Below are 57,671 nucleotides of genomic sequence, written 5' to 3' on the forward strand. Positions count from 1 at the left end.
CCTGATCGTGATCCTTTGAAAGAAGTTGTAGAATTTCCTCTTGATTTAAGGTAATATTTAATTGAGCCATTGTTCATCCTCCTAGTATTTTTAGTTTTTTTTGGTTAATTTAAATTATACCTGGGAGACGAGCACTTGGCTCTCTTTTTTTTATCAATTTACACCATTATACGGGCATAACCGATTTAGAAGCCGAAATTAATATTTCGGCTTTTTTTGTGAATAATTATTGGATTTTTAATCAAACTAGGAATAGAAATGATGTTTTGTTATATAATTGTCTGTGATCAAAATGGAATGAGGTGTGAAAAATGGCATTCTTATGCGTTGACATTGGCGGTACGCTTATCAAATACGGACTGTTGAGTGAAAGCGGCAAGCTTCTTTCAAGGAACACTGTCGAAACGCCCAAAAACTTGAATGATTTTAAATTATTGCTCCGGTCTCTTGTTGAAAGCTATCGTCAAAGGATTGACGGTATAGCGCTCTGCGCACCCGCAATGGTCATTTATGATGAAAAAGCCTTTTATAATTGCGAGGGCCTGCCGTTTATCAACGGAATTTCAATGAAAGAAATTTTCGGACCTGAAAACAAAGATTTGCCCATTACGGTTGAAAATGAAGGGATGGCCGCAACAACCGCAGAACTTTGGAACGGTTCGTTGAATGGGATTGACAGCGGAATTTTGCTGACGCTTGGCAGCGGCGTAACCGGTGGCTTCGTCGTTAATGGAGAATTGGTTCGCGGTGCTCATCATCAGGCAGGTTTGTTTTCGTTGATTCGGGATGAATTAAACGTTCGCGGAACTCAGGGGTTAGTTCGATCTAATTGTTCTGCTGTAAATATGATCAGGGCGATTAATCGCGTTTCAGGAAACGAAAATGAATTGGATGGCATTGCCGCATTTGAAAAAATCAAATCAGAAGATAAAAATGCCCGCGATATTTTTGCTCAGTTTTGCAAAAATATCGCGCAGCTTCTTTTTAATATGCAATTGACGATGGATGTTCAGCGTTTTGTTATTGGCGGTGGCATCAGTAACGAGGAAATCGTTCTTAAGACGATCAAGCAAAAATATACTGAAATTGTCTCTGAATTCCCGCAAGCACAGCAAGTATTGATTTATCCTGAATTGGTTAAATCAGAATATAGCAACGGAATCGGTCTTTATGGCGCTTTTTACAGCTACATGCAGCAGATGAACGGAGAAATCAGGCAGGAAACAAAAAAAGAACTGAAATAAGTTTTTAGAGGCGGGGAAAAAACTATGCTTCAAATTGAAAAACCGGATTAATTTGCAATTAATTGCAAATTAATCCGGTTTTTTGCATATGCATGATAATCGCTTGCTATGATTAAGAAAAAAGAGTTCGTTGGTAAACTTTTGGAGCACGGGCACTGCATCTGGCAAAGCAATTGGGATGAGATCTTGGCTGGTTTTTACGGGTATATTTCAAAAATCGCCGTTTTGACCGTAATCGATGGCTTGGCATACTGATTGAGCATGAGATGTTTAGCACTGTATTTGACAGAAAAGTTTGTTTTAGTATCGGCAAACAAAAATACCCTTCAAACACAAGAATAATTTCCTGTTCATCCTATGCTCAAAGGGTATTCGTTATAGTTGATTATTCGAGTCAAAATTGTTTTTTAAACGATGGTATCAGGAGATTCTTTGATTTTTCTGAACTTGACGACCGTCAAAAAGACGATGAGCCAAATCAATGCTCCGACTGCAGGGATGACGTTTTCCTTATTGAAGAACATGGTGATAAAGACAAACGAGAAAAATGCAATCGTCAACGGGTTCAAGATTTTATATGCCGGCATCTTGAATCCGTCTTCCATAAAGTCGCTTGATTGACGATAGCGATAATGAGCAATCATCGTCAGAATGCAAACAAGAATATAGATGTCGCCGCAAATTGAAGCAACGAGTGAAAAGGCTGCTGATAAAGCTTTGAAAGCACTAAGTACTGGTCCGAACAGCATCAGGCAGGCTGAGAACAAAACGGCATATGATGGGATGCCTGATTTCGAAACGTGTCGTAATTTTGAAAGAAATTTAGAATCGGATTCCACGGCAAGCTGGTACAAATGTCTCCCGGATGAAAAAATTGCTGAATTAAGGGCGGAGGTCGCAGCAACGATTACCACAAAATTGATTATCTGCGATGCGGCCGGCATTCCTGCAATTTGGAAAACCTGAACAAACGGGCTGCTTGACTGTGAAATTTGCTGCCAAGGGGTAATAGCCATGATTACGAACAGGGCACCGATATAAAAAATCAAAATTCTGAAAACAACTTGTTTAACGGCAAGCGGAAGAACCTGACGCGGATTTTTCGTTTCGGCAGTCGTGATACCGATAAATTCCATTCCTTCAAATGAGAAGAAAACCATCGGAAAGGCATTGAGAAATTCACGGAATCCATGCGGAAATGCTGTATAGTCTTTTGTGACATTCCCAAGACCGGCAGAAGTTCCGACGGGATTTTTATGATGAACGGCAATCATCCAAATGCCAACAAATATTAAAGCAATGATTGCGATGATTTTAATGATTGAAAGCATGCTTTCGGTTTTTCCGAAAAGACGAACAATACTTAAGTTGATAATCGACAAGATTCCAAGAATCAAAATTTCGATCAGCCATGCGGGAACGTTCGGAATCCATAAGCGAATATATGTAGCAATCGCAATTAATTCTGCCATGCCTGCGAGAATCAAAGTCATCCAATAGCTCCATTCTGCAAATTTGCCAAAATCGGCTCCCAAATATTGATGAATGAATGCGACAAAAGTATGCTGGCTCGGGTCTTTATACATCATTTCGCCAATGGCCCGCATCATTACTGAAAAGAACAGGCCGACAACAAGATAAACCAAAAGGATTGACGGACCTGTTCGGTGAATCGTCTGCCCGGCACCAAGGAATAAGCCGGTTCCGATTGCGCCGCCAAGCGCAATCATTTGGACGTTGAAATTGGTCAGTTCGCGTCTGGTACCATCTTTATTAATTTGTTCCATAAGAATACCTCCAAATATTAATGACTTTTGAGATAATGTCTGCGATACAAATTAAAATTATACTGCATTGTTCACATCCCTTAGTAGATTCATGGAAGATTTTATAACGCATAAATAAGGCTAATAACCGACAATTGTGTTAAATTCTTCGTTTTTAATGGATTGACTGTATTTTAAAGCTCAAAAAGATAATTGTCAAATCATTTTGTAAGAAAAAACTAATTCGATGTTAATTAATGTGACATGAAAGGGAGGCTGAAGTCATCTTTGCAAAAATGATAATTGCTTTTTAGCGTTAAAGTTCGCTTTTCTAATGTTTTGGAAGTTATCTTTAATGGAGCATGAGACATATTTCGTAATTTACTGATAAAAATCGATAATATAGCTTGATAGTTCGTGAAAGACTCTTGACGAAAGCCTGGATTATTGTTAATCTTAAAACGTAAATTAACGAATGTTTCTCGGTTGTGTTCGTTGATAAATTCGTTTTTTAAAGGAGACCTTATATTATCATGGCAAAATTGATTTATGAAGGCAAGGCCAAGCAAATGTGGAGTACGGATGATCCAGAAGTTTTACGCGTGGTTTACATGGATCAGGCAACAGCGTTGAACGGAAAGAAAAAGGATCAGATCAATGGCAAAGGAATCGTCAATAATGAAATTTCATCGCTTATTTTCCAGTATTTGATGAAAAAAGGCATCGAAACTCATTTCATTAAGAAACTTTCTGAAACTGAAGAGTTGGTTAAAAAAGTTGAGATTGTTCCGCTCGAAATGGTTACGCGAAACGTGTCTGCGGGTCATTTTGCTACACGCTTCGGGGTTGAGGAAGGCATCTGCTTCGAAAAGCCTGTTGAAGAGACATATTACAAGAGCGACGAATTGGATGACCCTTTTATCAATGAATCACAGTCTTTGGCATTGAAAATCGTTAAAAAAGAAGAACTTGACGCGATGTGGGATATTTCTCGGCGAGTGAACGAAATTTTGACTGCCTTATTTGACCGGATGGGACTTATTCTGGTTGATTTCAAACTTGAATTCGGGCGCTTGTCAAATGGACGCATCGTTTTGGCTGATGAATTTTCGCCTGATAATTGTCGTTTGTGGGACAAACAGACGCGTGCCCACATGGACAAGGACGTTTATCGACGCGATCTCGGCGATCTCACATCAGTATATGAAGAAGTTCTTCGTCGCTTAAAAAATGAATTATCCAAGGAGGAAGCATAAAAATGGTCAACGTACGCATCTATGTCACATATAAGGAATCTGTTTTCGATCCTCAGGGGGATACGATCAAGAATGCGATTCATGCTCTTGGACATGATGAGGTAGAAAACGTTAAAGTCGGAAAATTCTTTGACGTTGTAATCAATCCTGAAAAAAGGGACGTTGAAACGTCGGTTAAGGAAATTTCTGAAGAGCTGCTTGTAAACTTTAATCTTGAAACGTATCGTTATGAAGTTTTGGGAGGTCTTGATTAATGAAAATTGCAGTCGTAGTCTTCCCGGGATCAAACTGTGACATTGACATCTACGAAGCATTGCATACGGTTTGCGGTGCAGATGTTGAATACGTGTCGCATAAACGCGACAATTTGGACGGATTCGATGCAGTCATGCTTCCTGGAGGATTTTCCTATGGTGATTACCTGCGCTGCGGTGCGATTGCTCGGTTTGCAAACATTATGCCCGCAATCGTCAAAATGGCTGATGAAGGCAAGCCTGTATTTGGCACGTGCAACGGGTTTCAAATTCTTACCGAAGCCGGTTTGCTTCCGGGTGCGCTTAAGCAAAATGACAGTTTGAAGTTTGTTTGCAAGACGGTTGAACTTCAAGTTGAAAACAACAAAACTCCGTTTACGACAAAATATGGAGAAAAAGAGCATGTCAAACTTCCGATTGCGCACGCTGACGGAAGCTACTATGCGGATGACGAGACGCTTCAGAAATTGGAAGAAAACAATCAGGTCGTCTTCCGCTATGCGAATGAAAATCCGAATGGCTCGTTGCATGACATCGCCGGGGTGTGCAACGAACGCGGCAATGTTTTAGGCATGATGCCGCACCCGGAACGTGCCGTTGAGGCATTGCTCGGAAATACTGACGGATTGAGATTGTTTCAATCCTTGCTTGAAAACGGAACGGTAAAAACGGAGGTTGCAAACTAATGGCTGAAATGACCCCAGAAGAAATCAAAGAAAAAAAACCATATCTTGATTGGAGTTTGACGGAGCACGAATATGATTTTATTTGCGAAAAGCTGCTGCACCGCTTGCCCAACTATACTGAAACGGGTTTGTTTTCGGTTATGTGGAGCGAGCATTGCTCATATAAAAAGTCAAAACCGGTACTGCGCCTGTTTCCTAACAAGAATGAAAGAGTTTTGCAAGGACCTGGTGAAGGTGCGGGTATTATTGATATTGGCGATAATCAGGCAGTTGTCTTTAAAGCTGAAAGTCATAATCACCCTTCAGCCGTTGAACCATATGAAGGTGCTGCAACAGGCGTAGGCGGAATCTTGCGCGACATTTTCAGCATGGGCGCTCGTCCGATTGCATCGCTTGATTCTTTACACTTCGGCGAAATCGATCGTCCAAGAACTAAGTACCTGATCAATGAAGTCGTTGCCGGCATCGGCGGGTACGGCAACTGTATGGGAATTCCGACGATTGCCGGTGAAATGACGTTTGATGAATGTTATACGGGCAATTGCCTTGTCAATGCGATGAGCGTTGGCTTGATGGATCAGGCAGATATGCAAAAGGGTCGAGCTTCCGGGATCGGAAATGCAGTCATTTACGTTGGTGCAAAAACCGGACGTGACGGCATCCATGGTGCAACGTTTGCTTCTGCTGATTTTGACGATGAAAAAGAAACTCAGCGTTCAGCAGTTCAGGTCGGCAATCCGTTTATGGAAAAGCTTTTGATGGAAGCTTGTCTCGAGTTGACTCATGATCATGCGGATTGGCTTGTCGGGATTCAAGACATGGGTGCCGCAGGCATCGTTTCTTCATCTTGTGAAATGGCTTCAAAAGCTGATTCCGGCATGGAACTTGATTTGGATTTTGTTCCTCAGCGCGAAACTAACATGTCCGCATATGAAATCATGCTTTCAGAATCCCAGGAACGCATGCTGCTTTGCGTTCGCAAGGGACATGAAGAGGACGTCATCAAACTTTTTAAAGAATATGACCTTGAAGCAGTTGTGATTGGTCGCGTTACGGAAGGGCATCAATACGTATTGCGTCATCATGGCAAGGTTGTTACCGATATTCCGGTCTCCAGTTTGACGGAAGACGTTTTGGAAGAGCCAAGCGAAGAACGCGTCCCCCAACGCATTCTTGACGCAAAAAAGGCGCCTGAATACGTTCCTGAAGTTGAAGATGCAAATGAGATGCTCAAAAAAATCTTGGCCCAACCAACGATTGCTTCTAAAGAAATGTTTACTCAAACATATGATTCGCAAGTCAGAACTTCAACTGTTGTCGGACCTGGCTCTGATTCCGGCGTATTACGCGTGCGCGGAACAAAGAAAGGACTTTCAATGACGACTGACGGAAACGGTCGTTTTGTCTATCTTGATCCTAAGATCGGCGGCAAGCGTGCCGTTGCTGAAGCGTGCGCAAACATTGTTTCATCTGGTGCTCTTCCGCTTGGAATAACTGATTGCTTGAATTACGGCGATCCTAACGTTCCGGAAATTTATTGGGAGCTTCATCAGTCAGTCGAAGGAATGGCAGAAGCATGCAAAGTATTTGATACACCGGTTATTTCAGGCAACGTCAGCCTTTATAATGAAAATAACGGTGAAGCCATTTACGGAACGCCAATGGTCGGAATGGTCGGATTGATCAAAGACATCAAGCATGTGATACCTTCGTTCGTTCAAACGGAAGGGGCAAACGTCTACTTAGTGGGAGATAAGACCGGCAATGATTTTGCAGGGTCGGAAATTCAAAAGATGCTGACCGGCAAAATCAATGGTGCTTTGAACGATTTGGATCTTGAACATATGAATCTTTATATGAGAAATCTTTTGAATGCGATGGAACAAGGATTGGTTCAAAGTTCACATGATGCAAGTGAAGGCGGTTTAGCCGTTGCAATGGCAGAAACGGTCTTTGGAACCGAATTTGGTTTGAAACTTGATCTTGATTTGACAAAAGCACAGTTGTTCAGCGAAACTCCGGGACGTTTCATTGTTACTGCTGCACCGGAAAATGCAGCGGCATTCGAAAATATTCTTGGCGATGATGCCGTAAAAATCGGTGTTGTCACATCCGAACATGAGATTAAGTCAGAACTTGCTGACGGAAAGCTTGATGTTTCTGCCGATGAAGCACAAAAGATTTGGGAGGAAGCATTACCGTGCCTTATGAAATCAAAGGATTAAATGAAGAATGCGGTGTTTTTGGGGTTTTTGGATCGCAAGAAGCTGCTCATATGACATACTTCGGACTTCACAGCTTGCAGCATCGCGGGCAAGAAGGTGCCGGCATCGTTTCAAGCGATGGCATCAGTCTTCGTCAATATCGCAATCGCGGATTGTTGTCAGAAGTTTTTGCAAATCCTCAAGACCTTAATCGCTTGGAAGGAACAAGCGCGATCGGTCACGTTCGCTATGGAACGAGCGGCAATAATTCGATTGCAAACGTTCAGCCGTTTTTGTTTCATTTTCATGACGGCGACGTTGCTTTGGCTCATAACGGGAATTTGACCAACGCTAAAAGCCTAAAGCAAAAACTTGAGGATGAAGGTGCTGTTTTTCAATCTAATTCTGATACTGAAATTTTGATACATTTAATCAGGCAGAAACAGGATCTTGATTTTATCGATGCGTTAAAGTCAAGCTTGAATGAGATTCACGGAGGATTTGCCTTCGTCATTTTGCGCAAGGATCAATTGATTGCGGCCCTTGATCCGAACGGTTTCAGACCCCTTTGCATCGGGCGTCTTTCAGACGGAGGGTACGTCGTTGCAAGCGAAACATGTGCCTTGGATATGGTCGGTGCTGAATTTGTCAGAGACGTGCTTCCGGGAGAACTGATCATCATTGACGAAAACGGCATTCGGATTGAACATTTTACGACAGATACGGAATTGGCTATTTGTTCAATGGAATACATTTACTTTGCGCGGCCGGACTCCATTATCCACGGAGTAACCGTTCATAATGCAAGAAAGCGAATGGGAAAACTGCTTGCAAAGGAACAGCCGGTTGATTGCGATATGGTCATCGGCGTTCCGAATTCATCTCTTTCAGCGGCTTCAGGTTTTGCAGAAGAAGCAGGACTGCCGTATGAAATGGGACTCATTAAAAACCAATATGTTGCCAGAACGTTTATTCAGCCAACGCAAGAATTGAGAGAACGCGGCGTCAAAATGAAACTTTCAGCCGTTCGGGGCGTTGTAGAAGGAAAGAGAGTCGCAATCATTGATGATTCGATCGTTCGCGGGACAACGTCGATGCAAATCGTCAGAATGCTCAAGGAAGCAGGCGCAAAAGAGGTTCATATGCGGATTGCTTCGCCTCCGCTTAAATTTCCTTGTTTCTACGGAATCGATATTTCGACGCGTTCCGAATTAATGGCTGCAAACTACAGCATTGATGAAATGTGCAAGATGATCGGTGCTGATTCTCTTGGCTTTTTGAGCGTTGAAAGTTTGATTGAAGCAATCGACCTTCCTGATGCGGGCAACGCTCCTAACGGCGGCCTGACCGTTGCTTATTTTGACGGAAAATATCCAACGCCGCTTTATGATTACGAAGAAGGCTACCTGGCCTCGTTAAACAAACAGCATCAACGAGAGGAGAAACAGCAATGAGTCGATATGCTGATGCCGGTGTTGACGTCAACGCCGGATATGAACTTGTGCGTCAAATCAAAGATAACGTCAAATCAACTGCACGTCTTGGCGTGATGGGGGGACTTGGAAGTTTTGGCGGAATGTTCGATCTTTCAGAACTGCATCTGAAACATCCAGTACTTGTTTCCGGTACCGATGGTGTCGGAACAAAACTGATGATTGCACAAAAAATGAATAAGCATGACACGATCGGAATTGACTGCGTGGCAATGTGCGTGAATGATATTTTGGCCCAGGGTGCGGAGCCTCTGTATTTTTTAGACTATATAGCAACCGGAAAGAATACACCAGAAAAAATGGCACAGATTGTTGCGGGAGTTGCCGAAGGTTGTCGTCAGGCGGGATGCGCTCTTATTGGCGGCGAAACGGCCGAAATGCCGGATATGTACGATGAAGATGAATATGATCTTGCTGGGTACTCGACCGGTGCCGCCGAAAAGGAAAATCTTTTGACGTCTGACAAACCGAAAGCAGGCGACGTTTTGATCGGGCTTCCGTCAAGCGGACTCCATTCAAACGGTTTTTCTTTGGTGCGTCAAATTTTGTTCAAGGATCATTCCGTCAAATTGGATGCCGAACCTGTCGAATTGGAAGGAAAAACCGTTGGAGAGGCAATTCTTGAACCGACCAAAATTTACGTTAAGGCAGTTTTGCCATTAATCAGGCGAGGATTGGTAGATGGAGTCAGTCATATCACTGGCGGTGGATTGATTGAAAATCTTCCGCGAATGTATTCTGATGATCTTCAGGCTGAAATCATGCTCGGTTCATGGAAGGTCTTGCCAGTGTTCAGATATCTTCAAAAAATGGGCGAACTTGCCGAAGACGATATGCGCGAAACGTTTAACCTGGGTTTGGGGATGATTTTGGCCGTCAAACCCGAAAACGTTGATGCTCTTGTTGGGTTGCTTGAAGATGAAAACGAATCTTGGTATAAGGTCGGCCAATTGAAAAAACGTCCAGATGGTGAAGAAAAAATTATTTTCAGGTAAGGGGCAGAATTATGAAAATTGCAATTTTGGCTTCCGGAAACGGAACTAATTTTCAAGCTTTGGCTGAAAAATTTCAATCAGGTGAAATTCCCGGCGAATTGGCGTTGCTTTTTTGCGATCATCCTGATGCTTATGTGGTTGAACGTGCCAAAAAGCTCAACGTTCCTTATGAATCTTTTACGGTGAAGGAATGCGGCGGCAAGAAGCCATATGAAGAAAGACTTTTAGATTTGCTTAATGCGAATCAGATTGACTTTTTGATCTTAGCAGGATACATGCGCGTAATCGGTGCAGAGATTATCAAAACGTTTGAAAACAGCATCATTAACCTTCATCCTGCTTACCTGCCGGAATATCCCGGACTTCATTCGATTGAGAGGGCTTTTGAAGATCATGTTCAAAACGGCAGGACAGAAACCGGCGTAACCGTTCATTATGTTGATTGCGGCCTTGATTCGGGTCCGATTATCGCACAGCGTCACGTTCCGATTTATGATGAGGACACGGTTGATGAGTTGGAAGAAAGGGTTCATGAATGTGAGCACATTTTATTTCCGCAGACGATCAAAAGAGTGTTAAATGACAGAATTGCATACGAGAAAGGAAGTAATTGAAAAATGAGACGAGCACTTGTCAGTGTTTCCGATAAAAATGATCTGGTACCTTTCGTAAAGGGATTGGTTGAAAATGATTTTGAAATCATTTCAACAGGCGGGACAAAAAAGGTTCTTGATGAAGCAGGAATTAAAACGATTTCAGTTGAAGAAGTTACCGGTTTTCCTGAAATTTTGGATGGTCGCGTCAAAACGCTCAACCCATATATTCACGGAGGGCTGCTCGGACGTCGAGATGTTCCCGAACACGTTGAGACGATGAAGAAACTCAATATTCATCCGATTGATTTGGTTTGCGTCAACTTGTATCCTTTCAAGCAAACGATTGAAAAACCGGATTGCACGTTGGCTGATGCGATTGAAAACATCGATATTGGTGGCCCGAGCATGGTTCGTTCTGCAGCTAAAAATTATCACGACGTTACGATTGTGGTTGACAAAGCCGATTATCAAACGGTGTTGGACGAATTTAACGAAAACGGCAAAACAACGCTTGAAACGCGGGCAAAATTGGCTGCCAAGGCATTCAGACACACGGCTGCGTATGATGCGCTCATTTCACAATATTTATCTGAAAAAGTCGGGGTTGAAGCACCTGAAAAGCTTACTTTAACGTACGAGCTCGAAGATACGATGCGGTATGGCGAAAATTCTCATCAACGCGCTTGGTTTTATCGGGATGCATTGCCGAAGAAGTATTCGGTTTCCAGTGCAAAACAGCTTCACGGAAAACAGCTTTCTTATAACAATATCAAAGATGCTGATGCTGCAATCAGAATTGCGCGAGAATTCAATGAACCGACCGTCGTTGCTTTGAAACATATGAATCCGTGCGGAATCGGACGTGCTGATAATATCGAAACAGCTTGGGATCGTGCCTATGCTGCTGATCCGATTTCGATTTTTGGTGGAATTATCGTCTTGAATCGAAAAGTCGATCTCAAAACGGCTGAAAAGATGCATGAACTCTTTTTGGAAATCATTATTGCTCCTGGTTATGACGATGATGCGTTTGAAGTTTTGGCCAAAAAGAAGAATATCCGTCTGCTGCAGCTTGATTTTGAAAACAAGGATGAAAAGACTCGTTTTGAAACGGTTTCGATTATGGGCGGGCTTTTGATGCAAGAGCAAGACGTCATCGAAGAAAATGAATCCGAATGGAAGGTCGTAACTAAGAACAAGCCGACGAAAGAACAGCTTGAAGCATTGATGTTTGCTTGGAAGGCAGTTAAACATACGAAATCAAATGCAATCGTTGTCGCCGATGACAAGCAGACGCTGGGAATCGGCGCGGGACAGCCGAACCGCATCGATTCAACGAAGATTGCCATCAAGCATGCCGGAGACAAGATTACTGATGCTGCCGTGATGGCATCCGATGCGTTCTTCCCGATGGATGATTGCGTCCAATATGCCGCAGAACACGGTATCAAGGCAATCGTTCATCCTGGCGGCTCGATTCGTGATCAAGATTCCATTGATATGGCCGACAAGTACGGCATCACGATGGTTATGACAGGCATTCGTCACTTCAGACACTAAGATTTTAGGTGATAATTGATGAAAGATAATCTGAATTTGTTAGTCGTAGGTTCCGGGGGACGTGAACATGCGATTGCCAAGAAGCTGCTTGAAAGTTCGCATGTTGAGCATGTTTACGTTGCGCCAGGAAACATCGGAATGGAAAGCGAAGGCATTTCAACGGTTGCAATCGAAGAAACCGATTTTGACGCTTTGAAGGGGTTTGCTTATGACCACGGAATCGAATGGACGTTTGTCGGTCCGGAAGATGCTCTTTGCGCTGGCATCGTTGATTCGTTCAGAAAAGACGGCTTGAAGATTTTTGGACCCGACAAAGAAGCGGCACGTCTTGAAGGTTCGAAGGATTTTGCTTTGGAATTTATGGAAAAGCATCATGTTCCTACCGCAAAATACAGTACGTTCCGTTCATCAGAAGATGCGATCAGCGGTTTGGAAAAATTTGAAGAACCGGTCGTTATCAAAGCTGACGGTCTTGCTGGCGGTAAAGGCGTCGTTATCGCCAAGACGAAGGCGGAAGCTGAAGAAGAAATCAAGGCGATGTTCAGAAAAGGACAAGAGCAAATCGTTTTGGAAGAATTTCTTTCCGGTGACGAATATTCGATGTTTGTCGTGATCGGTGAAGAAGATTATCGCATTCTTCCGATGGCTCAAGACCACAAGCGAGCATATGATCGCGATGAAGGTCCAAACACGGGCGGAATGGGGGCCTATAGTCCTTTGCCTCAGCTTTCCGAATCAGACTATGAGCGAATGGTTGAAGAGGTTGTCGAACCGACCATTAATGGTTTGCGCAAAGCCGAATTCAATTATATCGGCTTGATTTATATCGGGATGATTTTAACGGGGCAAGGACCAAAAGTAATCGAATACAACGTCCGTTTAGGCGATCCGGAAACGCAAGTTGTTTTGCCGCGAATCGATTCCGATTTTGCCGAGTTGGTTGACGCGGCCATCAACGGTAATCCGCTTCCAAAAGTTAAGCAAACTGAAAATGCCGTTATAGGCGTTGTTTTAGCTGCTGAGGGCTATCCGAAATCTCCTGTCAAAGGCCATAAATTGCCTGAACTTGAAGAATCAGGCGATATTTCAATCGATTATGCAAACGTTGCGGGCGAATTTCCAAACGTTACCGCAAATGGAGGGCGTTTGCTGACGGCAATCGCAACTGCTGAAACGATTGAAGATGCTCAACAAAAGATTTATCGATATCTTGAAGAGCATGAATTTGACAAGTGCTTTTATCGTAAAGACATCGGCTATAAGGCAACAGGAAAAAGGTTTTAAAAGTATTTTGCAAGCGGGCTCGTTTGATGCTGAGTCCGCTTTTTGTGCAATTAATTATCTAAAGGCGTATAATTGATGTGTGTGATTAATTTGTCATGAAAGTTGAGGAAGTTACAATGGCTGAACTATTAAGATTTTATAATGATTTTCAACCAAGTCACTACGATTTGTATATTGATATCAATCGTTCAAAGAAAACGATTGTCGGGAAAACAACAATTGTCGGCGAAGCCAAAAAGACCGATATTGCAATTCATCAAAAATATTTGAACGTTAAGAGCGTTAAAGAAAATGGTAAAAATGCGGAATTTAAGGTTGACGATGCAAACGATGCGATTTTGATCAAACTTGAAAATGCAGGGAAAACAGAGCTTTTCATCGAATATGATGCTGAACTTACCGACACGATGATGGGGATTTACCCATCATACTATGAAGTCGATGGTCAAAAAAAGCAGATTATCGGGACTCAATTCGAAACGAACGCTGCTCGTCAAGCATTTCCTTGTGTTGACGAACCTGAAGCCAAGGCAACGTTTTCTCTTGCGCTTAAATATGATGAGCATGAAGGCGAAACGACTTTGAGCAATATGCCGGAAATCAAATGCGAAGACGGCGTCCATTATTTTCAAGAAACAGTTCGTATGTCTACATACCTTGTGGCATTTGCCTTTGGCGAACTGCAAGGCAAGCTGACTGAAACGAAAAGCGGCGTCAAGATCGGTGTTTTTGGAACGAAAGCACATAAATCCAAAGAACTTGATTTTGCTTTAGACATTGCCAAGCGCTCAATCGAATTTTATGAAGATTACTATCAAACGCCTTATCCGTTGCCTCATTCCTGGCAGTTGGCACTGCCTGACTTTTCAGCAGGCGCGATGGAAAACTGGGGACTCGTTACTTATCGCGAAGTCTATTTGATGGTTGATCCCGACCACACGGCCTTGGATCAAAAAAAGCTTGTTGCGACCGTTATTGCGCATGAGCTTGCTCATCAATGGTTCGGAGATCTTGTCACGATGAAATGGTGGGATGATTTATGGTTGAATGAAAGTTTTGCCAACATGATGGAGTACGTTGCCGTTGATGCTCTTGAACCGGATTGGAATATTTGGGAAATGTTCCAAACGTCAGAAGCGGCTGCAGCACTTTTGCGCGATGCAACCGATGGGGTTCAGTCAGTCCATGTCGAAGTTAACGACCCTGCCGAAATCGATACGCTTTTTGATGGTGCAATCGTTTATGCTAAGGGCTCAAGGATGCTTGTCATGGTTCGTTCTTTGATCGGTGATGACGCTTTGCGCAAAGGATTGAAAAATTATTTTGCGGAACATAAGTATTCCAATGCTGCTGGAGCAGATTTATGGAAGGCGCTCGGAGAAGCTTCCGGAATCGATGTCGGCACGATCATGAATTCATGGCTCGAACAGCCGGGATACCCTGTCGTTTCGGCAAGGGTTGACGATGGAAAACTCGTCCTGACGCAAAAGCAATTCTTCATCGGCAAAGGAAAAGAAGTTTCTCGCAAGTGGCAAATTCCGCTCAACAGCAATTATGAAGAAGTTCCGGATCTCATGGCGGATAAAGAGCTTGTTGTGGGCGATTATGCTGAAATGAGGCAAAAAGAAGGCAAGCCTTTCCGCTTGAATCTGGAAAACAATGCGCATTTTATCGTTGAGTACGATGATGAATTGTTCAAGGATATTTTGGAAAATACTGAAGAACTAGATGACATTTCCGAACTCCAACTGATGCAGGATCTTTACTTGTTGGCAGAAGGTCAAAAAATTGACTATAAGGAACTTGTGCCGTTGCTTCAGCTATTTGCGAACAGCAAATCCAGCATGGTCAACCAATACTTGTATTCGGTTGCAAACGGTTTTAAGAAGTTCGTTGAAGCCGATACGAAAGAAGAAAAAGAACTGCGTCGCTATTTTGAAACTCTGAGTTCGGAAAACTTCAAGCGTTTGGGCGTCTTGCCAAAGGATGGCGAAACGGCAGAAGACGAATTGTCTCGTCCGTTCGTATTAAGTGCCGCATTGTATGCCAAAAATGAGGATGCAATCAAAGAAACGCATGATTTGTTCGTTGCGTCAAAGGATAATCTGCTTGAGGTTTCAGCAGGAATTCGACCTTACGTTTTGATGAACGAAGTCGTCAACTTCAGTTCTGATGATTTATTCGACAAGCTTCTTGAGGAATATCGCAAAACAGCTGACGGCGGGTATAAGGCCGATATCAGATATGCGTTGACAAAGACGCCGGACATCAAATCGGCAGAGAAAATCGTTTCTTATTTTGAAGATGCCGATACGATCAAGCCGCAAGATCTTCGCGGATGGTTCCAGGGAGTTTTGGCCAATGAAAAAGGTCAAGAAGCCGCTTGGAATTGGATTTGCGATGAATGGGGCTGGCTTGAAAAAACGGTCGGCGGCGATATGGAATTTCCGACATATGTTACGGTTATCTCCAAAGTATTCAAAACCAGGAAACGTTTGGAAGAATTCAAGCGATTCTTTGAGCCAAAACTTGACAATCCGGGACTGGCTCGCGAAATTAAGATGGATACGGAAGTTATTCAAAGCCGCATCAATCTGATTGAAACACAAAAAGCCGGTCTCAATGCGGCAATTGAAAAGGAAATCGCTAGATTGAGATAAAGTTACGGTTGGATGTTTTTGATCGTTTCAAATGAAAAATTTGCTAAAAATCTTCGGGAAAAGTTGTCTCGAAGATTTTTTTGATGAATAAAATTTTTAAAGATTGTGAATTCGTGTTAATTCAGACTCTTGAAATTTGTGCTAACAGGTGATAACGTTATCAAGTAAACAAGAATGTAAAGGTGGTGGTAGACTATGGCTAATTTTGCGTATCGTGTATTTAGCGAGGTTGCCAAGCAAAAGACGTTTGTCTCAGCGGCAAATATATTGAACGTTACACCGTCGGCAATCAGTCACTCGATTTCCGGATTGGAGGAAGAACTGGGTTTTGCATTGTTTGTCCGCAACAGAACCGGCATAATGTTGACCCCTGATGGAGAAAAGGTTTTGCCGATCGTTCAGGAAATACTTAACTCGGAAGCTAAGCTTAATGAAGAAGCCGCGAGAATCAAAGGACTGAATCAAGGATCGATCAGAATCGGAGCCTTCAGCAGCGTCTGCATCAATTGGCTTCCTGACGTTATCAACGCATTCAAGAAAAAATATCCTGAAGTTGAGATCTCAGTCAGACAGGGGGCTTTCAATGAAGTTGCAGAGTCAGTCAGGTTCGGCAGCCTTGAAATCGGTTTCTCAGCTTTGCCGATTCAAGAAAAGCTTTCGGTTTTGCCGCTTTATAAAGACAGAATTTATTGCGTTGCTCCTGAAGGTTTCGTTCCTGAAAACGGAAAAACGGTCGTTGCTTCCGACGTTTGCGACGAAACGTTTATTTTGCAGCAAATCGACTATGACAGGGACACCAAAAAAGCTTTGGATGCCTTTCATGTTTCGCTGAACTCTATTCAGTACAGTATCGACGATGCTTCGATTATTGCAATGGTCGAATCAGGACTCGGATTTGGTATTTTGCCGGAGCTTGCGCTGCAAAAACTTTCGGGTCGGGTGGTTTGTTATCCGTTTGATGGAAATTTTTATCGGACGATTTGTTTGGTTTCGCACGCTAAGAGCCAACAGACCCCGTCAACCCAAGTATTTATCGAAGAAGTTCAGACATATCTTGATAAGCGTTACGGAAAAAAACGTCTTTAAATGAAAGGAGAAAGGGGCAAGCTGACTCTTGGATTTAAATGCAGCGCACGATTGATACGGTGCGAAGCATGGAAAAGGGAAGTCTGTTTTTGGCATCGACGTCGCATTTGCCTCAAAGAAAAATGAAAACACTAACAAAAGGAAATCCGATCAAACTAATCTTGCTGTTTGCCGTTCCGTTGCTTATCGGCAATCTTTTTCAACAGCTTTACAGCTTGTCTGATACGATTATCGTCGGACAAACGCTTGGAGTTGACGCATTGGCAGCGGTTGGTTCGACCGGCAGCATTCAGTTTTTGATTATCGGTTTTGCGCAAGGGCTTACCGCAGGATTGTCAATCTTGACTGCACAATATTTCGGAGCAGGCGATTACCAAAAAGTTCGCCAAAGTTTCGTGACCAGCATCGTGATTACTGTCATAGTAACCGTGCTGTTGACGATTTTTAGTTTGACTTTCGTCGGCAAGATCTTGGAATTGATGCAAACACCGGCAGAAATCAAAAATGATGCTCAAACGTTTATCTCGGTTATTTTTGCAAGCATGGTAGTATTGATGGCATACAATCTGCTTTCAAACATTATCAGAGCATTGGGAGACAGTAAGACGCCGCTTTATTTTTTGATTTTTGCAACTATTGTCAATGTTATTTTGGAACTGTTGTTTCTTTTGGTATTTCATTGGGGAATTGCCGGTGCAGGTTTTGCAACCGTGCTTGCACAAGGAATTTCGGTGGTTTTATGCATAGTTTATATCATCAGAAAACTGCCTTTGCTCCAAATTGAATGGAAGGATTTCAAAACGATTACCAAAGAATCGCTTGGCAAGCATCTTTATGTTGGACTTCCGATGGCATTTCAGATGTCGATCATTGCAATCGGGGCGGTGCTGCTCCAGTCGGCTTTAAACGGTCTTGGAACGACTGCCGTCGCCGCTTCGACGGCCGGAGGAAAAATCGATCAGCTCGCAACGCTGCCGATGATGTCTTTGGGGGTTGCGATGTCGACGTTTACGGCCCAAAATTATGGTGCCAAAAAATACGGCAGAATTTTGCAAGGTGTACGACAAACAATTATCGTTTCGATTACCGTGGCAATTATCGGTGCGGTTTTAATTATTATTTTTGGCAAACAGCTCGTTACATTGTTCGTCGGTAATCAGGCACCGGCGGTTTTGAAGCTTTCGCAAACATACTTTAACATAACGTGTACTTTTTACTGGGTGCTTGGTATTTTATTCGTTATTCGCTATACTCTGCAAGGATTGGGACAAAGCATCGTGCCGACGCTTGCGGGAATTGCTGAACTTGTCATGAGAAGTTCAGCCGCATTGTTTCTGGCAAAAGCATTGGGTTATGCCGGTGCGTGCTGCGCCAATCCGATGGCTTGGGCAGGATCTTGTTTCGTTTTGATTCCGTCATACGTCAAATCTTACAAAATGTTGAAACAACGTGAAAAAGAACAAGACAATAAAAGCAATGAAGAAAGCGGCACTGAATTTTAAAGAAACGGCTAAAATTAAGAGTTTCTATATTTCGTTAAAAAGACTTGCAATTTGTTTGAAAGTTTGATACTATTCATATCATTGTAGGCGAAGTAGGTGAGATGATGGAAACAAATTTTCAGATCGGTGACCGTGTGGCATGCGATAAGTTCGCATCAATGAGTCATGATTTTGTTGGCTCAATTGAAAGAATCTATGAAAATTCAGCAGTAGTTGAAATTATTGAGCATCATAAAGACGATAATGTTGCCGTAACTGATTTTCATAATCGGACAGTAGTTAGTCTCAAGCATATGAAGAAAATTACTGCATAAAAATTAATGACAATTAAACAGAGATGTGATATAATAATCTCTGTTATGCGGGTGTAGTTTAGTGGTAAAATCCCAGCTTCCCAAGCTGATGTCGCGAGTTCGATTCTCGTCACCCGCTTAAGACTTCGGATATAGCGGTCTTGTCCAATAATAAAAGAGGAGTAGCCTGCGGAAACTTGCAGCGAGTTCGGGGGGATGGAAGCCGAGCAGCGGAAACTGGCGAAGCGCACTTTTTAGGATGCATTTTAATATTGAGTGGATGATTCAATTAGAGTGGTACCGCGGGGAAATCTCGTCTCTTGTTTTTTGACAGGGGACGTTTTTTTTATCCGTTTTATTCTACTAAAATTCAGGAGGAATCAATTATTTATGAAAGACTATAAAAAAGTTGTCGCTTCTGCAGTGAGTCAAGCGGTTGACGGTCAGCTCAGCATTGATGAAATTACTGCAAAAATTGAAACGCCAAAGTCGTTGAACCTTGGTGACTATGCGTTTCCAGCTTTCGTACTGGCGAAGGTTCTCAGAAAAGCTCCGCAAATGATTGCACAAGATCTTGTTGAAAAAATCGACCATGCCGGTTTTGAAAAAATCGAAGCTGTTGGACCATACGTGAATTTCTTTTTGGATAAAAAGGATTTTTCTGCGGATGTTTTGGGAGACGTGATTTCAAAAGGAGCAAGTTTTGGCGACGCTGACGAAGGGAAGGGCGGCAACGTACCGATCGACATGTCATCGCCGAACATCGCCAAGCCGATGTCCATGGGTCATCTTCGTTCAACCGTCATCGGCAATTCGATTGCGCAGCTGCTCGAAAAGACTGGATACAAGCCTGTCAAAATCAATCATTTGGGCGACTGGGGCACCCAGTTTGGCAAATTAATGTGCGCCTATAAGCTTTGGGGTTCAGAAGAAGAAGTCAAAAAAGACCCTATTGACTCGCTTTTGCGCTATTACGTTCGTTTTCACGAAGAAGACGTCGATCATCCTGAGCTTGACGAAAAGGCGCGCGAATGGTTCAAACGCTTGGAAGATGGTGATGAAGAAGCTACAAAGCTTTGGAAGTGGTTCCGTGAAGAATCACTCAAAGTGTTCATGCGCGTTTACGACCGTTTGGATATTAAATTTGATTCGTACAATGGCGAAGCATTTTACAACGACAAGATGGATGAAGTCGTTGAAATGCTTGAAGCAAAGAATCTTCTTCATGAAAGTCAAGGTGCTCAAATCGTCGACTTAAGCAAATATGATCTCAATCCTGCTTTGATTAAGAAAACAGATGGAGCAACCTTATACATTACGCGTGATTTGGCTGCCGCCATCTACAGAAAGCGTACGTATGAATTTGCACAATCGCTTTATGTTGTCGGCAATGAACAAAAGAATCACTTCAAGCAGCTTAAGGCCGTTTTAAAGGAAATGGGTTATGACTGGTCTGATGACATTCACCACATTCCGTTCGGCTTGATTACAAAAGACGGCAAGAAGCTCTCGACTCGTTCAGGCAGAATCGTTTTGCTTGAAGAAGTGCTTGACGATGCCGTCAAGTTGGCGCAAAAACAAATCGAAGAAAAGAATCCTGCACTTGAAAACAAGGCTGAAGTTGCAGAAGCTGTCGGCGTCGGAGCCGTTGTGTTCCACGATCTTAAGAATGATCGCTTGAACAATTTCGATTTTAATCTGGAAGAAGTCGTACGTTTTGAAGGCGAAACTGGTCCTTACGTACAGTATTCGCATGCAAGAGCAATGAGTATTTTGCGCAAAGCAGGCAATCCTGGACTTGATGCTGCAGGCAATTATCGTCTTGACGATTCTGAAGCATGGGAAACGTTGCGTCTGTTGGCTGATTTCCCTGCAACGGTGTTGAAGGCGGTTGAAGAATATGAGCCGTCAGTTATTGCAAAATACGGGATTCATTTGGCCAAGGCCTTCAATCGTTACTATGCGCATTCAAGAATTTTGGAAGACGATGATCAAAAAGAAGCGCGACTTGCCTTGGTTAAGAGCGTTGCCGAAGTTTTGAAAGAATCATTGCGTCTGCTTGGCGTTAAGGCACCCGATGAAATGTAGTTTTTACTTTGAATTTAATTATGCCTAGCCGGAAATCCCGTGACTTTAGTCATGAGATGGATAGGCTCACTATGATATAATACTTGTAGATAGTAATTGACTTAGTAACTGCATCACTAAGAACCAAAGTGAGTAATTACATCATTGTAAAACTATCCAACAACTATTGATATATCATTCCTATGGCAACCTGGGAATGTAAAAGGCATTGGCAATTAGATAGTCACTGACCAGACAACTACGGCTGTTTGGTCAAACCATCTGTATCTATGCAAATTGTGGTTCAGATACTCAATATAAGGGTGTCTGTTCACAAGCCATCGACTTTAGCCGATGGTGGTTGACAGATGATTGAATAATCATATCGTTAACAGACAGAATGCTTTGAAGAGAAGATTGCTTGAAGATTCGCCTAAAGAGAACGTGGGTTGGTGAGAACACGGAGGAAAACGACAAGCGAAGATGAGTTCTGAGCAAGATAAACGGTGCAAGCTGTTTATCCGGTGCGGGACCGATAACTTCCGCAGCTTTGAATACGAAGCTGGTGAGGCTGCAAGCTTGAGTTTGTGGCGAATTAAGGTGGTACCGCGCGGAAACGTCCTTAGTGTCTTCAGTAGAAGATGCTGAGGACGTTTTTTTATATTTTTTTGGAGGGGATACATAAGAAAAAGAGCAACGTTTTAGCAATCGGTGCGACAGTCTTGCTGCTTGCCGGATGCGGAAATGGAAAAAGCAGTGATGTTTCCAAGAAAGCAGGCGGCAAATGCGCTGCAAAGCAGTGAACTGGACCGAAAGCAATACGTTGGCAACGGCTGATTTGTCAAATGCAACGGATACCTTGAGTTTTAACGTTTTGATGAATACTCAGGAAGGATTGTATCGTTTGGACAAAAACGGCACGCCGCAACTTGCTTTGGCAAAAAAAAGCCAACGTTTCAAAGGACGGCAGAACTTATAATTTTGAGCTTCGCAAAGGCGTCAAGTGGTCAAACGGTGAAGATGTTACTGCAAAAGATTTTGTTTATTCATGGCGAAGGACCGTTGATCCTAAGACGACTTCACAGGATGCCTTTTATTTGAATCAGGTTGAAAATGCCAGTGAAATCATCGCAAACAAAAAGGATCCGAAAGAACTCGGAATAACTGCCAACGGAAAGTATAAGCTGACGGTCAAGCTGACAAAAGCCATACCATATTTTAAACAATCAACAGGCAAAATCGCAGCTTTTGCGTGAAAACGTCAAAAACGTCGTTTATAATCCGGCCGAAGTACCTTATGACTGGAAGACCGTATACATTGCAAAACAGGCGGGGAATGAAACATGGAATTAGATCAACGATATATTGAAGACTGTTTTATCAAATATGCCAAAGTCGATATGCGCTCAGACGTTTCAAGCAAACAGGTTCTGACGACTCCGGGGCAAAAGAAACTTGCGCTGATCGTGTGCGATGACTTGAAAAAGCTGGGGGGTGAGGCTTGGAATTTTTGAAACATCCAGGATACCAATGTTTGATAAGCCAAAATCAAAAGTTGCATTAGCAGCAATCAAAGAGCTCAGCGATAAAATCGAGGCAGTTGACGGGGCATCATTGCAATGCCAAATATGATTACTCCGCTCCGGTGGCCTTGCTGAGCGTTTTGTAATGGCTGGCATACACAAGCCGCGCATTTAAATTCACCTTTTTCCAATATTATTTGCTATATGCTATAATAGAAATGATAGGTAAATGTATTAAAAAACACTTGTGCCTATAGCAGATGAAACAGGAAGTGAATATTCGTGAAAAAAGAGCTTAGACAAGCTAAGATTGAACAGTTGATTACCAAGCAGATAATTTCAAATCAGGATGATCTGTTAAAGGCTTTAAAGAAAGCGGGAATTTCAGCTACTCAGGCAACAATCTCGCGTGATATTCGCGAAATGCAGATTGTTAAGCAGCAGGACGGCGATGGTCATTTGCGTTACGTTGTCTTCAAGGAACAAAATCAAGCCGAATGGCTCAGACTTTATAAGGCAATTTATGATTTTGTGATCGAAATTACTCAAGTCGAATTTGTCAATGTCGTTAAGACGATGCCAAGAAATGCAAACGTTTTGGCGGCAATAATCGATGATTTGAAACCTGAATGCGTTGCCGGAACGATTGCCGGCTATGATACGATGGTAGTAATCAGTCCCTCCGCAGATGCTGCTTTAGAGTTCAAAAAGATGGCTATTGAACATATCAATCATGATGCGATCGGAATTGCGCCTGAAGATGATTAAGTTTCTCTTATAAAACTCCTTTTATCAGAGCAAATGTGATAATATTTCTTAAGTATAAAAGAGCATGGAAGAGGATCTGAATGGACAAATCTTTTTTTAAAAAAATAACAGAATCGCTTAAACGGTGTTTGAGTTTGTTTGGAAGCTGGTTTAAGGAAAAATGTCATCGTTACCAAGTGATCAGATGGTTCATCGTGGTATGTTTGAGCATTTTTTTAGCAACAAGCATTTATTTGATTTACGTAGCCAAGACAGCCAACGTCAAGGGCCTCGAGAATGCCTTGGAGAGACCGACGACGATTTATGACAAAGACGGTGACAGGGCAGGATATCTGTATTCTCAAAAAGGGACATGGGTTTCTCTTGACAAGATTTCGCCAAATGTTGCCGATGCGGTTTTGTCAACTGAAGATCGCAATTTTTACCATGAATACGGCTTTTCCATCAAGGGGATGGTGCGCGCGCTATTGCTCAATCTGAAAAATAGGATCATGGGCAGCAGCGATATTGCGGGCGGAGGAAGCACGTTGACGCAACAGCTTGTCAAAAATGCCTTTTTATCGCAAGAGCAAACAATTTCCAGAAAGGCCAAGGAAATTTTCATTGCGATGCAGGTTGAAAATACGTACAGCAAAAAGCAGATTTTGGCGATGTATTTAAACAATGCGTATTTTGGAAACGGTGTTTGGGGCATTGAGGATGCGTCAGAAAAATATTTTGGCGTTCATGCTTCGCAGCTGACGGTTCCGCAAGCGGCAACAATTGCCGGAATGCTAAAAAATCCGAACGGATATAATCCAAAGAATCACCCGGCAGAATCAAGACAAAGGCGCAACGTTGTCTTGACTTTGATGAAAGACAATGGCAAATTGACTCAGGAGCAGATGAAATCGTATCAAGACAGTCCGATGATTACAAGCGATAATTATCAGTACGATTCAGGGTATCGTTATCCGTATTTCTTCGATGCGGTCATTGACGAAGCAATCAAAAAATATGGTCTTAGCGAAGAAGATATCATGAATCGAGGATATAAGATCTATACAACGCTTGATCAAAACTATCAGTCAACGATGCAAACAGATTTTGCCGACAGTTCGCTTTTTCCTTATGATGCGGATGACGGGACTCGCGCGCAGGGGGCTTCGATTGCCATCGATCCAAAGACAGGCGGCGTAACGGCTTTGGTGGGTGGCAGAAACGACAGTCATGTTTTTCGCGGATACAATCGTGCAACGCAGCTCGTTCGTTCGCCCGGATCGACGATCAAGCCTTTAGCCGTCTATGCTCCGGCTCTTCAGCATGGCTATCATTATGATTCGATGGTTGAAGACAAGTATCAGGCTTATGGTTCCAATAAATACAGTCCCAAGAATGCGACGGGGACGTATCAAGGCAAGATCATGCTTTATCAGGCTTTGGCCGAAAGTAAAAATACGACTGCAGTATGGTTGTTGAATAAAATCGGAGTCTCGGAGGGATATCGTTCAGCCGAAAAATTCGGGTTGAAACTATCAGATTCCGATAAAAATCTGAGCCTTGCTTTGGGCGGATTGGAAAAAGGCGTCTCTCCAATGACGATGGCATCTGCCTACTCTGCATTTGCCAACGGAGGCGTGAAGTATGATGCGCACTTTATACGAAGAATCGTCGATGCTTCCGGAAAAACGATTGTTGACGAAGAAGATGCTGATTCGACCAGAGTGGTTTCGGAAAAAGTCGCCAATGAGATGACAAGCATGATGATTGACGTTTATAAAAACGGAACGGGGGCTTCTGCAAAACCGTACGGCCATACGATTGCAGGAAAAACCGGTTCGACTCAGGGAAACGGAGTTGATCCAACCGCAGCCGATACTGACAGATGGTATATCGGCTATACGCCGGACGTTGTTTTGGCAACTTGGGTCGGGTTTGATTCAAATAAAAATTCGATTGAAAATGCCGGTACCAGAGGCGGCGCAGCGTTGTTCAAGTCGGAAATGGAAGGCATTTTGCCGAAGACGAAGCAAAGTCAATTTAAAGTCAAGGCAGCATCGACCTTGGCATATGAAAATATAAGCAGCAGTTCAAATCTTTGGGATTCGATTAAAAATGCCGGAGCCAACATTAAAAAATCAGGTTCCGGAATTAAGCAAAAGGTCGACTCATGGATTGATGATGGCAAGCAGAAATTACAACAGATTTTCGGAAATTAACGGAGGAATCAGCATGATCAATATTTACGATACGGCCAATCAGATGGAGCAGGATTTAAGAAAGACCAGTCAATACCAGGAGCTTAAGACGGCTTATGAAGCCTTGAAAGCTGATGAGACGGCTTTTAGGTGTTTCAATGAGATTCATTCTTTGCAAGAAGAACTTCAAAAAAAGCAAATGTCTGGACAAAAGCCGACTGAAGACGATTTTAAGAAACTTCAGGATTTAGGCAAAGAAGCAGACGGATATGAGACTTTGCAAACGCTGATGCAAAAGGAGCAGGCTCTGAGCATGATGATGGATGAACTGAGCAAGATTATTTTTCGTCCGATTCAAGAACTTTACAAGGATTAATTACGGAGCGGGACATGGCTTTTTGTCTCGCTCTTGTTTTCGTGTTAAAGTAGTAAGGAACATTCGAATCAGATGGAGGAAATATGACGAAAAAACTATATGACTATGACGTAGGCGAAAATGTTTCTTTGTTTGTTTTGATTAAAACATCGGAAACCAGGATTGCCAAAAACGGTAATAAATTTATTGCAATCAACTTTTCAGATAAATCTGGCGTAATCAGCGCCAAATTTTGGGATGCGTCCGCAAAAGATATTGAACAGTTCAAAGCTGGCAATGTCGTTTATTTGAAGGGAAAGCGCGAAAACTATCAAAATAATCCGCAGATCAAGATTGCTCATCTGCGTTTGGCAAAAGAGGATGAGCCAAAAGATCCGAGGCTTTATGTTCCGGATGCACCGGAGGAAACTCGCAAAATGAAAGAGGAACTGGAAGGGTATTTGGAGAAAATTGAAAACAAAACGTGGCATGACGTGGTCAAGCTGCTTTTTCAAGAAAATTCAGAGCAGTTTTTGTCTTTTCCTGCTGCCAAGTCAAATCACCATGCCTATTCAGGCGGATTAGCCTATCACACGCTTTCAATTTTACGCATGGCAGAAGCCGTTTCCGGAGAATACCCTGAGGTAAATAAATCTTTGCTTTATGCAGGTGCAATTTTGCACGATATGGGCAAGACGTTGGAGCTTTCAGGACCGGTAGCAACGACATACACTCTTGAAGGAAATCTTCTCGGACATATCGTTTTGATTGATGAGCAGATTGTCTTGGCAATGAAAAAACTAGACGTTGATTTGGATTCTGAAGATGCAGTTTTGTTGAGACATATGATTGTTTCACATCACGGTTTGCTTGAGTATGGTTCGCCGGTTAAGCCGCTTTTGCTTGAGGCCGACGTTCTTCATCAGCTTGACAATTTGGACGCGTCGATTCAAATGATCAGAAATTCAGTTTCAAGAACTGAAGGCGGAGCTTTTACTGAAAGGCTTTTTGCAATGGATGGAAGAATGTTCTATCATCCGAAATTCAAAGAAAAAAACGATTAAAATTAAATTGCTGTCCTGATTTCATGATTTTGAAGCGATTAGGATATGCTAAAATGCCCATGACATGGAAAGGGTGATTTCCTGTCACGGGCATTTTTTATTTTATCTTAAAGTCGCTTGGGGGCAGATAAAGTTGTTTATAATTTGAATTTATCTGTTTCTTCTCTGAGAGTTTCCGAAATATCTCGGAGGTCGGAAACGTGTTGCGTAAATTCGTCCATCGTTGCAAGAACTTCTTCCGAGTTTGCTGAAACTTCTTCTGTACCGGCAGCATTTTCCTGGGTCGATGCAGAGATGTTCTCGAGTCCCTCAAGAACTTTATTTTGAACGTTTTCGATATTTCCGCTAGCTTGTTCGACATTGGAGATGCCGTCTGCCATTGATTGATTGCGTTTAAAGACTTCCATAGTTGACTTGATTGCTTTCTGAATGAGTTTGGACTGCTTTTTTCCTCCTTCAAGCGAGGCGTTCGTTTGATCGACCATGCTGCTTGATCGTGCTTGGATATCGGCAATGATTGCTTCAATTTCCTTGGTTGATGCAGCGCTTTGTTCTGCCAGTTTGCGGATTTCTGCGGCAACGACCGAGAATCCTTTGCCTGCTTCACCGGCACTCGCAGCCTCAATTGAAGCATTTAAGGCAAGCAGGTTGGTTTGGCGAGAAATTTCGTTGATGACGTTGATGATTTTGGTAATGTCTTGGACGTTGGCATTCATTTCTTCAACGCTGTGCATCAATTTTTCCATGGCACTCAGTTCTTCTGACCAGCTGCTGTTGACTTTATCCATCGTGTTCATATTTTCCTGATTGATTTCTGAGCTTTGTTTTGCTTCTTCATTCATGTTAATGACGTTTGTGTGAAGCTGATCGATAATTTCTGAAAGTTCTTTCAGTTTTGTTACGTTTTCTTGTGTTTCTTCGGCCTGTGAACTTGTGACGTCAGCAATTCCGGTGATGGTTTGAGATACTTCTTCAGTAGCTTTTCCGGTTTGTTTGGAAAGCTCAAGCAATGAATCGGACATTTGTGCAACGTTTTTGCTTTGCTTTTGAACATTATGAATCAGTTCAACCATTGATTTGACCATCATGTTGTATGCATAGACGATCTGACCGAATTCATTGCCATCCTTTGTTGGAACAAACAATTTTCTGCCGAAGCGCTCTGCTCCTGAAACGTCATTTCCGATATCTTCTGGAACGAGTGAAAGATTTCCTTTAGCACTGGATGCAAAGACGTCGACAAAATATTTTGTGCCGGAACGCAGAGTTTTTTTGATGAATTCTGATAAAACGACGATGATGAGCATGATAACGAATGCTATGATGATAATCCATTTTTCAAGATTATAGCGTTCACGGTACAGATCATTTTGGGCAACGGCTGCTACTGCCCATGCATTGCTGCCTTTTGCTCCCTTATCGTAGTAGACGTCGGCAATTCCGGCGTCGGGAGTCAATAAACATAAGATGTTTCCCGAATTTTCTTCGGCACTGCTGAGGTATTCTGCTTTACCGTTTGAAACTCTGATATAGCCTTGTCTTGTCGGAGCATTTTTAATTGTCTTGAAGACGGAATCGTTTGAAACGTCATTGCCGCGCTTGAATGCATTGATTTCGGTCGGAACTTTTTTATTGATGTCGCGGCTCGTAGTATCTCTTGAGGCCAGGACGCGTGCTGATTTTGAAACAAGTGCGACGCGTCCTGTGTTGCCGACTTTCATTTTTTTAACGACAAATTCGATGTTTTTGTATGTGATTTCAAGACTGACGACGCTTAGCTGGTTGCTTTGATTACGAACCGCAATGGCACAGCTCGTAACGTAACGGTCAGTTTGGTCATCGAGGTATGGACTTGTCCAAATGATTTTACCTTCGTTGTTGACGGCTTTTTTATACCATTCGGTATTTTTGGCATTGGCATAGGTTTCTGATTTTGTCGTGCTTATGGCGTGATTTTTCGAATCCACAAATGTTGCTCCGACGATGTCCTTGTTACTGTTTGCAACAAGCTTTAAGATGCCTCCGATTTGGACTGCGTCAAATTTTGCTCCGTTGAGTATCGTTCCCTTTGCGACCGATTCTAGCGTTGAAGCTGTCTGGTTAGTCAGTTCCAGATTTTCTTTTTGAATGATTCCGACGGAACTTGTCTTGATCGTGTTGTTTCGGGTGATCAAGATATTCGAGAACGTGAGATAGGAGACGGCGAATATAATGAGGATGGGAATGAAACTGCAAAAAATAAGCAGCTTGACTAAAGTATGAGCAATCGATTTGTTTTTGCTCTTTTTTTGAGTATGATTCATGAATAATACTTTCCTTTCAGTTTATTTCATGTCTGATTGGTGTATTAACAACCTACGTCTTACATAATCGGATTAATGATACTTATTTTTAATATCTTCAATTAAATCCAATTTAAACAGGTATATTGCGGTATGTATAATTATTTTTGGTACAGCTTAAAATATTTAGTAAATTAAAATAGCAAACTTTTGCAGTGATGATTCAAAATGATGTTTGACCTGAAGTCAACTTAATTCAATACCCTTGCATGTAACTGACAGATTTCGGATGACACCATTTTCATGAAGTGTCTGTTTTTGTTCAATCGCGTAAAATGGTTGGAGGAAAATTTAACAATGCGTGCGCACATGGGGATTGTTTTGGGATGAACAGTTCGAATGTTTGGAATGAAAAGTTGATGCTTCAAAAACAAATTCGGTCAAGTGGGACGTCAAAGACTTTGAAGTTCCGATGTGAGTTGCGGACATGGATTTTAAGGGCAATCACAATTGATGCTTGATGTTTGCATTTGTCGGAAAATATCGAAAAAATTCGTCAAACACTTGTATTTCAGCCATTATTCAACTATCATTATGTAAAAGACACTCTGAAAATGTGAAACGGGGTATGATTATGAGTGAAAAGTTAAGAGTAGGTGTCATCGGGGCTACAGGGATGGTAGGACAACGTTATATTTCTTTGTTGGAAGATCATCCGTGGTTTGACGTGACTTGCGTAGCAGCGAGTCCGAGAAGTGCGGGCAAAACTTATGCCGAAGCAGTCAAGGGACGTTGGCGCATGGATAAACCGATTCCTGAAAAAGTTCGAGACCTTGTTGTGCTGAATGCAAATGAAGTTGAAAAGGTTGCTTCGGAAGTGGATTTCGTATTTTCTGCCGTAAGCATGTCAAAAGATGAAATCAAAGAAATTGAAGAAGAATACGCAAAGACCGAAACTCCGGTTGTTTCGAATAACAGCGCCCATCGTTGGACGCCAGACGTTCCGATGATTGTCCCGGAAATTAATCCTGACCATACGGCCGTTATCAAGTACCAACGTGAACGCTTAGGAACAAAGAAGGGTTTTATCGCTGTAAAGCCCAACTGTTCGATTCAAAGTTATGCTCCAGCATTGTCTGCGTGGCTGAAGTTTGAACCTTACGAAGTGATTGCAACGACATATCAGGCAATTTCCGGTGCCGGAAAGACGTTTGCTGATTGGCCTGAAATGGAAGGAAACATCATCCCGTTTATTTCGGGCGAAGAAGAAAAGTCAGAAAAAGAGCCGCTCAGAATTTGGGGACATGTCGATGATGCAAAAAAGGCAATCGTTCCGGCGGAAAGTCCGGTAATTACGACACAATGTGTCCGCGTTCCTATTCTTTACGGGCATACGGCCGCTGCTTTCGTTAAGTTCAGACAAAATCCTTCGAAAGAAGAATTGGTGCAATCATTGCTTGAATATAAAGGAGTTCCGCAAGAATTGGGACTTCCAAGCGCTCCTAAGCAATTTATCCAGTATATGACGGAAGACGATCGTCCTCAAGTCAAATTGGACGTAAACTTTGAAAAGGGAATGGGAGTTTCAATCGGACGTCTGCGCAAAGATAAGGTGTATGATTGGAAATTCATCGGATTGTCTCATAATACTGCCCGTGGTGCTGCTGGTGGCGCAATTGAGTGTGCTGAGCTTTTAAAAGCACAAGGATATATTACCAAAAAATAACATTAACTATTATCAAAATCTCGCAAGTGTTTTTGTTTTCACTGCGAGATTTTTTGTTTAGCAAGCAATATGTATCAATTACATATTTTTAGTTATGAATCATATACATGATAACATTTTTATTGATGATTATTTTTTTGTATGATAAATTGTATTTTAATAAGAAAGGAGGAAAATCATGTCATTAGAAATCACAAATTTAAACAAGCATTTCGCAGATAAGCAGCTAGGACAAAAACATGTTTTAAAAGACGTGACTTTTAATGCGGAAAATGGTCGAATAGTTGGCTTGATAGGGAAAAATGGTTCGGGAAAAACCACGACGTTTCACTGTATTTTAAACTTTATTAAGTATGACGGTCTTATCAGACTTGACGGCAAAGAGATTAACGAAAACACTTATAATCGAATCGGATATCTTCCGGAGGAACGCAGTCTGATGCCAAAATTAACTGTCTATGAGCAAGTGCGTTTTTTGGCCAGACTCAAGGGAATGTCCAATCAAAGCATCAAAGATGAGTTCCCTAAGTGGATGGATCGGCTTGGCGTCGTCGGAAAACCAAATGACAAAATTAAAAGCTTATCAAAAGGAAATCAGCAAAAGGTGCAGCTGATTGCGACTTTGATTCATAAGCCTGACTTTATTATTTTGGATGAACCTTTTAGCGGACTGGATCCGTTGAATACGGATATTTTGAAAAAAGTTATCTTTGATGAGCAAAGGCGGGGTGCAACGATTATTTTTTCAGATCATTCCATGAGTAACGTTTCTGAGTTATGCGATGACGTCGTCATGATCAATGACGGAAGAATCGTTTTGAACGGACCGATTCAGCAGGTCCGCGACAGTTACGGCCTGACAAGAATTATTGTCAGATGCGCGCTTTCGACAGAAGAGCTGCGTGCGGTGCCGCACGTCCTTTCAGCAGACAGACGCAAAGACGGCGGCGTTGAATTGAGAATTGAGGATGAAAAATACGGGTCTGAAATATTTAATTTTATTTCAAAGGGATCATATGTCAGAACGTTTGACCATGAGCCACCGACGCTTGATGAGATTTTTAAAGAGAAGGCCGGTGAAAAAAATGAATAAGATCGTTTTGGTATTTTTGGAAACTTTTAAGCGACAAGTCAAGTCATGGAGTTTTCTTATCATGGTGCTGGCACCGTTTCTCGCCATAGGTCTTGGACTTTTGTTAGGCAAAGTCAGTTCCGATAATGCAGAAGATATGGTAAAAGACGTTACTGAAATTGCCGTTGTTGCGACAAGCAAGAATCTTCAAAAACAATTCGAAAGTCAAACGAACGTCACCATCAGATATGAAAGTCTTGATAAAGCAAAGAAGGCCCTTAATAAAGATAAAATTGCAGGATACGTCAGCGTGTCATTAAAAAAAGGAAGATACGAGGCAAGATATCATGGCAAGGGATCGATTGACGAAACGTCAAAGGCCGGAATCATGAACGTCCTCTCAAGACTTCAGTCATCGCAAAATATCGTTGCGGCGCAATTGAATAACGATCAGCTTCATAAGCTTCAGGTTCAGCCAAATTTTGTTGAAATTAAAAATTCGGCATCAAAACAAAATCAGATTGATAAAAAGCAGCAGGAAAAGTTTGCGAATAAAACTGCCTACATGATTTTGCTATTTGTGATGTATTTTATTTTGATAACCTATTCAACAACGACCGCACAAGAAATCGGTTCCGAAAAGGGGACGAAGATAATGGAAGTTTTATTTTCAAGCATGCCCGCAAAGAACTATTTTTATGGCAAAATGCTTGGATTGACGATGGTTATTGTTTTGCATATCTCAATCTATGCAATCGGCGGCGGAGTGATATACGCTTTGGCTCCAAGACTTTGGGGGGATGAAGCCTTGTTTAAAACGGCATATGAAATGATCAATATCATATTTAAACATCTTATCTCAATCAACTTGGTCTACGTATTGTTGATGATCATCCTTTGTACGGTTTTAGCCGCGCTTTGCGGGGCTTTGGTTGTTCGGATCGAGGATTCAAATAAGGCTGTTCAGCCAGTTATGTACCTGATTATTGCAGGCTTTATAGCTTCAATGGTATTTCAAGGAAAGCCCGAAAGCGTTATTGTTGTCGCTTTATCCTATATTCCCGGCGTTTCAGCGTTTTTTATGCCCCTCAGAATTATTAATGGTACCGTTGGAACGATTGGAATCGGTGTTTCGTTAACACTGTTTTTGGCGACCGTCATCCTTGCAATCGTATGGTGCGCCCGGGTTTATCCAGGACTCATTCTTCAAACGGATGATGAACCGTTATTGAAAAATTTGAAAAAGGCATCGAATAAGTAAAAATTCAGAATTTCAATTTTGAGTTTTTCGGCATTCAAAAAGAACATATTAAAAGGCCATCGTAATTTTAGATGACCTTTTTTAATTTGGATTTAATTTATGCTTGAACCGCGTTCAATCAAGCAGGTAGCCAGCGTTGTCATCTGCGGAACGCTGATTTCTTCGTTCAGTCCATCGACCAGCATCCTGGCAGCGACCGCACCCATTTCTTCCGTAAAGACTTTTACTGCTGAAAGCGAAGGAAAGGCATATTTTGCAAGTGAAGTATCATTAAATGAAATAAGGCTGACTCTGTCAGGGACGCTGATTTTGTGCTCGTTTAACGATCGCAAGGCACCCAAAGCAATAGCATCATTAGCTGCAAAAAAGGCTTGAGGCAAATTTTCGCCAAGTTCTTCAATAGCCTGGTTCATCATTTCATACCCTGATTCCGGGAGAAATTTTCCGATAAAAACGTATTGGGGATTGTATAGATTAAGTTCTGATAAACGATGCTTAAACTGTTTGAAACGCGGATCGATTAATGAATCTTTTTGATCCGAGGTATGTTCTTCACCCACAAGCATTCCGATTTTACGTTGTCCGTGTGAAAGAAAATGATCAATGACGGAATCAACGGAGCCTGCAAAATCGGAAAGAACGCAGCTGCATCCGTATTTTAACGTATCGCTGTCAACAAAGATGACGTTATCGTTTGTTTTGATGATATCCTCAATTTGCTCTTCTGAAAACTTGCCGATTGCAATAACTCCGTCCGCACTACCGGCCTTATCCAACGGATCGTCCTGATAGATGCGAGTCACGTCGCATCCCATGAGATGTGCTTTTTTTTCAATTCCGATGCGAATTGCATAATAATAAAGGTCATTGATCTCTTCTTGTTCGGTATACCATTGGATAACCGCAATCGTATGCGTTGGCTCGGATGATTTAGAATTCTTCTTATTTTTTGATTTGTATTTAACGTAATTTAGTTCTTCTGCTACTTGAAAAATCCGGTTGCGCGTTTCAATACTGACGGACATGGTTTCATCATAGTTAAGAACTCTTGAAACGGTTGCGGGGGAAACTTGTGCGCGTTCCGCAATATCTTTGATTGTTGCCATTTCTATCAAACCTCTCGCTATTAATAGATAAATATATTATAACAGAATTCAGTAAAGAATCGCAAATTTTAGTAAAGATAGTATGCTAAGATAAAACAAGACAACCACTCCCGTTTGACTTGAAAGAGGGAATGGTTGCTCAAAAAAACTGTTCAAATTTTAGATAATATTCAAGCGCTTGGATGCAATGCATCCGCTTAACTTATTTATGCATGAATTCATCGTCCTTTGCACTGATCAGAATTGAGGAGAAACCAACGATGCATAACAAAAAATATTGAACCATAAATAAGTTCGCAAGGACTTGACAGAACTCGCCACGATGGCGGCAGTTTCTCCGCCCATGCTCTGTTCAACGAAAATATTACTCGTAAGCGACAGCGTGATTGCGATAATAAGCAAGGCCACTGCAATTACCATGGTTATGACTCCGATAGTAAACAATAGCTTTGAGCGTTCCTCCAGTTAGCATAAAATCATAAGCAAAAGGCTAGTAATAAGAATCAATCCTGCATTGATAAGATTAATATTATTTTTCAAAAACCAAAAAATGTTCAGTGCTTTTTTTCTTGTGGAAGGGTTCAGGCTGGCAAGTCAGAAAGTCCTGATCACCAATCCTTTTTCTTCGAGCATAATTTATGCGTATGTGTGACAATCGCCTGGTATGACGGAAACATTCCAAGATAGTCTTCCGTTAAATTTGACTGAGATATGGGGTCATGGTCAGAGCGATTCGTTATGTGTCAAAATTGAAAAAATGCCGGACAAAATCAGTCGACTTGCGCCTTCCTTTGTTTGGCATTTCAATTAATTCAAGAGGAAAACGGGACTTTTTTTCGACCTTTAAAAATTTTAAAGCGCCCATTTTTCAATTGCTTCTGCGACTCCGTCATGATCGCAATCGGATGTCACGTGTTGTGCGCATTCTTTCAGTTCATCGATGGCATTTCCCATTGCAATACCGGTTCCGGCAAATTTGACCATGGACAAATCGTTGCCTTGATCTCCAATTGCCATGACGTTTGCCTGTGTCAGTCCAAGCTTGTCAATCAGAATCTGTAAAGCGCTGCCCTTGTCCGTGCCTTTCGGGTTCGCTTCATAATACATCGGAGTGCTTCTCGTAAAGGTGATCCGGTCACTAAGTTGATTGAAGAGTTCTTCGTGTTTAACAGCTTCTTCAATTCTTTCTGGATCGTCAATGTACATTGCTTTGATCAGCGTTTCGTCGCGTAATTCGTCCGGCAAACGGAAACAAACTGGAATATTGACCAGATAGCCCTCAACAATCGTGTATTTTCCAAGATCTCGATCGGACGTAAAAAGCCTTTCTGATGATTCGACATGAAAATGCAGTCCAAGTTTTGTCGCAATGTTTTGCAAGTCAAGGTAATCATCATATGAAAGCGATCGTGCGGAGATAATCCTGCCTGAAGTCGTTTCGACTACGCCTCCCCCAAAAGAGATGACGTATTGATCGTTTCTGTCATCCAAATCAAGCTGTTTAAGAAAAGGTCGAATTCCTGAGATTGGGCGACCGCTTGTTAAAACAACTTTGATGCCTTTTTTGGAAGCACTTTTAATTGCGTTTTTAACGGTATCCGTTAATTGATGATTCGAATTCAATAATGTTGCATCGATGTCAATTGCGATAATTTTAATAGCCGACATGAAAATCCTCCAAATTTAATTTTGTTATCTTTATTTTAACATATGGCAAAATAATTTAAACCGAAGAATTGATAGCTGAAGTTAAAAGGTTTAAGATATGCTTAAAGATATAGGCGAAAGAAGGGGTTCCCATGGATGACAAAGTTAGAAAGCTGATTGATGAGACAAATGACAGGCTTCGAATGCTAAATAAACAAGAAGATGATTACCCGGCTTGGATTGTCGATTATGATTTTTTGGAACGTGGGTTAATCCAAGGGAATAAATGGTATGGTGCGGAAAACGAGGAGCAAAAGAAGGCTTTGAAGGATGATACCTGGGCATACGGAGTTTTGACGGGTAGCATTAAAGATAATAACGATGAACTGAATGCTTTGAAACAATTGGATAAAAGGACGCTTTTCATCGTATTTTTTGATTATGTGTTCAGCTCTGAGGACGACGAGGCACTGAATTTTGATACGGTAATGCCGCTTAAGAAAATGAGAGAACTTGAAAGCATGGGCTTTGGCACGGCGCGAGAAGCAGCAATCCATGAATTTTTCAAATCCTTGCCGCAAGATTACCAGTTGGTTAACATGCCTTATTTTACGATCAGATGGACGTTTGATTATCGTGGGTGATTTAGATGATAAGCTCTCTTTAATTATGTCCAGCCGGAAAGAGGCTGGGAAAAAACTTTGTCTCAAATCGAAAAACCGGATGATTTGCAATCAATTGGAAATCTGATCCGGCTTTTTCGCATACAGGACGATTGCCTTCCATGATGGAAATAACCAAAAATAGTGTGGCGATACATTTGATTGAGAGCTTGGCGCGCTGATTTAGCAAGCATTGCATTTAAAAAAGCCGGACGAAGTCAATCGCAACTCGACCGCCTTCGTTCGGCTTTTCGTTTAATTCAAGCAAGAAACGGGACTTTTTTCCCAGACCCTTTTAAATCATGCTTATTTTGAGCTTGAAGAAGATGATGATGAAACATAGTCGGACAAGACGTCTTTCAAGTCGTTGTCCTTGATGGAAACATTACCATTCTTGAACTCTTTTGACAAAATCTTTTGCATGTACGAAGAATCGCTTGCCTTGGCATTGATGATTTGATCTTTAAGTTCCTTCTTGTGATCGGACATCTTGCCCTTTCCAGGGTTCTTCACGGAATAAATGATGTGATAGCCATAAGACGTCTTGACCGGTTCCGTTGTAAACGTGCCTTGCTTAAGCTTGAAAGCAGCTTTCTTGAACGTTGAATCAAGCGAGGTATCCGTATTGTCAAATGCGGACAGCTTGCCGCCGTTGCTCTTTGTTCCCGTGTCGGTCGACTTTTCTTTGGCAAGTTTTGCAAAATTCTTGTATGAGCCGTCCTTCTTTAATTCATTGATGATGGCTTCTGCATCGGACTTTTTAGCAACAAGGATATGTGCAACCGTAATCTTTGGTTCATATTCCTTCCACTGCGTTTTAAGCATCTTGTCAGTAATCTTTGTGTTGGCTACGAGAGCTTCATGCAAAAGCAGCGAAGAGCGAATGTTCTTCTTGAATGAAGATTTCGTATAATTATTCTGTGCAAGAACGGTTGAAAATGAAGAGCCGTATTGCTTCTTGTACTTGTTGTATTCAGCATCAACTTTTTTGTCCGTAACCTTGTCGCCGTATTCCTTGTTCAGGACTTTGTTTAAAATCATTTCCTGGAGCACTTGCTTGCCGGATGAAGTCTTCTTCAAACTGCTGTAGTACTCACTTTCTGTAACCTTACCGCCAGACGTAGTAGCGACGGTCTTAGAACCACAGGCTGCTAACGAGAGAGTCATTAAGACGCTGGCAGCAGCGACAAACCATTTCTTCATGTTAAATAACACATCCATTTCGTAAAAATTGCTTGTAAAACAAGCTTAACACGTACTACTATACCACACTATGGGTAATAATAAAGAAGCGATTTAGAAAATTTAATAATTCATAAAAAATAATTGGGAAATCAATTTTGGGAATCAAGCGAAGAAATGTTTTGACCCAACTTTTTTGTAAGCGGATTGATCTCTTCTTCAAATTTCTCAAAACTTTCCGTTAACTCGGACAAGACGACGCCTGAATCGGATAGGGCGTTCATGAAAGCGTCCGTTTTTTGTTTTACGCGGCCGGCGCTTTGACTCCAGCTATTGACGGACGAAACCAATTCATCGAATTTTTGCGTTCGACTAACCACGGAATTTAAAATTTCTTTTCGCTTAGCAAAGGCAATCGTTCCCAAAATGCAAGCACCGATCAATTTGCAGGTTGTTTTTTTCATTGAGATCACCCCAAATGCTGCCTGATGTTTTCTGCAATCTTCTTCAAATCCTCATTATCGTAGCTGTCAGAGTTGTCTTTAAAGGACATGCTGAAACCGTCTTTTTGCGTATAGCGCGGAATCAGGTGAACATGCGAATGGAAAACGGATTGATATGCGATCTCACCGTTATTGTTGACGATGTTTAAGCCTTTGATTTCAGGATCGCTTTCTTTAACGGCACGAGCAATCATCGGAATTTTTGCAAAAACGTCTTTTGCAAGTTCTTCGTCATATTCAAAAATGTCTTTGACATGCTTTTTGGGAACTACCAAAACGTGTCCCTTGGTTGCTTGCGAGATATCCAAAAATGCTTTGACGTTGTTGTCTTCATAAACCGTAATGCTTGGGATTTCTCCCTTGATGATTTTGCAAAAAATGCAGTTGTCCATTTAAATACCTTCTTTCGAGATTACATAACCATATTATAACATGTTAAATATTTTCCACCAATTGGGATATTGGCTTAAAATTTTGATATAATCGTGAGTAGCTAGATATTGAAAGGATTCGATAATATGATTTTAACGGTTGATGGACTGACCGGGGGATATTCTGCCATCCCTGTTTTAAAAAAACTGTCGTTTACGGTCGACCAGGGTGAGCTGGTCGGCTTGATCGGATTGAACGGGGCCGGCAAGTCGACGACGATTAAGCACGTTATCGGCTTGCTTAAGCCTAAGAAGGGCAAAATTACGCTCAATGATTGTTCTCTTTTGGACAATCCGGCAAAATACAAGCAGCAATTTGCATATGTTCCGGAAACACCCGTGCTTTATGAAGAACTTACTTTAAAAGAGCATCTTGAAATGACGATTATGGCATACGGGCTTGAACGAAAAAAGGCCATGAAAAAAGCTTCGGAACTTTTAAAAATCTTTAGGCTAGAAAACAAATTGGACTGGTTCCCGGCCAATTTTTCGAAGGGAATGAAACAAAAGGTGATGATCGTCTGCGCATTCATGACGGACGCAAAGCTTTTCATCATCGATGAGCCTTTTCTCGGACTCGATCCTTTGGCGACAAGAGATTTGCTGAATCTGATTGAAAAGGTCAAGGAAGAAGGCGCCGGTGTTTTAATGTCGACGCATGTTTTGAGCACGGCGGAAAAATACTGCGATCGTTTCGTCATGATCGATCACGGAAAACTTCAAGCATCCGGAACTTTGGAAGAATTAAAACAAAACTATGGCCGAGAAGATGCGACTCTTTCTGATGTCTATCTTGGAATGGCCGACCTGGAAGGTGAATAAGATGGATGGACTCTATAGAAAACGTCAAAGTGACTATTTTAAGCAAATATTCAAGTATTTGCGTTATGTCTTGAATGATTTTTTCGTTTTATCGGTTTTGTTCGCATTGGGCGGTCTTGGATTGGCATATTCTGATTATGTCAAAAGCTTGAGTCATCCGAGCAATCTTTGGTATTCCAAACCGCTGTTGGTTTTAATTGCCATCTTTTTGCTGCAGATTGGCAAACCGAAGACGCTTCTGAAAAAAGCAGATGCGGTTTTTTTGCTCGCCAAAGAATCAGAAATGGGACAATACCTCAAAAGAAGTTTTTTTTCATCTTATCTGAGCGGTGCTGCCATTGTTTTCGTAGGGGGCTTGGTGCTCGTCCCGTTCATGCTCTTTGCCTGCAACGTTCCAAAGTCAGACGTGTGTTTGATCATTTTTTTGATGCTTACAAGCAAGACGTTCGTGCTTCTTGCTGAATTTGCGGAATTTTACGATGAAAAATTTTCTTCGTTGTTATTTGAACTGATTTTCAGAGTTTTATTGCCGGTTTTGGCATTATTGCTTGCGATTTTTTTAAATGCAGCGCTCAGCCTCTGTTTGATGTTAGGTGCAATTTTCTTTTTGATTCAAAACATCAGGCAAAGCGCTCATCAAAAAATGTTCAGATGGAATTTTGCAATTGAAAAAGAAACCGCCAGGATGATGGAACTTTATCGTTTTTTCAATCTTTTTTGCGACGTGCCGTATGTGGTTGCCAAGGCTAAGAGAAGGCGTTTTTTGGATGCTTTTTTGCCAAAACCGAATCCTGAAAATCCGTACAGATATCTGTATGTCAGATGTTTGGCCAGATCAGGCGAATACAGCAGTTTGTTGATACGGCTGCTTGTTTTGGGAAGCGTAGTTTTAGCATTTCTGGATACGTATTTGTCTCTGTTGATAGCAGCGGTTTTCTTGTACATGCTGGGATTTCAGCTGATACCTTTGGCAACCAATTACGATGAAATTGTTTTCATGCATATCTATCCGCAGGGATTTGAGAAAAAGATAAACGATTTCAGAGGGGTCTTGAGAACGGTTATGCTTTTTGCCGCCTTCATCTTCGCCATCTTTTGTCTGATTGGTACCAGACAGCCTCTGATGGCTTTAGAGGCATTAGCAATCATGCTTGTTGAAACTTTCTTTGTCACCGGAAACTATCTTGAAAAGAAGCTTAGCATCAACTTGACATATAGGAATTAATTGGGTAAAATACCACTAGTTATCGATATTTTCGAAAAGGAGAGCCTGCGTTGAACCTTAATTTGGAGAATGGTTGGCAAGTTCTTCCGATTGATGGCGACACTGGCACGGCCTATATGGGCATCAACAAAGATGAGCGTGTTTTTTTGAAACGAAATTCGTCTCCCTTTTTAGCAGCGCTTTCGATTGAGCATATCGTTCCGCGACTGATTTGGACCAAGACGATGGTCTCGGGAGATACTCTGACTGCTCAAGAGTGGATGAATGGTCGTTGCCTTGCAAAAGATGAAATGTGTTCTGAAGAGGTTACGTCATTATTGTATCGCGTGCATCATTCGGAATTACTGAAGAAGATGTTGCTGCAGATAGGCGGACAGATAGTTACGCCGTACGAGCTGCTGAATCGTTATTTCAGAGGATTGGATTCCGATTTGAGACGACATCCGCTTTTGAAGAGTGTTGCCAATCAGTTGAGGGCATGTCAACCTAAACTTGAACGCTCGAATTACGAAGTATGTCATGGCGATTTGAATCATAAGAACTGGCTGATGTCCGACTCTGAAAAACTGTATCTCGTAGACTGGGAGTCGGCGATTATTGCAGATCCTGCGATGGATATCAGTATGTTAATGTGTCAATATGTCCCGCGCAATAGCTGGTATCAGTGGTTAAATCAATACGCAAAGGGAAATCTTACGGAAGATTTGTGTGAGCGCGTTGAATGGTATGCAAAACTCTACCTGCTGCTGAATATCAAGAATAGCCGAATGCGTGGTCGTTTCCATGAAATGAACCAAGACATTGTAAAGCTTAATGAGTTTTCAAATAAGAAATTATCTAATGGCAAGGGATAAAAGGATGGCCTTTTATCCCTTGCTTATTGAATGTAACTATGTATCTGGAGGAAGAAAGAAGATATGAGGTTAAGAAACAAACCTTGGGCTAAGCCGCTGATAGATGCCAATCCTCAATATGTCGTGACGGAACCGGAAAAATTTGCCGGAAAATGGCAGGAACGTTTTGAAAAAGAGCAGCCGATTTTTGTTGAAGTTGGAACGGGCAAGGGGCGTTTCATCGTCGAAATGGCTGAAAAATATCCTGACAGAAATTTTATCGGCCTTGAAATGCAGACCGTTGCAGTCGGTATTGCTCTTAAAAAGCAGATTGATGCCAAGCTTCCTAATTTACAGCTTGTTTGCGCAAACGGAAGCGGTTTGACTGAATTTTTCAATGAAGGTGAGGTTTCCGGAATTTATCTTAATTTTTCCGATCCTTGGCCCAAAAAACGCAATGAGAAACGTCGTTTGACATATAAAACGTTCCTTGAATCATACGAGAATGTTTTGAATGGAGATGGAAGAATCGAATTCAAGACGGATAATCGCGGACTGTTCGAATATTCTCTTTGCAGCATGAATGAATTTGGAATGCATTTTGATGGCGTTTGGCTTGATTTGCATGACTCTGAAGAAGCAAAAGAAAACGTCATGACCGAATATGAAGAAAAATTTAGTCAAAAAGGTCAACCTATTTATAAGCTGACGGCGCATTTCTGATAAAAAAGCCGGGAAACCTCGGCTTTAGTGCAATGTCGTTCAATCATTTTAAAATTGAGCGGTTCGACAGATTTTTAAAATGCTGCCTGTTTTAGAGTCGACCCAAAATTCGTAGCATGCAAGCTTGGCATTTTCTTTCTTTAGGATACCGCCGTGATAAGCGTCATGTGTCAATGCAAGTTTTTTAAATGGGACGGTTTTATGTTCGATCCAGCCGTCATAGAAGCCCTTATCTTTTTTCAGTTCTTTCTTGATGTCAAAAAGGACTTTTCTTGGCGACAGCCTGGCGTGTTTTTCAATCGTGGTAAATAGGTTTGCGACGATAAATCCTGACGCTGCTAAAAGTAGGATGTTTTCTTTTTTCAATTTGTTGCCTCCTGAAGCATTTCCTAGATTATAACATAGTTCAGCAAGCAAAGATGGTGTATTTTTTTAAGCGATGCGTTATAATTGTTGCATCAACCGATATGGAGGGTATTGAATATGGAAAAACTGGCAAAAATGACAAAGACGGAATTTGAACAAAAGCATGATAACGGAAAGTATGTGTTGTTTTTTACGGCAGACTGGTGCCCGGACTGTCAATTTATCAAGCCTGCAATGCCGGAAATTGAAGCAGAATTTTCTGATTTCAAGTTCTTGTTGGTCGATCGTGACGAAAACATTGATTTTTGTCAAGAGATGTTCGTCATGGGAATTCCGAGTTTTATTGTCTATGTTGACGGTAAAGAAAAAGATCGATTCGTCAACAAGGATCGCAAGACAAAAGAAGAGGTCGAAGCATTTCTAAATAATGTTGAATAGTTCTGGGGTTTTCCCAAATAATTTGAGAAGGAAGTATCATATCAATGTTGATTGCAAGTTACAATAAAGAGCAGTTGGGGGACGTTTTGCTGACGGTCGTTGCTCCCGATGCTGCAACCCAATCTTGTGAAAAGAAGGGTGACATTGTCAGGATTTTTGATGTTGAATCGGGCCAAACGACAGGCTACAATTTTTTCAATGCTTCTAAGATCATTAGCGGTCTTGAAACTAAAAAAGGTCAAATCTTTTTGGATAATGGTCAAGTTGATGCATTGAATGAAGCATTGAAGGAGAATGGTTTTTCATCAGAACTTGTTGTTGATGCAAAGCCAAAGTTTGTTGTCGGATATGTCGAAAAATCAGAGGAACATCCTGATTCCGACCATCTTCACGTAACAAGCATCAAGGTTGATGATGGCCATTTGCAGATTGTTTGCGGTGCTCCGAATATTGAGCAAGGACAAAACGTTGTTATTGCCAAAGTTGGGGCAATGATGCCGGACGGTACGCTGATTTTCCCGGGGAAATTACGCGGAATCGACAGCTTTGGCATGGTTTGTTCTGCGCGTGAGCTTCAATTGCCAAATGCACCACAAAAGCGTGGAATTATGGTTTTGAATGCTGATGATTATCCGGTCGGGTCAGCCTTTGATTTTGACAAGGCCGCGCATTTATTCCAAACGGAAGCATAATTTTATGTTAAAATTGAGGGGTCGGGAAGTTTCTCGAGCCCTTTTTTATGGGCAAATCAATTCAGTTAGGGTGGAATTCATGAAGTATTATGATGGACCGGCATTTTATCGCAAAAATGATTTGGTCAAGCCAGAAGACAAATTAAAAAAGCATTCAAATAGGGAATCGGGAAATGCTTCACATTCGCGTTATTTTCATCCGACGTATATTCCAAAAGTAATCGGTCAAAAAATAATCACGACGGAACCTGATTATTGCCGTTTGGCAACTGAATTGCTCAAAAGTCCAAGCAACTATCTGCTGTTTGACGATGACGAAAAAGATGCCATTGATTTGACTAACGGATTAGAGAATAATTTTAAAGAAGAAACTTCGGAAGAAACATCCAGTGAGCAAGCCGATATGATTAAAAAAGAACTTGTTTCGGATGACGGTGTCGCATCGTTTGAAAAAGACGAAACGTTTTTTTCAAACGATGAAACAGAAAAATCATCTCATCTTAAGGTTGAAACTTTTTATCCAAAGAAAAATTTTGATGATAATCAGGAAAATGCGCCAAAAGAAAACAACGAAACGTCTCCGGTCGAAAAAGACGTAAGAATTTCAGAGTTTGTCAAAAACAAAAAAGATCCGAAACCTTTCTGCAAAAATGACGGCACAACTGGAGAAACAGCGGTAATCGAAGCGACTAATGAAAACGAAGATGCATCAGAAACTGCTGCAATCGATAAAGACTCGTTAGAAAAAAGCATTGTAAACGTGTCGAACCAAAAGAAACAGTCAACTGAAAAAATGACGGAAGAAAGCGGTTATCAATTGCCACCGCTTTCGCTTTTGCCGGAACCGATTGAAGAAAACGATCCTCAAAGCGACGAATGGGTTTTGAATCAAGCAGAAACGCTGAACGAAACTCTGAAGGCTTTTAAGGTCGAAGCGTCTGTTTCAAACTGGACGGTTGGACCGACGGTGACGCAGTTTGAACTGAGCTTGGGACGAGGAGTCAAGGTCAATAAGATTACCAATCTCAATGATGATTTAAAATTGGCGTTGGCGGCAAAAGACATTCGAATCGAGGCACCGATACCGGGAAGAAGCACCGTTGGAATCGAAATTCCAAACAAAAAGTCAAGACCTGTTTTATTGTCTGAAGTTTTAGGGTCTGACGAATTTCAAACTGCCGAGTCTCCTTTGACAACCGCGCTTGGAGTTGATTTGTTCGGGCGTGCTTGCGTAACCGATATTCAAAAGATGCCGCACGGATTGATTGCCGGAGCAACCGGTTCCGGTAAATCGGTCTTTATCAACAGCATGCTGATGTCGATTCTTTACAAGGCAAAGCCTTCAGAAGTCAAGCTTTTGCTGATTGATCCCAAGGCTGTTGAGATGGCACCGTACCAAGGCTTGCCGCATCTTCTTTCGCCGGTTGTTTCCGATCCTCAGGCTGCAACTGAGGCTTTGAAGTGGGTTGTCGAGGAGATGGAAGAAAGATATCAAAAACTTGCCGCCCTTGGCGCAAGAAATCTTGAGAGTTATAACAGGAAGCTCGAAGAAAAAGGACATTATGCCGGCAAGTTGCCGTATATTGTAATCGTGATTGACGAATTGGCAGATTTGATGATGGCTTCATCTTCTGAAGTTCAGGAGTACATTGCACGAATTACGCAAAAAGCACGTGCTGCCGGAATTCACTTGATCGTTGCGACGCAGCGACCAAGCGTTGATGTCGTGACCGGTCTGATTAAAAACAATATCCCGACAAGAATCGCATTTATGGTTTCAAGTTCAACCGATTCCAGAACAATTCTCGACTGTTCCGGAGCAGAGCGATTGCTTGGGCGTGGTGACATGCTATATTTGGGCAACGGATCAAGTCAGCCGCTTCGCTTGCAAGGAACTTATATTGAAGACGAAATTGATGATGTCTGTGATTTTATCAGAAAGCAAGCCAAGCCGCATTATGCATTCAATCCTGAAACTTTGAAGAAAAAAGCCATTGTGGCGGAAAACCAGGATGAATTGATGCCGCGTGTCTTGGATTACATCGTGAATGAAGAAACGATTTCTACTTCGAAGCTTCAGCGAATTTTTTCAATTGGATACAACCGTGCCGCATCGATTATTGATGATCTTGAGAGCAAGGGGTATATTTCGCAGGCAAGGGGTGCAAAGCCCAGAATCGTACATTTGACGCAGGAAGCACTTAACAATATGCGCTTTTAGATAAATTGGCTTTTATTTATGCGCATCATTATGGTAAACTTAACGTGATTGTTGATTATGAAAAGAGGACGTTTGACATGGATATGAATACCACATATTTCTTTGTAGGTATCAAAGGCACGGGCATGAGTGCCCTGGCATTGATTTTGAATGACAAGGGCTGCAATGTTCTTGGATCTGATATTGAAAAATATACGTTTACCCAACGTGGGCTAGAACAAGCCGGAATTAAAATTCTGCCTTTTGATAAGGATAATATTCAGGCGAATATGACGATTGTTGCCGGGAATGCATTTTCTGACGATCACGAAGAAATTGCCAAGGCAAAAGAAATGGGACTTAAAGTTTTGACATATCCGGAAGTAGTCGAAATGCTGGTTGAAGAAACGACAAGCATCGGTGTTGCTGGAGCTCACGGAAAGACGAGCACCACGGGTTTGCTTTCTCACGTGCTTAGCGGAGTTTCTCCGACAAGCTACTTGATCGGTGACGGTACCGGTAAAGGGGTGCCAGATGCGCGCTTTTTTGTATTTGAAGCAGATGAATACCGGCGCCATTTTGCAGGATATCATCCTGATTACACGATTATGACGAACATCGATTTTGATCATCCTGATTATTTTACTGGGATTGAAGATGTCTGTGATGCTTTCCAAGAACTTGCCAATCACACCAAGAAGGCATTGTTTGTCTGGGGGGAAGACAAACACTTGCAAAATATCAAAGTCGATATTCCGGTCTATAGTTATGGAACGGAAGAAAACGATGACGTGCGTGCCGAAAACATCAAGCGCACGACCAAGGGATCAAGTTTTGACGTTTATTTACATGACGAATTTTTAGGAACGTTTGACATCCCGTTGTTTGGCAAGCATAACGTTTTGAACTCTCTTGCCGTAATTGCGGTTTCTCATCTTGAAAAGATTGATGCTGAAGAAGTCAAACGCGAACTTTTGACATTTAAAGGCGTAAAGCGTCGTTTTTCCGAAAAGAAAGTCGCTGACATGGTCATCATTGATGATTATGCACACCATCCGTCAGAAATTGCTGCAACGATTGATGCGGCAAGACAACAATATCCGAAGAAGAAAATCATCGCGGTTTTCCAACCTCACACCTTTAGCCGCACCGTTGCGTTGATGGATGACTTTGCCAAGAGTTTGGATCTTGCTGATAAGGTGTATCTGACTGAAATTTTCAGTTCGATTCGTGAACAAAACGGTGAAGTTTCTGCTAAGGATCTTGGTGAAAAGATCAGCAAGGGCGGAGAAGTTCTCAGTTTGGACAATATGTCGCCGCTGCTTGATTTTCACGATGATGTCGTCATCTTTATGGGTGCCGGAGACATTCCGAAGTATGAGCATGCATATGAGGAACTTTTGTCCAATCTCAGTTTAAAGAACAATTGATTCAGGAGGTTTCATTGCATGAAACGGTATGATAGTATCGGCAAAATTGGTCACATTTTTGAAACTGATCAACAAGTCGTAACTGATTTGGTGATTCCGTCCGGAAAAGAGATTCCGGAGCATCATGTTGACTATACTGTCGTAGTCGTTCCAATCAAGGGAAAGGTTATCTTTTCCGGTCATGATTTTGAAACGGAACTTGCGCCTGGCAGTTTCGTGCGCATGCTTCCGAATGAGTCTCATAGTTTGAAGGCAATTGAAGACAGCGAACTTTTTGTGATCAAGTCAAAATTGGAGAAATGACGTGAATTTTTAAAGTCGAGGAGAACCTCGGCTTTTTTTAAATAATTTTAAATTTTTGTGGTATGATTGAGAAGATTAAATGATTGTGATAATATGTACTTGAAGTTGAAAGTAGGAGAGTGAGTTGTATGCAAGATGATGCGCATAGGCGTGGAAAATCAATCGATGAAATTAAAGAAGGAGATTCTTTAACCGTCACGGAATGTATTTCAGAGCGTGAATTACTGATTTATCTTGGACTTACAAATGATTCCAATCCGTTATACGTTCAAACTGCGTTTGCACAGTCAATGGGATACAAAGCACCCGTTGTGCCCCCGGTCATGTTGTCAGGAATTTTGACCAGTTCGATTTCGAAGCTTCTTCCTGGTCCGGGAAGCGAAATTGTAAATGTAGCGACAAATTTCATTGAACCGGTTTATCATGAAGAAACGATTACGTTTACCTTTGAAGTCATCAAAGTTGATTTGATGAAAGAGGTAATCATGATTTCGGTTGAAGGAACAAACGAAAACGGCAATCGTATTCTTGATTCAGTGATCATGGTTCGTCCCCCGCGTCGTTTCAATCATCAGCAACTCGAAAATAATTTGGAAAAAGAGGTTGAAAAAAATGAATAACGATCCTAATTTATATGAAGGGCAAAAATTAGTCAAAGACGCAAACGGTTTCTTTATGAAAATGTATGGTTACATGGCTGCTGCCGTAGGTATTTCTGCCGTAACGGCATTCATGGCCGCCAACGTTCCGTCGGTTGTTAGTTTATTGTCCAACGGACTCGTGATGAGCATTTTGTTTATCGTGCAATTGGTGCTTGTCTTCAGAATGTCTTCGCTTAAAGCCATTCGGACTTCAGGCAAGGCTTTGTCTTCATTGGTTTTTTATTCGATGATTGAAGGTCTGTTTTTAAGCGGTCTGCTTTATAAATACACGGCAATGGACATTACGCGTGCATTCATTGCTGCAGCAGTTCTGTTTGTTGTTTTGGCCGTCATGGGAACAAGCACCAAAAAAGATCTTTCTGGAATCGGACGACAGGCATTGGCTGCTTTGATTGCCTTGATTATCGTCAGCATCGTTAATTTGTTCTTGCACAGCACGATGATTCAGTATGTCTTTTCGTTTATCGGAATCGTTGTTTTCTCAGCCTTGACGGCTTATGATTCGCAGACTTACAAGGTGATGTACTATCAATATGGATCGCAAGTCAATACTGATTCTTTGGCTGCAGTCGGTGCTTTGAACCTTTACCTTGATTTTCTCAATATTTTCTTGTATCTGTTGCAAATTTTTGGCATCGATTCAAGCGACAATAATTAAAAAGCAAAAGAGTCTGGAAAAGAAGTCCCGTTTCTTCCTTGAATTAGATGAAATATCTAACGAAGGCGGTCTATTTTCGGCTAACTTCTTCTGTTTTTTGATTTTTTTATGTACAAAAAATTATCTTTTTGGAAAGCAACGTTGCTCAACCAATTCATCGAAAATTTCATTCAAATTTACTGACGCATTTTGATACATGAAAATCAATTTCCAGCATAGCAAAAGATCGTCATTCATACACAAAAAAACCGGATTAGATTTGCGATTGATTGCAAATCATCCGGTTTTTCAATTTGAGGCATCTTTTTTCCGGGTCTCTTATATTTCAAAAAAGGGTCAGGAAAGCATTTTGTCAAAAGAAAAATCGAACAAAGGATTAGGTGGATCAAACGTAGTACGCCGATCAGCTTTTCGATTTTTTGATGTGTCACAGCATTTCAAATAATTCTATGAACCGTTTATTCGTGACCAAAGAGCAATTCGAACATCAGTCGGAACTGTTTAAAAAATGGTTACTATGCTTTGAACCCTCAAGAAGCGGAGAGCGTTTTGACTAAAAATGAAAAGCCTGTCGAAAGAATCGTTTGGGTAACCCTGGATCGGCAAATGCCGGTGCGGTTTGAAGAGAGTCAGGATCGTTTCAAATATCAGCGACAGCGGCTTTGTTCAGTTGATATCGACAGGATGCTGGAAACATGCGGTCGCTCTTTTTGGAGTTGATTGCATTTTTTTGCTATAATCTGAGTTGGAATCTAAATTGAAAGGGTGCAGACAATGACAGAAAAACAAAAACTACTCCTGATTGACGGCAATAGTATTACGTTTAGGGGTTTTTATGCATTGTTTATGCAAACGGAACGTTTCGTTAACCATGACGGTCTTCATACGAGCGCGGTTTTTTCATTTAAAAGAATGCTCGACAAAATTTTGGATGACGTAAATCCTGATAAAATCCTGGTTGCGTTTGATGCTGGCAAGAAGACTTTTCGGACTGAAAAATACAGTGATTACAAGGCCGGCAGAAAAAAGACGCCAGAAGAATTGTCGGAACAGTTTCCTTATGTCAAGAAGCTTCTTGACTGCTACGGAATCAAACATTATGAATTGAAAAATTACGAAGCAGACGACATAATCGGAACGATGTCAAAGGAAGCCGAGAAACATGGTTATGAAACAACGATCGTGACCGGCGATCGAGATTTGACGCAGCTTGTGACGAATCAAACGACGGTTGCTTTGACTGTTAAAGGCGTTACGGAAATAGAATATTACACGCCAAACCATTTGAGTGAAAAGCTTGGCATCTCGCCCTCTCAAATTACCGATCTCAAAGGACTTGCGGGTGATACTTCGGATAATTACCCCGGGGTGTCCAAAGTTGGCGAAAAGACGGCACTAAAGCTTTTGAATCAGTACGGAACGATTGAAAATCTTTATGAACATATTGATGAATTCAAAAAATCAAAGATGAAGGAACATTTGATCGAAGACAAAGAGATTGCGCTGACGTGCAAAAATCTGGCAACAATCAGGCGTGATGCTCCGCTTGAAATCGGGTTGGCCGATATCGATTTTGCAGGCAAAGACATTGAAAAATTGCGAGAGTTTTATCAAAGCATGGATTTTCATAAATTTTTGAGCGAACTGAATGATAAAAAATCCGAAGAAGTCTCAAATGAAGAAGAACTTCCTTCGATAGTCGAATTGACTTTTGAAAACATTGATGGTCAGCAGCTAAACGCTGATAATGCTAGTTTTTATCTTGAACTTGCCGATGAAAACTATCATACATCTCCTTTTTGGGGATTTGCGCTTTTGACCGATGGTCAGTGCTATGTTTCAAAAGACGTTTCCTTGTTAAAAAGAGAACCTTTAAGAGAATTTCTTGAAAATAAAAATAAGACTCTTGACGTGTTTGACGGAAAGAAAACTTATGTCTCGCTCAAACGTTTGGGAATTGAAGCAGAATCAATCGATTTTGACCTGTTATTGGTATCTTATCTTTTGAATAATACCGACAACAGCAACGATTTGGGGCAGCTTTGCCAAAAACAAGGCTATTTTGGCGTAAAAAGCGATGATGAAGTTTATGGAAAAGGTGCTAAAAAGGAAATTTGCGCTGATGAGACGTTTTTTGAGCATTTGAGAAGCAAAGTTTTTGCGATTGCCTTTTTGAAACAAAAATTAATGCAAAAATTAAAAGATAATTCTCAAGATCATTTATATTTTGAAATCGAACGCCCGCTTTCAATCGTGCTCGCTAAGATGGAAATTGCCGGAATCAAAGCCGACAAAGAGACGCTTGAAACGATGGGAAGTCGTTTCAAAGAAAAGATAAGCGATCTTGAATCATTGATTTATCAAGAAGCCGGAGAAACATTCAACATCAATTCACCTAAGCAATTGGGAACGATTTTGTTTGACAAACTAGGGCTTCCAGGTGCCAAGAAGACAAAGACCGGCTATTCAACGGCAGTCGGTGTCTTGGAAAAACTCAGAGGAAACGATATCGTTGATAACGTGCTTTTATATCGTCAATTTGCCAAGCTCAAGTCGACTTACATTGACGGACTCATCAAAGTGATGGATCAAGATGAGAAGGTGCACACGCGCTACACGCAAACGTTGACGACAACGGGAAGGTTGTCTTCGGTTGAACCCAACCTTCAAAACATCCCCGTTCGCTTGGAAGAAGGAAGAAAAATCAGGCAGGCTTTCATTCCGAGTCACCAAGGATGGGAAATTTTTTCATCAGATTATTCGCAAATTGAGTTGAGGGTCTTGGCACATATTTCAAAAGACGAGAATATGCAAAAAGCATTTAAAGACGATTTTGATATTCATGCCAATACGGCGATGAAAATTTTTGGATTGAGCAGTCCTGACGAGGTAACGCCGAATATGCGTCGTCAGGCTAAAGCCGTCAATTTTGGAATCGTCTACGGAATCAGTGACTTTGGACTTGCACAAAGCATCGGATGCAGAAGAGATCAGGCTAAAACGTTTATGGAAACGTATTTTGAATCTTTTCCCGGCGTTAAAAGATATATGACGGAGATTGTGGAGCTTGCAAGAAATCAAGGATACGTTGAAACGCTTTTCAAACGTCGCCGCTATCTTGAAGGGATTCGTTCAAAAAATTTTAATCAGCGTTCGTTTGCTGAAAGGACGGCTATGAATACTCCGATTCAGGGAAGTGCTGCCGATATTATCAAGGTTGCGATGATTAAGATGCAGGAGACGCTTGAAAAAGAAGAACTTAAAGCCAGAATGCTTTTACAGGTTCATGACGAACTGATTTTTGAAGCGCCTGAAGAAGAAATTCCCGTGCTTGAAAAACTTGTTCCGAGCGTGATGGATTCTGCAGTTAAGTTGGATGTTCCGCTTAAAGTTGAAAGCGGACATGGCAAAACATGGTTTGATACGAAATGAGGTAGAATTATGCCTGAATTACCGGAAGTTGAAACGGTCAGACGTGGCCTTAACAGACTGATCAAGGGCAAAACGATTAAGGACGTCAATGTTTTATATGACAAGATAATCGTGGGTTCCAAGGATGAATTTTGCAAAAAACTCAGCGGGAAAAAATTGCTTGATGTCGATCGACGCGGAAAATATCTGTTATTTCGCTTTTCAGGCGAATTGACGATGGTTTCTCACTTGAGAATGGAAGGAAAATACTTTGTCAGGCGAAAAGGAGAGCCGGTTGAAAAGCACACGCACGTGATCTTTTATTTGATGGACGGAAGCGAGCTTCATTATAACGACGTTCGCAAATTTGGGAGGATGGAACTGTTTAAGACAGGTGAAGAAACCACTCTTTCCGGGATTTCTAAGCTTGGTCCCGAACCGACCGAGAAAAATTTTGATTCTCAAAAATTCTATGAAGGACTTCAAAAAAAGAAAAAGCCGATTAAGACGGCTCTGCTTGATCAAACGCTTGTTGCAGGGGTCGGGAATATTTATGCTGATGAGGTGCTTTATATGGCAAAGATTCATCCTTTGACGCCTTGCAATGAGCTCAGCAGAAAGCAGGCCGATTGTTTGAGAAATTCAATCATCGATGAGCTTGAAAAAGCGATCGAGAAAGGCGGGACGACGATCAGGAGCTATGCCAACGCCTTCCTTGAGGAAGGATCATTTCAGTTCTTTTTGCAAGTCTATGGAAAGACTGGCGAAAAGTGTGGACGATGCGGTACTCCGATTGAAAAAATAGTCGTCGGACAGCGCGGTACGCATTATTGCCCGAATTGTCAGGTGATGAAAAAATGAGCAAGATATTGGGCCTGACAGGCGGGATTGCTTGCGGAAAATCAACGATCAGCGCCTATTTGAAAGAGTTTGGTCTTCCCGTGATCGATGCTGATGAGTGTTCAAGAGCCGTTGTTGAAAAAGGCTCAATCGGACTTGAAAAATTAACGGAAATATTTGGCAACAAAATTTTAAAAAACGACGGAACGCTTAATCGAAAAGCTCTTGGTCAGATCGTTTTTTCAAACAGCGAACAGCTTTCATTGCTAAACTCTGTTATGGAACCTCTGATCAGAGAGGAAATTTCTCGAAGGCTGAATCAAGAAAATAATGCCGATCTCGTTGTTTTGGATGCTCCGTTGTTGATTGAGCAGCATTACGATAAAATTTGCGATTTTATAATGACGATTGATGTTCCGAAAAAAATTCAGCTGGAACGTTTGATTGAACGAGACAAACTTTCTGAAGATGAGGCAAAAAGTCGAATCGAGAGCCAATTGAGCTCACGGGAAAGAAACGGTTTTGCAGACGTAGTGATTGATAGTTCAGGAACGGTTGAACAGACCCGCAAACAAGTGATAAAATGGCTAAAGACGATAAATGTTTAGATAAACGGATATGTGGGGTATAAAGAAGACAATCCGAAAATGCTTGCAAACTGAACTGCAAGCAACTAAAAAAGAAGAAAGGAGAGGCGGGGCGACTTTTTAAGTTGCGGATTATCCTTCCAACGGTCAAAGACGTTGGTATCCCGCCCTTAAACTAATGAAATGTCCACATTGCCATAAGAACGGCTCGCGAGTAGTCGACAGTCGTCCTGCTGATGACGGTCATGCCATCAGACGACGTCGCGAGTGTGAAAATTGCGGTTATCGCTTTACGACTTTTGAAAGAATTGAAGCAGCTCCGTTGCTTGTCGTAAAGAAAAACGGACTTCGCGAAGAATTCAATCGCGAAAAAATCATGCGCGGAGTGATGCGTGCTGCAGAAAAGCGACCGGTACCGATGGATGATATTCAAAATTTGGTTGATCAGGTCGAAAGCAAAGTTCGGGCAGCGGGAAGCAACGAGGTTTCCAGCCAACTGATCGGTGGCTACGTAATGGATCTTTTGGCCAAGGTTGACGATGTTGCCTACATTCGTTTTGCCAGCGTGTACCGCGAATTTAAAGACATGGGTGCCTTCGTGAACGAGCTTCAGGAGTTGATGGCTCGCGAAGATCAGGAAAAAGGTTCGGATGCCAAAAAGTAAAAGGGATGTGAGTCGATGGAAAATGGGTTGAATATTCTTTCGCCGAAAGACAGATGCGTAATTTGTTCTGAGGAAAGAAAGAGTTTGCTGTCTTCCGAAACGGTGATCTTTCTGTATCAGCCGATTATGGGTGCAGATGCAGCAGCAGTTCACGCTGTTTTGGCATCTTCAGCGACAACCGTTCCGAGAAAAAGCGGACATCTGCCTGAAATCGGTGATATCCTAAAAACCTTGGATATGGAAATTCCGCGGTTTTATGAGGCTTGCTGCAAATTGGAAGCACTTGGATTGCTGCGGACTTTTGTGCACGATGTCTCCAATGAACGCAGAATGATCTATCAGTTGCTTTTGCCGCTTAGCGGGCAGGAATTTTTTAAGCAGACCGTTTTAGATACGTTGTTGCTGTTAAGCGTCGGAAGAAGACGCCATGCCCAGCTCAAGCAGTTGTTTGCACCAAATGTCTTTGCCTATTCCGAAAATTCAAAGGAAATTACCAAGACCTTAGCTGATGTGTTTGACGTCAGAAAAGAAAATATTCAAAATTTGCAGATCAATCGCGTCAAGAACGAATCTCTTTTGGAGAAAAGCGAACTGAACTTTGATCTAAAATACTTCAAACAGCTATTGAAACATTCTTTTGTTGAAGAAAAGGAAGTAATGGAGCATTTGGATGAGGTGAAGACGATGGTTTTACTGTATGGTCTGGATGAACTTCAGCTTGTCAAGCAGCTTGAAAAAAGCTTCAACGTTGCAAACAACAGGGTCGACTTTTCTTTATTCAAGCGGTATGTCAACGAAGAATTTGAATCAGCTCTTGAAAAGCCTGCTCGCAATGAAAAAGAAATCAGCGCAGAATCAGCTAAAAGTACATCGAGGTTATCATCTGAAGATCGTCAGCTTGTCGAAGCTTGCAATTACTATGCCCCGCTTGAATTTCTGGAAGCGTTGAAGAACGAGCAGGGCGGTTATGCTTCTAATATCGAAAAATATGTTGTCGGAAACGTCGTTAAGGCCAATGTTTTGCCGGGTTCCGTCATAAATGTCATTTTGCACTATTTTTTGTGTGACGAAGACAATGATCAGCTTAGCGGAAAAGTCAGCACTCGGTTTGAAGAATTCTGCAACCAATTTGCTAAAAGAAAGATCAGCGATCCCGTAAGCGCAATGGACTATCTGAAAGGCGAAGTCGAAAAAAACAAGCAAAAGAAACAGCAAAGGCGGATAAGTGCCCGTAATGGTCAAACGAGAAAAAAAGTTCAAAAAGCAACATTGACCGATTGGGACGAACTTGCACAAAAACAGAATGCTGATTTGGACTACAAACATGATTTGGATGAGATTGAGAAGTTGCGGAATCAGATTAAAAATGCCAAAGGCAGGTGAACTTGATGGAAGACGTAGGTCAAAAGATGACGGAATTGATGGAAAAATACCACTGGGAAGAAAAAGTCAGGTCCGTTTACAAAGAAGTATTGAAATCCCCAGAAATTGTCGCATTTATCAAAGAGCATCATGATGAGCTGGATGCTGACGAAATCAGGAGGAGCATGTCAAAGTTTATCGAGTACTTGAATTTTAAAAAGGATCGTGATGCCGGAAAGAAAACGTTTATGCCAGGATACTGTCCAAAGTTAATCATGAGCTCCAAACACGTTCAAATCGTGTATTTGCCGACAAAAGAAAACCTGAAACAAAAGCAGCAGCGCAAAATCAAGCAACGCGTAAGGGCAATCAGCGTCCCGAAGTCGATCAAAAATGCAAGCTTGCAAGAATACGGAACAATGACGAAGGGAAGAGCGGCAGCTTTGAAACAGGCATTGCTTTTTGTCAGATCTTATGCGGAAAATCCAAACGAATTTCACAAGGGACTATATCTTGAAGGAAAATTTGGCGTTGGAAAGACGTATCTTTTGGGAGCAATCGCAAACGATTTGGCAGAAAACGGCTTTTCAACAACAATCTTGCATGTCCCGACATTCATCTCTGATCTTAAGGCGCTTCTTGGCGATAAAACAACTGGCAGGACGGTTGCGGACGCCGTTAACGAAGTCAAAAATGCTCCAGTGCTGATGCTTGACGATATTGGCGCGGATTCTCTTTCCAATTGGTCGCGCGACGATATTTTAGGCGTCATTTTGCAGCATCGGATGCAAGAAGGGCTACCGACGTTTTTTTCATCAAATTTGTCAATGGAAGAACTCGAAAGCAGTTATTTGACGTTTAACAATCGGATGGAATCAGACCCTCTCAAGGCCAAGCGGATAATGGAGAGAATCAAATTTTTGGCGACTGAAATCATTGTTGACGGTCCGAATCTCAGAAATAATTGAGTATTTTTGAAAAAACACTTGAAAAAGGCGGAACTTAGTGTTTAAATAAGAGATACATTAGTGAAAGACAAACGGCAACCCATTCAGGGAGAGAGGTCGCGACTGAAAGCCTCTCGTGCGGGCGAGCTTACCGCTTTCATGGAGAGCTTACTGCAAAGGTAAGACGGATCGCATCCGTTATCAGCGGTTTTTGAGGACATCTGGTTTTTGCAAAAGGATGTCGAAAATGGGTGGAACCGCGTCAATGACGTCCCTGGCATGGCACAATTCATGTCGGGGACGTTTTTTTGTGCCTTTTCACATAAGCAAAAATTATCGGAGGTAATACTAATGGAACTTAAATTTCCAGATGGCACCGTTAAAGAATTTGAAGACGGTGCAACAGTTAAAGACGTCGCAGCTTCGATCAGCATGAGCCTTGCTAAAAAGGCTGTTTGCGGCAAGCTTGACGGTAAATTAGTTGACTTGAATCAAAAACTTTCAGACGGTTCAATTGAAATCGTAGCGAAGGATTCCGATGACGGAAGAATTGCTTTGTGGCATACTGCAGCAGTTGTTTTGGCAGCTGCCTTGCACGATCTTTATCCAAACATCAAATTTGGCGAAGGCGGAGTGACGGAACATGGTTTTTACTTCGATACTGATAAGGAAGATGGTCAGGTCGGCGAAGCAGATTTTGAAAAATTGACGAAGAAGATGGAAGAAATCGTCAAGGCAAAAGAAAAAATCGAATTTGTGGAGTACGATCTGGACGAAGCTTTGAAACTTGTTGAAAATGATGA

54 protein-coding genes and 1 tRNA gene (1 of these 55 running past the window's edge) are annotated in these 57,671 nt (G+C 41.8%); 46 read left to right on the forward strand and 9 right to left on the reverse strand.

All coding sequences use genetic code 11. The features are described 5' to 3' along the window. The first annotated feature begins 311 nt into the window (after positions 1-311). Both BMZ95_RS00015 and BMZ95_RS11215 read left to right on the forward strand, forming a co-directional pair. Positions 312-1,244 carry an ROK family protein gene (locus BMZ95_RS00015; RefSeq protein WP_046922835.1) on the forward strand — a complete coding sequence of 311 codons (933 nt, stop codon included), beginning with the start codon at positions 312-314 and terminating at the stop codon, positions 1,242-1,244. Positions 1,245-1,352: 108 nt separating this feature from the next. Continuing rightward, positions 1,353-1,499: a hypothetical protein gene (locus tag BMZ95_RS11215; protein WP_164477222.1), complete on the forward strand. Its 147-nt coding sequence runs from the start codon at positions 1,353-1,355 to the stop codon at positions 1,497-1,499. Positions 1,500-1,651: 152 nt separating this feature from the next. Here BMZ95_RS11215 and BMZ95_RS00020 read toward each other — a convergent pair whose 3' ends face one another. Then, positions 1,652-3,031, reverse strand: a complete 1,380-nt coding sequence (locus BMZ95_RS00020) for an amino acid permease (protein WP_014073588.1) — start codon at positions 3,029-3,031, stop codon at positions 1,652-1,654. A gap of 512 nt (positions 3,032-3,543) precedes the next feature. Here BMZ95_RS00020 and purC point away from each other — a divergent pair. From purC to BMZ95_RS00125, 22 genes are all read left to right on the forward strand, one after another. Further along, complete coding sequence (gene purC, locus BMZ95_RS00025; RefSeq protein ID WP_014073587.1) at positions 3,544-4,266, forward strand: phosphoribosylaminoimidazolesuccinocarboxamide synthase; 723 nt, start codon at positions 3,544-3,546, stop codon at positions 4,264-4,266. A gap of 2 nt (positions 4,267-4,268) precedes the next feature. Then, positions 4,269-4,520, forward strand: coding sequence for a phosphoribosylformylglycinamidine synthase subunit PurS (gene purS, locus BMZ95_RS00030; RefSeq protein WP_046922834.1), 252 nt, complete (start codon positions 4,269-4,271; stop codon positions 4,518-4,520). Next, on the forward strand, positions 4,520-5,206 hold the full coding sequence (gene purQ / locus BMZ95_RS00035; protein ID WP_014073586.1) for a phosphoribosylformylglycinamidine synthase subunit PurQ: 687 nt from the start codon (positions 4,520-4,522) through the stop codon (positions 5,204-5,206). Before purS ends, purQ begins: the two co-directional genes overlap by 1 nt. Next, positions 5,206-7,431: a phosphoribosylformylglycinamidine synthase subunit PurL gene (purL, locus tag BMZ95_RS00040; protein WP_046922833.1), complete on the forward strand. Its 2,226-nt coding sequence runs from the start codon at positions 5,206-5,208 to the stop codon at positions 7,429-7,431. The genes purQ and purL overlap by 1 nt, the downstream gene beginning before the upstream one ends. Next, entirely contained in the window at positions 7,407-8,864 is a 1,458-nt protein-coding gene (gene purF, locus BMZ95_RS00045; RefSeq protein ID WP_046922832.1) for an amidophosphoribosyltransferase, read from the forward strand. Before purL ends, purF begins: the two co-directional genes overlap by 25 nt. After that, on the forward strand, positions 8,861-9,898 hold the full coding sequence (purM, locus tag BMZ95_RS00050; protein ID WP_046922831.1) for a phosphoribosylformylglycinamidine cyclo-ligase: 1,038 nt from the start codon (positions 8,861-8,863) through the stop codon (positions 9,896-9,898). The genes purF and purM overlap by 4 nt, the downstream gene beginning before the upstream one ends. Positions 9,899-9,909: 11 nt before the next feature. Beyond that, positions 9,910-10,512, forward strand: coding sequence for a phosphoribosylglycinamide formyltransferase (gene purN, locus BMZ95_RS00055; protein WP_046922830.1), 603 nt, complete (start codon positions 9,910-9,912; stop codon positions 10,510-10,512). A gap of 3 nt (positions 10,513-10,515) precedes the next feature. Further along, positions 10,516-12,054 carry a bifunctional phosphoribosylaminoimidazolecarboxamide formyltransferase/IMP cyclohydrolase gene (gene purH / locus BMZ95_RS00060; protein ID WP_014073581.1) on the forward strand — a complete coding sequence of 513 codons (1,539 nt, stop codon included), beginning with the start codon at positions 10,516-10,518 and terminating at the stop codon, positions 12,052-12,054. Between the two features lie 18 nt (positions 12,055-12,072). After that, entirely contained in the window at positions 12,073-13,338 is a 1,266-nt protein-coding gene (gene purD, locus BMZ95_RS00065; protein WP_046922829.1) for a phosphoribosylamine--glycine ligase, read from the forward strand. Positions 13,339-13,454: 116 nt separating this feature from the next. Then, on the forward strand, positions 13,455-15,998 hold the full coding sequence (locus BMZ95_RS00070; RefSeq protein WP_046922828.1) for a M1 family metallopeptidase: 2,544 nt from the start codon (positions 13,455-13,457) through the stop codon (positions 15,996-15,998). A gap of 195 nt (positions 15,999-16,193) precedes the next feature. Continuing rightward, positions 16,194-17,084 carry a LysR family transcriptional regulator gene (locus BMZ95_RS00075; RefSeq protein WP_014073578.1) on the forward strand — a complete coding sequence of 297 codons (891 nt, stop codon included), beginning with the start codon at positions 16,194-16,196 and terminating at the stop codon, positions 17,082-17,084. A 122-nt stretch (positions 17,085-17,206) separates the two neighbouring features. Beyond that, entirely contained in the window at positions 17,207-18,586 is a 1,380-nt protein-coding gene (locus tag BMZ95_RS00080) for an MATE family efflux transporter (protein WP_046922840.1), read from the forward strand. A gap of 104 nt (positions 18,587-18,690) precedes the next feature. Beyond that, positions 18,691-18,900: a hypothetical protein gene (locus BMZ95_RS00085; RefSeq protein WP_014073576.1), complete on the forward strand. Its 210-nt coding sequence runs from the start codon at positions 18,691-18,693 to the stop codon at positions 18,898-18,900. 47 nt (positions 18,901-18,947) lie between these two features. Next, a tRNA-Gly gene (locus tag BMZ95_RS00090) sits at positions 18,948-19,018 on the forward strand. 251 nt (positions 19,019-19,269) lie between these two features. Further along, positions 19,270-20,967: an arginine--tRNA ligase gene (gene argS / locus BMZ95_RS00095; RefSeq protein WP_014073575.1), complete on the forward strand. Its 1,698-nt coding sequence runs from the start codon at positions 19,270-19,272 to the stop codon at positions 20,965-20,967. A 763-nt stretch (positions 20,968-21,730) separates the two neighbouring features. Then, positions 21,731-21,925 carry a hypothetical protein gene (locus BMZ95_RS11330; protein WP_225354869.1) on the forward strand — a complete coding sequence of 65 codons (195 nt, stop codon included), beginning with the start codon at positions 21,731-21,733 and terminating at the stop codon, positions 21,923-21,925. Further along, the gene (locus BMZ95_RS11335; protein WP_225354868.1) at positions 21,876-22,202 is read left to right on the forward strand and encodes an ABC transporter substrate-binding protein; all 327 of its coding nucleotides are present in this window, start codon (positions 21,876-21,878) and stop codon (positions 22,200-22,202) included. The genes BMZ95_RS11330 and BMZ95_RS11335 overlap by 50 nt, the downstream gene beginning before the upstream one ends. Positions 22,203-22,289: 87 nt before the next feature. Continuing rightward, entirely contained in the window at positions 22,290-22,460 is a 171-nt protein-coding gene (locus tag BMZ95_RS10710; protein ID WP_225354867.1) for a hypothetical protein, read from the forward strand. 291 nt (positions 22,461-22,751) lie between these two features. After that, on the forward strand, positions 22,752-23,237 hold the full coding sequence (locus BMZ95_RS00110; protein WP_014073574.1) for an arginine repressor: 486 nt from the start codon (positions 22,752-22,754) through the stop codon (positions 23,235-23,237). Positions 23,238-23,317: 80 nt separating this feature from the next. After that, entirely contained in the window at positions 23,318-25,435 is a 2,118-nt protein-coding gene (locus tag BMZ95_RS00115) for a PBP1A family penicillin-binding protein (protein ID WP_046922826.1), read from the forward strand. A 13-nt stretch (positions 25,436-25,448) separates the two neighbouring features. Next, a complete protein-coding gene (locus BMZ95_RS00120; RefSeq protein ID WP_014073573.1) occupies positions 25,449-25,790 on the forward strand; it encodes a YlbF/YmcA family competence regulator in 342 nt (113 codons plus the stop codon). An 83-nt stretch (positions 25,791-25,873) separates the two neighbouring features. Next, on the forward strand, positions 25,874-26,833 hold the full coding sequence (locus BMZ95_RS00125) for a 3'-5' exoribonuclease YhaM family protein (protein WP_014073572.1): 960 nt from the start codon (positions 25,874-25,876) through the stop codon (positions 26,831-26,833). 137 nt (positions 26,834-26,970) lie between these two features. Here the strand turns inward: BMZ95_RS00125 and BMZ95_RS00130 are convergent, their stop codons facing one another. Next, positions 26,971-29,136 (reverse strand): methyl-accepting chemotaxis protein, encoded by a 2,166-nt coding sequence (locus BMZ95_RS00130; RefSeq protein ID WP_046922825.1) that lies wholly within the window; start codon positions 29,134-29,136, stop codon positions 26,971-26,973. A gap of 613 nt (positions 29,137-29,749) precedes the next feature. On the opposite strand from BMZ95_RS00130, the gene asd reads away from it, so the two are divergent. The 3 genes from asd (at position 29,750) to BMZ95_RS00145 (ending at position 33,174) form a co-directional block, all read left to right on the forward strand. Continuing rightward, positions 29,750-30,841, forward strand: coding sequence for an aspartate-semialdehyde dehydrogenase (gene asd, locus BMZ95_RS00135; RefSeq protein ID WP_014073570.1), 1,092 nt, complete (start codon positions 29,750-29,752; stop codon positions 30,839-30,841). A gap of 178 nt (positions 30,842-31,019) precedes the next feature. After that, positions 31,020-31,934, forward strand: a complete 915-nt coding sequence (locus tag BMZ95_RS00140; protein ID WP_014073569.1) for an ABC transporter ATP-binding protein — start codon at positions 31,020-31,022, stop codon at positions 31,932-31,934. Continuing rightward, entirely contained in the window at positions 31,927-33,174 is a 1,248-nt protein-coding gene (locus BMZ95_RS00145) for an ABC transporter permease (RefSeq protein WP_046922824.1), read from the forward strand. Before BMZ95_RS00140 ends, BMZ95_RS00145 begins: the two co-directional genes overlap by 8 nt. A gap of 92 nt (positions 33,175-33,266) precedes the next feature. Here the strand turns inward: BMZ95_RS00145 and BMZ95_RS00150 are convergent, their stop codons facing one another. From BMZ95_RS00150 to yidA, 3 genes are all read right to left on the reverse strand, one after another. Beyond that, positions 33,267-34,280, reverse strand: a complete 1,014-nt coding sequence (locus BMZ95_RS00150) for a LacI family DNA-binding transcriptional regulator (RefSeq protein ID WP_046922823.1) — start codon at positions 34,278-34,280, stop codon at positions 33,267-33,269. A gap of 237 nt (positions 34,281-34,517) precedes the next feature. Beyond that, on the reverse strand, positions 34,518-34,700 hold the full coding sequence (locus BMZ95_RS11340) for a hypothetical protein (protein ID WP_225354866.1): 183 nt from the start codon (positions 34,698-34,700) through the stop codon (positions 34,518-34,520). A gap of 432 nt (positions 34,701-35,132) precedes the next feature. Then, complete coding sequence (gene yidA / locus BMZ95_RS00160; RefSeq protein WP_014073566.1) at positions 35,133-35,948, reverse strand: sugar-phosphatase; 816 nt, start codon at positions 35,946-35,948, stop codon at positions 35,133-35,135. Positions 35,949-36,079: 131 nt separating this feature from the next. Between yidA and BMZ95_RS00165 the strand changes: the two genes are divergently transcribed. Further along, positions 36,080-36,571 carry a hypothetical protein gene (locus BMZ95_RS00165; RefSeq protein ID WP_041819998.1) on the forward strand — a complete coding sequence of 164 codons (492 nt, stop codon included), beginning with the start codon at positions 36,080-36,082 and terminating at the stop codon, positions 36,569-36,571. Between the two features lie 324 nt (positions 36,572-36,895). Here BMZ95_RS00165 and BMZ95_RS00170 read toward each other — a convergent pair whose 3' ends face one another. From BMZ95_RS00170 to BMZ95_RS00180, 3 genes are all read right to left on the reverse strand, one after another. After that, positions 36,896-37,792, reverse strand: a complete 897-nt coding sequence (locus tag BMZ95_RS00170; protein ID WP_046922821.1) for a peptidylprolyl isomerase PrsA — start codon at positions 37,790-37,792, stop codon at positions 36,896-36,898. A 131-nt stretch (positions 37,793-37,923) separates the two neighbouring features. Beyond that, positions 37,924-38,235 (reverse strand): hypothetical protein, encoded by a 312-nt coding sequence (locus tag BMZ95_RS00175; protein ID WP_046922820.1) that lies wholly within the window; start codon positions 38,233-38,235, stop codon positions 37,924-37,926. Between the two features lie 5 nt (positions 38,236-38,240). Continuing rightward, positions 38,241-38,666 (reverse strand): HIT family protein, encoded by a 426-nt coding sequence (locus BMZ95_RS00180; RefSeq protein WP_046922819.1) that lies wholly within the window; start codon positions 38,664-38,666, stop codon positions 38,241-38,243. Between the two features lie 126 nt (positions 38,667-38,792). On the opposite strand from BMZ95_RS00180, the gene BMZ95_RS00185 reads away from it, so the two are divergent. The 4 genes from BMZ95_RS00185 to trmB all read left to right on the forward strand — a co-directional run bounded on the left by BMZ95_RS00185 (position 38,793) and on the right by trmB (position 42,308). Next, a complete protein-coding gene (locus BMZ95_RS00185) occupies positions 38,793-39,527 on the forward strand; it encodes an ABC transporter ATP-binding protein (RefSeq protein ID WP_046922818.1) in 735 nt (244 codons plus the stop codon). 1 nt (position 39,528) lies between these two features. After that, entirely contained in the window at positions 39,529-40,752 is a 1,224-nt protein-coding gene (locus tag BMZ95_RS00190; protein ID WP_046922817.1) for an ABC transporter permease, read from the forward strand. Between the two features lie 50 nt (positions 40,753-40,802). Further along, positions 40,803-41,606, forward strand: coding sequence for a phosphotransferase family protein (locus tag BMZ95_RS00195; protein ID WP_014073561.1), 804 nt, complete (start codon positions 40,803-40,805; stop codon positions 41,604-41,606). A gap of 63 nt (positions 41,607-41,669) precedes the next feature. Further along, positions 41,670-42,308, forward strand: coding sequence for a tRNA (guanosine(46)-N7)-methyltransferase TrmB (trmB, locus tag BMZ95_RS00200; RefSeq protein ID WP_014073560.1), 639 nt, complete (start codon positions 41,670-41,672; stop codon positions 42,306-42,308). Positions 42,309-42,356: 48 nt separating this feature from the next. Here trmB and BMZ95_RS00205 read toward each other — a convergent pair whose 3' ends face one another. After that, the gene (locus tag BMZ95_RS00205) at positions 42,357-42,674 is read right to left on the reverse strand and encodes a hypothetical protein (RefSeq protein WP_046922816.1); all 318 of its coding nucleotides are present in this window, start codon (positions 42,672-42,674) and stop codon (positions 42,357-42,359) included. Between the two features lie 117 nt (positions 42,675-42,791). On the opposite strand from BMZ95_RS00205, the gene BMZ95_RS00210 reads away from it, so the two are divergent. From BMZ95_RS00210 to thrS, 14 genes are all read left to right on the forward strand, one after another. Then, positions 42,792-43,112 (forward strand): thioredoxin family protein, encoded by a 321-nt coding sequence (locus BMZ95_RS00210; protein ID WP_014073558.1) that lies wholly within the window; start codon positions 42,792-42,794, stop codon positions 43,110-43,112. A 44-nt stretch (positions 43,113-43,156) separates the two neighbouring features. After that, positions 43,157-43,804 (forward strand): YtpR family tRNA-binding protein, encoded by a 648-nt coding sequence (gene ytpR / locus BMZ95_RS00215; protein ID WP_046922815.1) that lies wholly within the window; start codon positions 43,157-43,159, stop codon positions 43,802-43,804. Positions 43,805-43,883: 79 nt separating this feature from the next. Then, complete coding sequence (locus tag BMZ95_RS00220) at positions 43,884-46,025, forward strand: DNA translocase FtsK (RefSeq protein WP_046922814.1); 2,142 nt, start codon at positions 43,884-43,886, stop codon at positions 46,023-46,025. 77 nt (positions 46,026-46,102) lie between these two features. Further along, positions 46,103-47,434 carry a UDP-N-acetylmuramate--L-alanine ligase gene (gene murC / locus BMZ95_RS00225; protein ID WP_014073555.1) on the forward strand — a complete coding sequence of 444 codons (1,332 nt, stop codon included), beginning with the start codon at positions 46,103-46,105 and terminating at the stop codon, positions 47,432-47,434. An 18-nt stretch (positions 47,435-47,452) separates the two neighbouring features. Further along, positions 47,453-47,737, forward strand: a complete 285-nt coding sequence (locus BMZ95_RS00230; RefSeq protein WP_014073554.1) for an AraC family ligand binding domain-containing protein — start codon at positions 47,453-47,455, stop codon at positions 47,735-47,737. 128 nt (positions 47,738-47,865) lie between these two features. Further along, the gene (locus BMZ95_RS00235) at positions 47,866-48,357 is read left to right on the forward strand and encodes a MaoC/PaaZ C-terminal domain-containing protein (RefSeq protein ID WP_014073553.1); all 492 of its coding nucleotides are present in this window, start codon (positions 47,866-47,868) and stop codon (positions 48,355-48,357) included. Then, positions 48,350-49,057 (forward strand): Bax inhibitor-1/YccA family protein, encoded by a 708-nt coding sequence (locus BMZ95_RS00240; RefSeq protein ID WP_014073552.1) that lies wholly within the window; start codon positions 48,350-48,352, stop codon positions 49,055-49,057. The genes BMZ95_RS00235 and BMZ95_RS00240 overlap by 8 nt, the downstream gene beginning before the upstream one ends. 774 nt (positions 49,058-49,831) lie before the next feature. Beyond that, positions 49,832-52,489 (forward strand): DNA polymerase I, encoded by a 2,658-nt coding sequence (gene polA, locus BMZ95_RS00255; RefSeq protein ID WP_046922812.1) that lies wholly within the window; start codon positions 49,832-49,834, stop codon positions 52,487-52,489. A gap of 9 nt (positions 52,490-52,498) precedes the next feature. Continuing rightward, complete coding sequence (gene mutM, locus BMZ95_RS00260) at positions 52,499-53,329, forward strand: DNA-formamidopyrimidine glycosylase (RefSeq protein WP_014073550.1); 831 nt, start codon at positions 52,499-52,501, stop codon at positions 53,327-53,329. Then, positions 53,326-53,916 (forward strand): dephospho-CoA kinase, encoded by a 591-nt coding sequence (gene coaE, locus BMZ95_RS00265; RefSeq protein WP_046922811.1) that lies wholly within the window; start codon positions 53,326-53,328, stop codon positions 53,914-53,916. Before mutM ends, coaE begins: the two co-directional genes overlap by 4 nt. 157 nt (positions 53,917-54,073) lie before the next feature. Next, a complete protein-coding gene (nrdR, locus tag BMZ95_RS00270) occupies positions 54,074-54,559 on the forward strand; it encodes a transcriptional regulator NrdR (protein ID WP_003693768.1) in 486 nt (161 codons plus the stop codon). A gap of 15 nt (positions 54,560-54,574) precedes the next feature. Continuing rightward, positions 54,575-55,942, forward strand: a complete 1,368-nt coding sequence (locus BMZ95_RS00275) for a replication initiation and membrane attachment family protein (RefSeq protein WP_014073548.1) — start codon at positions 54,575-54,577, stop codon at positions 55,940-55,942. A 5-nt stretch (positions 55,943-55,947) separates the two neighbouring features. After that, complete coding sequence (gene dnaI / locus BMZ95_RS00280; RefSeq protein WP_046922810.1) at positions 55,948-56,889, forward strand: primosomal protein DnaI; 942 nt, start codon at positions 55,948-55,950, stop codon at positions 56,887-56,889. A 330-nt stretch (positions 56,890-57,219) separates the two neighbouring features. Next, on the forward strand, positions 57,220-57,671 hold the 5' portion of the coding sequence (thrS, locus tag BMZ95_RS00285) for a threonine--tRNA ligase (protein ID WP_014073546.1). 1,483 nt of this gene lie beyond the right edge of the window; the window shows 452 of its 1,935 coding nt (coding positions 1-452); the start codon lies at positions 57,220-57,222; its stop codon lies beyond the right edge, outside the window.

The organism is Ligilactobacillus ruminis DSM 20403 = NBRC 102161 (assembly GCF_900113455.1).
GTDB lineage: Bacteria > Bacillota > Bacilli > Lactobacillales > Lactobacillaceae > Ligilactobacillus > Ligilactobacillus ruminis.

Bases quoted from the DNA above. Each gene is read 5' to 3' on its own strand.
- BMZ95_RS00015 (WP_046922835.1), top strand. From the start codon at position 312: ATGGCATTCTTATGCGTTGACATTGGCGGTACGCTTATCAAATACGGA.
- BMZ95_RS11215 (WP_164477222.1), top strand. From the start codon at position 1,353: ATGATTAAGAAAAAAGAGTTCGTTGGTAAACTTTTGGAGCACGGGCAC.
- BMZ95_RS00020 (WP_014073588.1), bottom strand. From the start codon at position 3,031: ATGGAACAAATTAATAAAGATGGTACCAGACGCGAACTGACCAATTTC.
- purC (WP_014073587.1), top strand. From the start codon at position 3,544: ATGGCAAAATTGATTTATGAAGGCAAGGCCAAGCAAATGTGGAGTACG.
- purS (WP_046922834.1), top strand. From the start codon at position 4,269: ATGGTCAACGTACGCATCTATGTCACATATAAGGAATCTGTTTTCGAT.
- purQ (WP_014073586.1), top strand. From the start codon at position 4,520: ATGAAAATTGCAGTCGTAGTCTTCCCGGGATCAAACTGTGACATTGAC.
- purL (WP_046922833.1), top strand. From the start codon at position 5,206: ATGGCTGAAATGACCCCAGAAGAAATCAAAGAAAAAAAACCATATCTT.
- purM (WP_046922831.1), top strand. From the start codon at position 8,861: ATGAGTCGATATGCTGATGCCGGTGTTGACGTCAACGCCGGATATGAA.
- purN (WP_046922830.1), top strand. From the start codon at position 9,910: ATGAAAATTGCAATTTTGGCTTCCGGAAACGGAACTAATTTTCAAGCT.
- purH (WP_014073581.1), top strand. From the start codon at position 10,516: ATGAGACGAGCACTTGTCAGTGTTTCCGATAAAAATGATCTGGTACCT.
- purD (WP_046922829.1), top strand. From the start codon at position 12,073: ATGAAAGATAATCTGAATTTGTTAGTCGTAGGTTCCGGGGGACGTGAA.
- BMZ95_RS00070 (WP_046922828.1), top strand. From the start codon at position 13,455: ATGGCTGAACTATTAAGATTTTATAATGATTTTCAACCAAGTCACTAC.
- BMZ95_RS00075 (WP_014073578.1), top strand. From the start codon at position 16,194: ATGGCTAATTTTGCGTATCGTGTATTTAGCGAGGTTGCCAAGCAAAAG.
- BMZ95_RS00080 (WP_046922840.1), top strand. From the start codon at position 17,207: ATGAAAACACTAACAAAAGGAAATCCGATCAAACTAATCTTGCTGTTT.
- BMZ95_RS00085 (WP_014073576.1), top strand. From the start codon at position 18,691: ATGGAAACAAATTTTCAGATCGGTGACCGTGTGGCATGCGATAAGTTC.
- argS (WP_014073575.1), top strand. From the start codon at position 19,270: ATGAAAGACTATAAAAAAGTTGTCGCTTCTGCAGTGAGTCAAGCGGTT.
- BMZ95_RS11330 (WP_225354869.1), top strand. From the start codon at position 21,731: ATGCGCTGCAAAGCAGTGAACTGGACCGAAAGCAATACGTTGGCAACG.
- BMZ95_RS10710 (WP_225354867.1), top strand. From the start codon at position 22,290: ATGGAATTAGATCAACGATATATTGAAGACTGTTTTATCAAATATGCC.
- BMZ95_RS00115 (WP_046922826.1), top strand. From the start codon at position 23,318: ATGGACAAATCTTTTTTTAAAAAAATAACAGAATCGCTTAAACGGTGT.
- BMZ95_RS00120 (WP_014073573.1), top strand. From the start codon at position 25,449: ATGATCAATATTTACGATACGGCCAATCAGATGGAGCAGGATTTAAGA.
- BMZ95_RS00125 (WP_014073572.1), top strand. From the start codon at position 25,874: ATGACGAAAAAACTATATGACTATGACGTAGGCGAAAATGTTTCTTTG.
- BMZ95_RS00130 (WP_046922825.1), bottom strand. From the start codon at position 29,136: ATGAATCATACTCAAAAAAAGAGCAAAAACAAATCGATTGCTCATACT.
- asd (WP_014073570.1), top strand. From the start codon at position 29,750: ATGAGTGAAAAGTTAAGAGTAGGTGTCATCGGGGCTACAGGGATGGTA.
- BMZ95_RS00140 (WP_014073569.1), top strand. From the start codon at position 31,020: ATGTCATTAGAAATCACAAATTTAAACAAGCATTTCGCAGATAAGCAG.
- BMZ95_RS00145 (WP_046922824.1), top strand. From the start codon at position 31,927: ATGAATAAGATCGTTTTGGTATTTTTGGAAACTTTTAAGCGACAAGTC.
- BMZ95_RS00150 (WP_046922823.1), bottom strand. From the start codon at position 34,280: ATGGCAACAATCAAAGATATTGCGGAACGCGCACAAGTTTCCCCCGCA.
- BMZ95_RS11340 (WP_225354866.1), bottom strand. From the start codon at position 34,700: ATGGTAATTGCAGTGGCCTTGCTTATTATCGCAATCACGCTGTCGCTT.
- yidA (WP_014073566.1), bottom strand. From the start codon at position 35,948: ATGTCGGCTATTAAAATTATCGCAATTGACATCGATGCAACATTATTG.
- BMZ95_RS00165 (WP_041819998.1), top strand. From the start codon at position 36,080: ATGGATGACAAAGTTAGAAAGCTGATTGATGAGACAAATGACAGGCTT.
- BMZ95_RS00170 (WP_046922821.1), bottom strand. From the start codon at position 37,792: ATGAAGAAATGGTTTGTCGCTGCTGCCAGCGTCTTAATGACTCTCTCG.
- BMZ95_RS00175 (WP_046922820.1), bottom strand. From the start codon at position 38,235: ATGAAAAAAACAACCTGCAAATTGATCGGTGCTTGCATTTTGGGAACG.
- BMZ95_RS00180 (WP_046922819.1), bottom strand. From the start codon at position 38,666: ATGGACAACTGCATTTTTTGCAAAATCATCAAGGGAGAAATCCCAAGC.
- BMZ95_RS00185 (WP_046922818.1), top strand. From the start codon at position 38,793: ATGATTTTAACGGTTGATGGACTGACCGGGGGATATTCTGCCATCCCT.
- BMZ95_RS00190 (WP_046922817.1), top strand. From the start codon at position 39,529: ATGGATGGACTCTATAGAAAACGTCAAAGTGACTATTTTAAGCAAATA.
- trmB (WP_014073560.1), top strand. From the start codon at position 41,670: ATGAGGTTAAGAAACAAACCTTGGGCTAAGCCGCTGATAGATGCCAAT.
- BMZ95_RS00210 (WP_014073558.1), top strand. From the start codon at position 42,792: ATGGAAAAACTGGCAAAAATGACAAAGACGGAATTTGAACAAAAGCAT.
- ytpR (WP_046922815.1), top strand. From the start codon at position 43,157: ATGTTGATTGCAAGTTACAATAAAGAGCAGTTGGGGGACGTTTTGCTG.
- BMZ95_RS00220 (WP_046922814.1), top strand. From the start codon at position 43,884: ATGAAGTATTATGATGGACCGGCATTTTATCGCAAAAATGATTTGGTC.
- murC (WP_014073555.1), top strand. From the start codon at position 46,103: ATGGATATGAATACCACATATTTCTTTGTAGGTATCAAAGGCACGGGC.
- BMZ95_RS00230 (WP_014073554.1), top strand. From the start codon at position 47,453: ATGAAACGGTATGATAGTATCGGCAAAATTGGTCACATTTTTGAAACT.
- BMZ95_RS00235 (WP_014073553.1), top strand. From the start codon at position 47,866: ATGCAAGATGATGCGCATAGGCGTGGAAAATCAATCGATGAAATTAAA.
- BMZ95_RS00240 (WP_014073552.1), top strand. From the start codon at position 48,350: ATGAATAACGATCCTAATTTATATGAAGGGCAAAAATTAGTCAAAGAC.
- polA (WP_046922812.1), top strand. From the start codon at position 49,832: ATGACAGAAAAACAAAAACTACTCCTGATTGACGGCAATAGTATTACG.
- mutM (WP_014073550.1), top strand. From the start codon at position 52,499: ATGCCTGAATTACCGGAAGTTGAAACGGTCAGACGTGGCCTTAACAGA.
- coaE (WP_046922811.1), top strand. From the start codon at position 53,326: ATGAGCAAGATATTGGGCCTGACAGGCGGGATTGCTTGCGGAAAATCA.
- nrdR (WP_003693768.1), top strand. From the start codon at position 54,074: ATGAAATGTCCACATTGCCATAAGAACGGCTCGCGAGTAGTCGACAGT.
- BMZ95_RS00275 (WP_014073548.1), top strand. From the start codon at position 54,575: ATGGAAAATGGGTTGAATATTCTTTCGCCGAAAGACAGATGCGTAATT.
- dnaI (WP_046922810.1), top strand. From the start codon at position 55,948: ATGGAAGACGTAGGTCAAAAGATGACGGAATTGATGGAAAAATACCAC.